At 38.3% G+C, this 50,605-nt stretch carries 44 protein-coding genes, 1 tRNA gene and 1 pseudogene; 22 read left to right on the top strand and 24 right to left on the bottom strand.

Annotation, left to right across the window (positions count from 1 at the left end):
• Positions 1–203: 203 nt before the first annotated feature.
• On the bottom strand, positions 204–875 hold the full coding sequence (gene tsaB / locus PN450_RS10230) for a tRNA (adenosine(37)-N6)-threonylcarbamoyltransferase complex dimerization subunit type 1 TsaB (RefSeq protein ID WP_168696571.1): 672 nt from the start codon (positions 873–875) through the stop codon (positions 204–206).
• Positions 876–1,006: 131 nt separating this feature from the next.
• Complete coding sequence (locus PN450_RS10235) at positions 1,007–1,255, bottom strand: Ycf34 family protein (protein WP_148765361.1); 249 nt, start codon at positions 1,253–1,255, stop codon at positions 1,007–1,009.
• A gap of 86 nt (positions 1,256–1,341) precedes the next feature.
• Here PN450_RS10235 and PN450_RS10240 point away from each other — a divergent pair, with 86 nt between their 5' ends.
• From PN450_RS10240 to PN450_RS10250, 3 genes are all read left to right on the top strand, one after another.
• Positions 1,342–2,613, top strand: coding sequence for a tRNA nucleotidyltransferase/poly(A) polymerase family protein (locus PN450_RS10240; protein ID WP_271836202.1), 1,272 nt, complete (start codon positions 1,342–1,344; stop codon positions 2,611–2,613).
• Between the two features lie 47 nt (positions 2,614–2,660).
• Positions 2,661–3,464 (top strand): Tab2/Atab2 family RNA-binding protein, encoded by an 804-nt coding sequence (locus PN450_RS10245; protein WP_148765357.1) that lies wholly within the window; start codon positions 2,661–2,663, stop codon positions 3,462–3,464.
• A 234-nt stretch (positions 3,465–3,698) separates the two neighbouring features.
• Positions 3,699–4,460 (top strand): metallophosphoesterase family protein, encoded by a 762-nt coding sequence (locus PN450_RS10250; RefSeq protein WP_271836204.1) that lies wholly within the window; start codon positions 3,699–3,701, stop codon positions 4,458–4,460.
• Here the strand turns inward: PN450_RS10250 and PN450_RS10255 are convergent, their stop codons facing one another.
• Positions 4,461–5,324 carry a M48 family metallopeptidase gene (locus PN450_RS10255; protein WP_271836205.1) on the bottom strand — a complete coding sequence of 288 codons (864 nt, stop codon included), beginning with the start codon at positions 5,322–5,324 and terminating at the stop codon, positions 4,461–4,463.
• A 285-nt stretch (positions 5,325–5,609) separates the two neighbouring features.
• Here PN450_RS10255 and PN450_RS10260 point away from each other — a divergent pair, with 285 nt between their 5' ends.
• Positions 5,610–6,143, top strand: coding sequence for a DUF4330 domain-containing protein (locus PN450_RS10260; RefSeq protein ID WP_015081543.1), 534 nt, complete (start codon positions 5,610–5,612; stop codon positions 6,141–6,143).
• Between the two features lie 92 nt (positions 6,144–6,235).
• Entirely contained in the window at positions 6,236–6,991 is a 756-nt protein-coding gene (locus tag PN450_RS10265; RefSeq protein WP_271836206.1) for an armadillo-type fold-containing protein, read from the top strand.
• Position 6,992: 1 nt separating this feature from the next.
• Here the strand turns inward: PN450_RS10265 and PN450_RS10270 are convergent, their stop codons facing one another.
• Positions 6,993–7,679: a glycoside hydrolase family 24 protein gene (locus PN450_RS10270; protein WP_334311488.1), complete on the bottom strand. Its 687-nt coding sequence runs from the start codon at positions 7,677–7,679 to the stop codon at positions 6,993–6,995.
• A gap of 466 nt (positions 7,680–8,145) precedes the next feature.
• Between PN450_RS10270 and PN450_RS10275 the strand changes: the two genes are divergently transcribed.
• Positions 8,146–8,763 (top strand): DUF1997 domain-containing protein, encoded by a 618-nt coding sequence (locus PN450_RS10275; RefSeq protein WP_015081540.1) that lies wholly within the window; start codon positions 8,146–8,148, stop codon positions 8,761–8,763.
• A 61-nt stretch (positions 8,764–8,824) separates the two neighbouring features.
• Here PN450_RS10275 and PN450_RS10280 read toward each other — a convergent pair whose 3' ends face one another.
• Positions 8,825–9,295, bottom strand: coding sequence for a DUF4079 domain-containing protein (locus PN450_RS10280; RefSeq protein ID WP_148765344.1), 471 nt, complete (start codon positions 9,293–9,295; stop codon positions 8,825–8,827).
• A gap of 135 nt (positions 9,296–9,430) precedes the next feature.
• Here PN450_RS10280 and PN450_RS10285 point away from each other — a divergent pair, with 135 nt between their 5' ends.
• Positions 9,431–10,714 carry an ankyrin repeat domain-containing protein gene (locus PN450_RS10285; RefSeq protein WP_148765342.1) on the top strand — a complete coding sequence of 428 codons (1,284 nt, stop codon included), beginning with the start codon at positions 9,431–9,433 and terminating at the stop codon, positions 10,712–10,714.
• A 110-nt stretch (positions 10,715–10,824) separates the two neighbouring features.
• Here PN450_RS10285 and tnpA read toward each other — a convergent pair whose 3' ends face one another.
• A complete protein-coding gene (gene tnpA, locus PN450_RS10290; protein ID WP_148767117.1) occupies positions 10,825–11,235 on the bottom strand; it encodes an IS200/IS605 family transposase in 411 nt (136 codons plus the stop codon).
• An 88-nt stretch (positions 11,236–11,323) separates the two neighbouring features.
• Between tnpA and PN450_RS10295 the strand changes: the two genes are divergently transcribed.
• The gene (locus tag PN450_RS10295; RefSeq protein ID WP_371415566.1) at positions 11,324–12,604 is read left to right on the top strand and encodes an RNA-guided endonuclease InsQ/TnpB family protein; all 1,281 of its coding nucleotides are present in this window, start codon (positions 11,324–11,326) and stop codon (positions 12,602–12,604) included.
• Here the strand turns inward: PN450_RS10295 and queD are convergent.
• Both queD and PN450_RS10305 read right to left on the bottom strand, forming a co-directional pair.
• The gene (queD, locus tag PN450_RS10300; RefSeq protein WP_148765338.1) at positions 12,543–13,052 is read right to left on the bottom strand and encodes a 6-carboxytetrahydropterin synthase QueD; all 510 of its coding nucleotides are present in this window, start codon (positions 13,050–13,052) and stop codon (positions 12,543–12,545) included. The two genes, PN450_RS10295 and queD, sit on opposite strands and share 62 nt — an antisense overlap.
• Positions 13,049–13,675: a 7-carboxy-7-deazaguanine synthase QueE gene (locus tag PN450_RS10305; RefSeq protein WP_168634166.1), complete on the bottom strand. Its 627-nt coding sequence runs from the start codon at positions 13,673–13,675 to the stop codon at positions 13,049–13,051. Before PN450_RS10305 ends, queD begins: the two co-directional genes overlap by 4 nt.
• A 711-nt stretch (positions 13,676–14,386) precedes the next feature.
• Between PN450_RS10305 and PN450_RS10310 the strand changes: the two are divergent.
• Positions 14,387–14,623: pseudogene (locus tag PN450_RS10310) on the top strand (type I restriction-modification enzyme R subunit C-terminal domain-containing protein); the annotation flags it as partial.
• Between the two features lie 52 nt (positions 14,624–14,675).
• Positions 14,676–15,326: a hypothetical protein gene (locus PN450_RS10315; RefSeq protein ID WP_015081535.1), complete on the top strand. Its 651-nt coding sequence runs from the start codon at positions 14,676–14,678 to the stop codon at positions 15,324–15,326.
• Between the two features lie 279 nt (positions 15,327–15,605).
• Here the strand turns inward: PN450_RS10315 and PN450_RS10320 are convergent.
• The 8 genes from PN450_RS10320 to PN450_RS10355 all read right to left on the bottom strand — a co-directional run bounded on the left by PN450_RS10320 (position 15,606) and on the right by PN450_RS10355 (position 22,787).
• Positions 15,606–15,679, bottom strand: a tRNA-Val gene (locus tag PN450_RS10320).
• Between the two features lie 68 nt (positions 15,680–15,747).
• Positions 15,748–16,527, bottom strand: a complete 780-nt coding sequence (locus tag PN450_RS10325) for a photosystem II S4 domain protein (RefSeq protein ID WP_213712145.1) — start codon at positions 16,525–16,527, stop codon at positions 15,748–15,750.
• Between the two features lie 123 nt (positions 16,528–16,650).
• Entirely contained in the window at positions 16,651–17,151 is a 501-nt protein-coding gene (locus tag PN450_RS10330) for a hypothetical protein (RefSeq protein ID WP_271836208.1), read from the bottom strand.
• An 18-nt stretch (positions 17,152–17,169) separates the two neighbouring features.
• Positions 17,170–17,553 (bottom strand): hypothetical protein, encoded by a 384-nt coding sequence (locus PN450_RS10335; protein ID WP_015081532.1) that lies wholly within the window; start codon positions 17,551–17,553, stop codon positions 17,170–17,172.
• Positions 17,554–17,833: 280 nt separating this feature from the next.
• Complete coding sequence (locus PN450_RS10340; protein WP_271836209.1) at positions 17,834–19,843, bottom strand: TolC family protein; 2,010 nt, start codon at positions 19,841–19,843, stop codon at positions 17,834–17,836.
• 109 nt (positions 19,844–19,952) lie between these two features.
• Positions 19,953–21,509, bottom strand: a complete 1,557-nt coding sequence (kaiC, locus tag PN450_RS10345) for a circadian clock protein KaiC (RefSeq protein WP_271836211.1) — start codon at positions 21,507–21,509, stop codon at positions 19,953–19,955.
• 291 nt (positions 21,510–21,800) lie between these two features.
• The gene (gene kaiB, locus PN450_RS10350) at positions 21,801–22,115 is read right to left on the bottom strand and encodes a circadian clock protein KaiB (protein WP_148765324.1); all 315 of its coding nucleotides are present in this window, start codon (positions 22,113–22,115) and stop codon (positions 21,801–21,803) included.
• A gap of 93 nt (positions 22,116–22,208) precedes the next feature.
• Positions 22,209–22,787 (bottom strand): KaiA family protein, encoded by a 579-nt coding sequence (locus PN450_RS10355; RefSeq protein WP_271836212.1) that lies wholly within the window; start codon positions 22,785–22,787, stop codon positions 22,209–22,211.
• 738 nt (positions 22,788–23,525) lie between these two features.
• On the opposite strand from PN450_RS10355, the gene PN450_RS10360 reads away from it, so the two are divergent.
• On the top strand, positions 23,526–26,762 hold the full coding sequence (locus tag PN450_RS10360; protein ID WP_271836213.1) for an ATP-binding protein: 3,237 nt from the start codon (positions 23,526–23,528) through the stop codon (positions 26,760–26,762).
• A 265-nt stretch (positions 26,763–27,027) separates the two neighbouring features.
• Here PN450_RS10360 and PN450_RS10365 read toward each other — a convergent pair whose 3' ends face one another.
• Entirely contained in the window at positions 27,028–28,857 is a 1,830-nt protein-coding gene (locus tag PN450_RS10365; protein WP_271836214.1) for an ArnT family glycosyltransferase, read from the bottom strand.
• A gap of 214 nt (positions 28,858–29,071) precedes the next feature.
• The gene (locus tag PN450_RS10370) at positions 29,072–29,671 is read right to left on the bottom strand and encodes a hypothetical protein (protein ID WP_168696559.1); all 600 of its coding nucleotides are present in this window, start codon (positions 29,669–29,671) and stop codon (positions 29,072–29,074) included.
• Positions 29,672–29,823: 152 nt separating this feature from the next.
• On the opposite strand from PN450_RS10370, the gene PN450_RS10375 reads away from it, so the two are divergent.
• Both PN450_RS10375 and PN450_RS10380 read left to right on the top strand, forming a co-directional pair.
• Positions 29,824–30,156 (top strand): DUF565 domain-containing protein, encoded by a 333-nt coding sequence (locus PN450_RS10375; RefSeq protein WP_015081524.1) that lies wholly within the window; start codon positions 29,824–29,826, stop codon positions 30,154–30,156.
• A gap of 4 nt (positions 30,157–30,160) precedes the next feature.
• Positions 30,161–31,201: a glycerate kinase gene (locus tag PN450_RS10380; protein WP_271836215.1), complete on the top strand. Its 1,041-nt coding sequence runs from the start codon at positions 30,161–30,163 to the stop codon at positions 31,199–31,201.
• Positions 31,202–31,232: 31 nt separating this feature from the next.
• On the opposite strand, the gene PN450_RS10385 is transcribed toward PN450_RS10380, so the two are convergent.
• Positions 31,233–32,690 carry a protein adenylyltransferase SelO gene (locus tag PN450_RS10385; protein ID WP_271836216.1) on the bottom strand — a complete coding sequence of 486 codons (1,458 nt, stop codon included), beginning with the start codon at positions 32,688–32,690 and terminating at the stop codon, positions 31,233–31,235.
• A gap of 190 nt (positions 32,691–32,880) precedes the next feature.
• Here PN450_RS10385 and tumA point away from each other — a divergent pair, with 190 nt between their 5' ends.
• On the top strand, positions 32,881–33,111 hold the full coding sequence (gene tumA / locus PN450_RS10390) for an antitoxin TumA (protein ID WP_168650309.1): 231 nt from the start codon (positions 32,881–32,883) through the stop codon (positions 33,109–33,111).
• A gap of 164 nt (positions 33,112–33,275) precedes the next feature.
• On the opposite strand, the gene PN450_RS10395 is transcribed toward tumA, so the two are convergent.
• Both PN450_RS10395 and PN450_RS10400 read right to left on the bottom strand, forming a co-directional pair.
• Positions 33,276–34,130, bottom strand: coding sequence for a DUF6671 family protein (locus PN450_RS10395; protein WP_271836217.1), 855 nt, complete (start codon positions 34,128–34,130; stop codon positions 33,276–33,278).
• 69 nt (positions 34,131–34,199) lie between these two features.
• Positions 34,200–34,772: a GNAT family N-acetyltransferase gene (locus PN450_RS10400; RefSeq protein ID WP_168634066.1), complete on the bottom strand. Its 573-nt coding sequence runs from the start codon at positions 34,770–34,772 to the stop codon at positions 34,200–34,202.
• Positions 34,773–34,850: 78 nt separating this feature from the next.
• Here PN450_RS10400 and bioB point away from each other — a divergent pair, with 78 nt between their 5' ends.
• From bioB to PN450_RS10420, 4 genes are all read left to right on the top strand, one after another.
• Positions 34,851–35,852, top strand: coding sequence for a biotin synthase BioB (bioB, locus tag PN450_RS10405; RefSeq protein ID WP_271836218.1), 1,002 nt, complete (start codon positions 34,851–34,853; stop codon positions 35,850–35,852).
• 247 nt (positions 35,853–36,099) lie between these two features.
• Positions 36,100–36,417 carry a hypothetical protein gene (locus PN450_RS10410; RefSeq protein WP_148767115.1) on the top strand — a complete coding sequence of 106 codons (318 nt, stop codon included), beginning with the start codon at positions 36,100–36,102 and terminating at the stop codon, positions 36,415–36,417.
• 92 nt (positions 36,418–36,509) lie between these two features.
• On the top strand, positions 36,510–39,701 hold the full coding sequence (locus tag PN450_RS10415; protein ID WP_271836220.1) for a type ISP restriction/modification enzyme: 3,192 nt from the start codon (positions 36,510–36,512) through the stop codon (positions 39,699–39,701).
• Between the two features lie 16 nt (positions 39,702–39,717).
• Complete coding sequence (locus tag PN450_RS10420) at positions 39,718–40,488, top strand: Rpn family recombination-promoting nuclease/putative transposase (protein ID WP_148765300.1); 771 nt, start codon at positions 39,718–39,720, stop codon at positions 40,486–40,488.
• A gap of 65 nt (positions 40,489–40,553) precedes the next feature.
• Here the strand turns inward: PN450_RS10420 and petL are convergent, their stop codons facing one another.
• The gene (gene petL, locus PN450_RS10425) at positions 40,554–40,646 is read right to left on the bottom strand and encodes a cytochrome b6-f complex subunit PetL (protein WP_035081422.1); all 93 of its coding nucleotides are present in this window, start codon (positions 40,644–40,646) and stop codon (positions 40,554–40,556) included.
• A gap of 130 nt (positions 40,647–40,776) precedes the next feature.
• Between petL and aroB the strand changes: the two genes are divergently transcribed.
• Positions 40,777–41,901: a 3-dehydroquinate synthase gene (gene aroB / locus PN450_RS10430; RefSeq protein ID WP_271836221.1), complete on the top strand. Its 1,125-nt coding sequence runs from the start codon at positions 40,777–40,779 to the stop codon at positions 41,899–41,901.
• A 403-nt stretch (positions 41,902–42,304) separates the two neighbouring features.
• Here the strand turns inward: aroB and PN450_RS10435 are convergent, their stop codons facing one another.
• On the bottom strand, positions 42,305–42,670 hold the full coding sequence (locus PN450_RS10435) for a hypothetical protein (RefSeq protein WP_271836222.1): 366 nt from the start codon (positions 42,668–42,670) through the stop codon (positions 42,305–42,307).
• Positions 42,671–42,939: 269 nt separating this feature from the next.
• Between PN450_RS10435 and PN450_RS10440 the strand changes: the two genes are divergently transcribed.
• Positions 42,940–43,854: a glutaminase gene (locus PN450_RS10440; protein WP_271836224.1), complete on the top strand. Its 915-nt coding sequence runs from the start codon at positions 42,940–42,942 to the stop codon at positions 43,852–43,854.
• Here PN450_RS10440 and PN450_RS10445 read toward each other — a convergent pair whose 3' ends face one another.
• Positions 43,855–45,087, bottom strand: a complete 1,233-nt coding sequence (locus tag PN450_RS10445; RefSeq protein WP_334311487.1) for a hypothetical protein — start codon at positions 45,085–45,087, stop codon at positions 43,855–43,857.
• 624 nt (positions 45,088–45,711) lie between these two features.
• Between PN450_RS10445 and psaA the strand changes: the two genes are divergently transcribed.
• Both psaA and psaB read left to right on the top strand, forming a co-directional pair.
• On the top strand, positions 45,712–47,970 hold the full coding sequence (psaA, locus tag PN450_RS10450; RefSeq protein WP_271836227.1) for a photosystem I core protein PsaA: 2,259 nt from the start codon (positions 45,712–45,714) through the stop codon (positions 47,968–47,970).
• 112 nt (positions 47,971–48,082) lie between these two features.
• The gene (gene psaB / locus PN450_RS10455) at positions 48,083–50,314 is read left to right on the top strand and encodes a photosystem I core protein PsaB (RefSeq protein WP_148765288.1); all 2,232 of its coding nucleotides are present in this window, start codon (positions 48,083–48,085) and stop codon (positions 50,312–50,314) included.
• Positions 50,315–50,605 lie beyond the last annotated feature (291 nt).

A 50,605-nucleotide genomic window follows, 5' to 3' on the forward strand; every position in this document is an offset into this window, starting at 1 on the left:
GGTTTAATCTATTCTTTCAAAGTATTATTTTTTCTCGGTTCAGTTACCGTGAGTTGTTTCTCTCTTCGGCACTTATCTAATATAGCAATCCTTTCTTTTCTTGTCAAGGGGGTTGGGAAAATATTTTTTGGGGAGGGGAAATTTAATGCTTATTTTGAGCTATAAGCTTTATTTGGTAAGGATTAGGAGGATTTCGATAATCATCAAATATCTACAGGATGTTGTCCATAATAAGGAAGAGCCTCAGACCAATGGGGATTTTTTCCGTGCTGCCAATCTAAATATGCTAATTCCAAAATACTGTTAACGGTGGCTGCTAACTGGGATGTGGCGGAAATTAATTGATAACTTGTATGCTCAGAAGATTGGACTGCTAGGGTTTCTTGCCATGCGGTTGGGGTGAATACTGTATCTGGTAATAGAGCAGTAATGCCAGAATTATCAGGGTTGGGTTGATAAACAGCACCAAAAACTTGTCCCCTCTGTGCTGGCATTTCTACGGCAATTATTGGCTGTTGGCAATTTTTTTGGGCTTTATGGGCTTGCCAAGCTAATGCGGCTAGGGTGGAAACTGTAAATACTGGAATGTTTAGCTGTTGTGCTAGTGTGCGCGCAGTGACAACTCCAATGCGAGTTCCTGTAAAACCACCAGGACCTTGGGCTACGGCGATAAATTCTAGGTCTGCCCAGGTTCGTGGTTTAATCACTTCAATTAGGTATTTATGGATATGACTGGATAAGTCACGTCCTAAGTTCCAAACTTGAGATTGGGGATAATCTGTAAAGTTGCTAATTGCTAAACCGAGTTCTGGTGTGGTGGTATGCAATGCTAAAGCATATTTATTCGATGAGAGGTGTTTAATTATGTTTGTCAAAGTAAATGCAAATATATTTTTCTGATAAATAATACAGCAAAATTAAGGATTGGAGGGGAAAAAATGAATAAGAATCGGTGTTGCTGATTTCGAGTGTGAATATTCAGCAACATTTCAGAAACTACTCTCAGTTATGTCGGGACTAATTCACCTGGACGTAATTTGGACCATTTACCTATTTCTGATTTGAAGCTGAGACAACCGACAACATCCCATTCCATTTCAATGATTTCGCCTTGTGTGCGAATATTGACGTTGATGGCAGGTTCGTTGGGGTCAAAATCTGGTGTTTCTGTCAGGTGAGGCTGTTGGTGCTGGGTTTCTACGGCGTTGTAGGTGACGCAGCGGTCTACATAGTGGCAATTCACGCAAATACACATAATAGAACCAACTTTGGGAAGCTTTATAGTTAATGTAGCTTAATGCAAAATAATCGGCATTGGTTACTAGGTTGATTTTTATGATCATGGATGAATTAGTTGTTTCTCGTCTCGCTGCTAAAAATTGGCCTTTTAGTCTGGAATATTTGCCACAACCTGTTTATATGGTGGGTGGTGCGGTGCGTGATGCGATTTTGGGTAGGATTCGGGAATATGTGGATTTAGATTTTATTATCCCAGCGGATGCGGTGAAGGTAGCGAGAAAGATTGCTCAACGTTATCAAGCTGGTTTTGTGTTACTTGATGCCGAAAGACAAATTGCTCGTGTGGTGTTTCCTGAAGCTACGGCTGATTTTGCTCAACAGGAGGGAGAAAGTTTAATTACGGATTTGCATAGAAGGGATTTTACTATTAATGCGATCGCTTATAATCCCCATACTCAAGAAATTATTGATCCGCTGGAAGGCTATAAAGATATAGAATCTGGTCTATTACGGATGATATCACCTGTAAATCTGCAAAATGATCCTTTGCGGTTAATGCGGGCTTATCGTCAAGCTGCCCAACTTGGTTTTACTATTGAACCAGCTACTCAAGAGACAATTCGCAGTTTAGCAAAAAGTATTAATCAAGTGGCAGCGGAACGAGTACGGGTAGAAATTGGTTATTTGTTGGCAAATTCTCAAGGGACATTTTGGCTAAATGCTGCTTGGAAAGATGGTGTTTTGACTAGTTTCTTTAAAAACGCGACTGAGGAAAGTTTTATTAAGTTAACTGCTGTTGATCAAGCTTATACTTTAATTAGTGAAAATTGGCAACAACTAGGAGAAGAATTAGCAAATTATGTACGGGAGACTGTGAAAACTTCTTGGTTAGCTACTGCTAAACTTGCTTGTCTGGTTGACTCAAAGCCAGAAATTGCCGAAATCGAATTACAGGAACTTACCTATAGTCGGGCAGAAATTCGGGCTGTGACAACGGGATTAAGACTATTTTCGGAAATAAAAGCGGTAAAGATGCCTTTGCGAAAACAGTATTTTTTGTTTCGGGAAATGGGAAGTTTATTTCCGGCTGTCTTGGTATTAGCTTTAGCAAATGATATTGTAGCTAAGGGAATGTTTGAAGAAAGTATGTTTGTTACTTATGAACCTTTAATCAAGCGTTATCTTGACAAAAACGATGCAGTTGCTCATCCTATTCCTTTACTCAATGGTAAAGACATGATGATGGCGTTAAACATTCCCGCTTCACCATTGATAGGTGAATTATTAATGGAGGTTGGTGTTGCTCAAGCTGAGGGGAAAATTTCTACAGTAGAAGCAGCGATAGAATTTGCCAGGAATTTAGTTAAAAAGTAAACTTGCTAAATTCGGTTTTGAGTTATTTAATTTTTATGGAGTAGGGAATGAGTCTGATTTGGCAGGCTGATTTTTATCGTAGTCCGCTACAAAATGCTGAAGGGCAGACGTTATGGGAACTATTAGTTTGTGATGCAACTCGCAGTTTTGAATTTACAGCCAGTTGTCCCCAATCCCAGGCTAATTCTACTTGGGTCGCCCAACAATTACAATTAGCTGGTCAGGAAAAGTTACCAGATGTAATTCAAGTATTTCGTCCTCAGTCTTTAAGTTTAATCACAACTGCGGGAAATAATCTAGGTATTTATGTTGAAGCTACTCGGAGAACTTTAGCGTTAAAACAGTGGTTAACAGCGAAACAATATCCTGTAATTGTAGATAAACTACCTCCATTACCATTACCGGAAAATCTCTGGGGGGAAGAATGGCGGTTTGCGACGATTCCATCTGGTGATATTGTGGATGAGTTTACAGAACGACCAATTCCTTTTTTGCAAATACCAGATTTTCTCAAACCAATTAATCTGGGTTTAGCTTCAACAGTACCTATCCCTGGTGTAGTGATTTACGGTGGACGAAAATCTATGCGGTTGGCGCAGTGGTTAAAGGAAAATAATCCTGTATCATTAAACTATATCGCTGGTGCGCCTGATGGGTTGGTATTAGAAGCTGGTTTGGTAGATAGGTGGGTTTTGGCGACTTTTACAGATGAGGAAGTTACTGCTGCTGGAAACTTATATCAAGAGCGAAAACAACTAAGTCGGGGACTGCATTTTTTGTTGGTGCAACCAGATGATTCGGGAATGACTTATAGTGGTTTATGGTTATTGCAAGATGAAAATAAATACTAATGCTTGTTATATTTTGCTACCGAGGACAAGCCTACTTAAACATGAAAATTCATGTATAATATGAGTCTTGAGTATTGGTAATTATTTATATGGGAACTTGGCAAGTTAACCAAATGTCTACATAATTATTAAAGAAATCATAACTTAGTCAAGTTTTCTTGACCTTTTAAACGAAAATTAGACCAATCAAAGTTTAGTCGAAATATTCAGCTAATTCATTTAAGCTAGAAGCAAATGAGCGAAATTAGTCAACGCAGGGTTGTTATTGGTGATGTGCATGGACACTATGAATGTTTGATGTTGCTGTTGGCAAAAATAGCGCCTACATCAGAGGATCAAGTATATTTTTTGGGAGACTTAATTGATCGTGGTCCAAAAAGCGCCCAAGTAGTTGAGTTTGTTAAAGAAAATGATTACCATTGTTTGCTAGGTAATCATGAGCAGATGTTATTAAATATCATGACTGGTAAGAATACTTCGTCCACAAATATGCAAACGTGGTTATACAGTGGAGGACAGGCTACTATTGCTAGTTACCAATCTGCAACAATTCCTAAACAACATCTGGATTGGTTTGAGAGTTTGCCCACATATTTAGATTTGGGAGATTTTTGGTTAACTCATGCAGGTGTTGATCCAGAAAAGAGTGTCCAAGAACAGACGGCGGAAGAATTATGCTGGATTAGGGATGAGTTTCATCGGATAGAGAAACCATATTTTGCAGATAAGTTGATTATAGTTGGTCATACTATAACTTTTACTTTACCTGGTGTGGCTCCCGGTAATTTGGCACAGGGCCAGGGCTGGTTAGATATTGATACTGGCGCTTATCATCCCCGTAGTGGTTGGTTGACGGGGCTGGATATTACGAATAAGTTGGTTTATCAGGCCAATGTGTTCAGTAGGGCTGTGCGGACTGTGGCTTGGGAAGAGGTGATGACAATTGTTCAGCCACAAGAGTTCGCAGGTAGCCGCCGTCATAGAAAACGAGCATAATTATGGCAAAAATGCTCTCATTTTGCTTTGATATACCGGATTATCTAAACCATGATTTTGACTACTTGGTTGATTTTTAATCTGATTTTGCAGGGAGATTACGCGATCGCTCGCCCCTGGATGTGTACTTAAAAATGCAGGTACGGAGCTACTTCTTTGTAGCTTTTTCATAAAAGAAACCATTGCTGACTGAGCATAACCAGTGCGGGTTATGTTTGCTAATCCTCTTTTATCAGCATCAAATTCGTCTTGGCGACTGCGGGGAAGATTAAGGGCGAGTTGCACGCCAATTCCTACTGCCTTGCTTTTATCTAAACCGGATACGGTAGCTACACCACTGGCTATAGCTTGTTGTCGCATTTGTTTAATTAAATGTTTGCCTTCGATATGTCCCATTTCATGAGCTAATACACTGGCAAATTCGGCTTCATTGTCTGCTGTTTTTAACAAACCTGTATTCACATAAATAAAACCACCGGCAGTTGCAAAGGCATTAACAGCAGGATCTTCGACTACTTGAAAAGTATAGGGAATATTTGGACGAGTGCTATTAGCTGCTAAACGTCTACCGATTTGTTCAACATAGCTGTTTAGTTGTGAATTACGAGAAATTCTGACTTCTTGCTGTATTCCTTGATTTATTTGCTGCCCAAGATCAACTTCCTGGCGATCGGATATATTAGATAGATTAAATATCTGGGTTACTTGTGGGACTATACGGATCAGATCGCTAAAACCTATAGCTTTACTTGATAATTGTGTACTCAGGCACACAGTTAAAGCAACGCTTACAGAAATAAACGGATACAAACAGCGCCGCTGCCACAAACGATAATTTGTCCAAATTCCTTGCGAGTTAATCATAATCGAGTTATATGAGATTGGTGTGAGAACTTAAAATTAGAGGACGAATTTTCAGTTTACTAAGTTGCATTTTCAACTCCAGATAGGGCAAATAGTCAATTCAAATAACTTACTGCTACTATGACACTGAATCTCCTGCAATCATGATAAACTGTCGCATAACCATAATGTCTAGTTTCTGTCAATTCTGATTCAGTGATCAAGATTGTGGATCATTTGAAAAAACTTGACGGTACAATCAATTACTTAGCTGAAAACTTAACTGCAACTTATCCAAACCTGATTATGGCTATTTTAGATTCTAAAGGTCGCTTGTTCGGTAAAATTAACCTATTAGATTTAGGGGCTGCATTAGTAATTTTGCTAGTGATAGTGGGTATCTTTATTTTCCCTGGTACTTCTGGTTCTGTGGCTCAAGTGGGTGCGAAAACAGTACCCATTGAGGTAGATTTGTTGGTACGTGGACTCAATGTTCGTAATCCTCAACAGTTAGTTAAAGAAGGATTCACAAAAGGTGGTAAAACTAATGTGATTATCCGTAATCAACCCTATGGTCAAATTGGGATTAAATCGGTTGAGCAGTTAGAGAGAACACTGACAATTGGTCAACCAGATGGTTCTGTGAAAGAATTACCAGATCCTAGAAAAATTAACTTTAGTACAGATTTTCTCTTGACTTTAGAAGGACAAGCTACAGTCACTAAAGATGGGCCTGTTCTTGGTAATAGCAAAGTGAAAATTGGAATGCCTTTTGAATTGGAAGGTTTTAACTATAACTTCAATGCGTCTGTAATTGATATTCGATTACAGGATAAATAGCATTATATTTAAGGGTGAAATTCTCCTGATTTCATCCTCAAAATTAGTAAAAACAATACATTTATAATTTTGTAATTAAGTGGGTAAATACTGTGGCACAGGCTTCGTCGTCTTGGAAACAATTCATCAATCAAATTTCAGAAATTAAGACAGCAAGCCAAAAACAGCAGATTTTTAAACATTTTTATGAACCTGGTGTTTTGCTGGGATTGTTAACAATTATTGTGGCTATGCTGCTGTGGAGTTGGCAATTACTATTAGCTGTTATTGTTGGCATTGGGAGCATGGTATTTACTTACTCAGTGCAAAAATGGAATTGGCAATTGCGCTGGCTAGAAATACGTAAGTTAATGAGTAGCACTAACAGTCGGTTAGCTTATTCTGTTGCTAGTGGTGGGATTGCGACTGTGATAACTTATATGGCTTCGGCAATTTGGGTTGATGCTCCTAGTCATTGGTTAGCTGCTGGTGCTATTGTTCAAGGGATAGGAACGCTATTAACTTTAATTTTGTTGGTGTGGCAAATATTCAGTGTTCAAGGAAATCAAGAGGAAGATTATCTTGATCAATTGTTAAACAATTTCACGGAAAAAGATCCTTTAAAACGGTTGCTTTCCATACGTCAACTCAATAAACTGATTATCCGTCAGCGAGTTGATACGGTAATACAACAAGATATTAGGGAATGTTTACAACTGCTACTGAGTCAGGAAAAAGAAGTAATGATTCGGGAAGCAGCTTTAGATTGTTTGCAAAATTTAAATGGGTTGCAAGTGCTAAAACCTATTCAATCAAAGGTATTTATGCCTGTATCAGCAACAGCGAAGAATAAAATTCTTGTAGATTGATCTAATTTTCCGATTTTGTCCTTTTGATTTCGGGATTTTGCTTTAATTCTTCTGTTAAGATTTGCTGATAAATTTTGGGTAAGGAACTACTAACAGAATTATTTTCTATCCCGTACCCCAAACTTGTCCATGTGGGAGAAAGTTTCCGCAAAACGTCATTTAATTTTTGTTGCTGTAATAGCTTAGGAATATTTACACCCCAAACTTTTGCATCATTCAACCAACGGTAAACTACTACATCTTGATACTCTGCTTCAAAGCTATAATTAGTCCAAAGCATCATCTTTGCGGGTTTTGGGTGATAACGAGGGGCAATTTGATCCCACGTAGTATTAATAATCTGATATCTACCTGCGGCTGTGGAACAATTACCTGTATTCGGTCCTGTGATGATGGTGACACATTTTTGAGGATGATGGCTGAGATCATTAATTTGTTCACCACCATACAAGAGAGAATAGGGACGATTACCACTAGCTTCGCTGGCAGATATGGTTCGCATTAATGCCCGAATATAAGGATCTCCACCTTTCATGACTAGGGGAGGCTGTTTTCTGGTAAATACGGGTTCGCGGGATAATTGTATATCTCCAAAAATATACCACTGAAATAGGTACACAAAGCCCAAAAGTGAGGCTATGGGAGCGATGAGTTTTTCTACACCTTTAAGTTCAAAGCTTTTCAGAATTCAACTCCTCTCAATTTCTTCTCTTGACTAATTACAAAAATTTACACTTTGCTTTCGGAAAAATTAAAAACTTCAGTAATATTGCTATGATCACCTATTGGCTTATTTAGTTACAATATCAACTATTGGATGACGATTATCAAGAAAGTCATAAAAAGCTAGATATTTTCTAGTTAGTCAATTAGGAGTGCTAAGTAAATACATATAAATCTGCCTTGTTGATTTATTTTATAACGAAAATGCCGAAAACCCTTAAAGATGTGGCTGACTCAGGAAGCCACGTCTGGGCTTTAGACAAGGGGTGAAGGCTATTAGCAGGATTTATATAATCAGTTCATGTTTTTTATGTGAAGTTAATGGCAAATTGTTGATATTTTCGTAAAAATTGGATTTTAATGGGAAAAAACTTCCCTCAATTGGGAATGATGAATATAGACAAACTTCAAAATATACAAAAAATAAATTTATGGTGACAAACAATAGTGAATATCAATCTTGGAAAGTAGCAGATGATACTGGTTTTAAAAAAGATCATCCAACTCCAACTAAATTTTATGGCAATTATCAAGATAGTATGGAAATGTATGCACCTGTGGAGCAGGTTGAGGAGTATTTTAATACTCATGCTTCCTGGTTTGGCCGTTGTGCAGAACCGATGAAGGTACTCCCGCTAGGGGAAAATAGTTATGCTCTAGCGGTGGGTAAATTTGGTGCTTTTGGTTACGAAGTAGAACCAAAGATTGGCTTGGAGTTGCTAAACCCCCAAAATCGTCAATTCCACATTCGGACTATTCCTGTACCTGATTATCAAGCACCTGGTTATGAGGTGGATTACAAATCATCAACACAATTGATAGGTGATTTAGATGGGGTTACACGGGTGGAATGGGAGTTGGATTTGGTTGTTGAGTTGCAGTTTCCCAGATTTATTCAGCGATTACCCTATTCTTTAATTCAGTCTACAGGCGATCGCATCCTTAATCAAATTGTCCGTCAGGTTTCCCATCGTCTCACACACAAGGTACAAAAAGACTTTTATCAATCCTTGGATATACCTTTTCCTCAAAAGAAACAGAAGAAATAGGGAACAGGGAACAGGGAACAGGGAACAGGGAACAAACAACTGACAACTAACAACTGACAATCTACGCTTTCGTGAGAATTCTTTGGATAATTTCGACACCAGAGAGGGCTTGCCAGATGAAAAGCCCCAAAATAGCAAAATTTAAGAATATATGAGTTATCCGCGCCCAATTTGCGCCTTTTTGCATGAAAGGAGATAGGGATGCAGAAAAAGCAATTAAACCCGTCATACTTAATCCTGCTAATAGATGCGGTCCGACAAACAACTTACCATTATTAATGTAGGTAACAGCCATGCCACCAATGGAACCGGCTACCATTAGTGCTAACATAATAGAACCAATTTGGTGGTGTTTGATGGTGTAACGCCCTTTAATTAGTTCTTTCTTTTCTTCTCCCTGAGCATTTCTGGTACGCTGTACTTGTAATCCTAAATAGGCAGCATACAAGGAAAGTGCTAATAATACCCACATAGTAACTGGGTGAGCAAAGTTCAACCAGAATCTGATTGTTGGAGTCAGTTCAAAAGCCATATTTTTTACTTCCGGTTATTAAATCTTCATAAAACTTAGCATACATTTATTTTTCTTACGTAGAAATTTTTCAATCTTACCAAAGTGTAATCTGGAGTTGGAATCAGTCACATCTACCCAAACAGGACATAACCAATGATAGAAAATAAAAATACCTCGTTGCTGAAGGCTGTGAAAACTGGTGATATTCAAGGAGTATTTGCACTGCTGTCTGCTGGTGCTAAAGTGGATGTTAGCGATGAAAATGGGACTACAGCATTGATGTTTGCGGCGAATTTGGGTTATACAGAAATTGTGCGATCGCTCTTGGATGCCGATGCTAACATTAACTTAACTAGAAAAACCTATAGTTTAACAGCATTAATGCTGGCTGCTAGTGCTAATCAAATAGATGTTGTTAAATTGTTAGTCTCTAAAGGGGCAAATGTCAATGCTACCAATGATGATGGTAGTACCGCATTAATGATAGCAGCACTGAAAGGTTATCTGGAGATTGTGCAAATTTTATTAGCGGCTGGTGCTGATATCAGCATTACCGACAAAGATAATGATACCGCCTTAAAACTGGCAATAAAACACAAACATCCAGCAGTTGTTAAAGCACTATCACAAAATAGTAATATTGTCAATAGCCAAGATTCAGAAGGTGATACAGGATTAATAATTGCGGCAGATTTAAGTTATTTAGAAATAGTACAAGCATTGCTGTCATCTGGGGCTGATGTCAATATCAAAAATGTTGATCATGGAACAGCACTATTAGCAGCCGCAGCAACAGGAAATACTGCTATTATCACCGCTTTATTAGACGCAGGTGCGGAAATTAATCATCAAGATAAAGAAGGTGAAACAGCCTTACATCTTGCGGTTGTGGAAGAATATGTAGATGTGGTCAAAATATTACTTCAACGAGGGGCAGATGTGCAAATTAGAAACCATCTGGGAGATACACCTTTATTGATAGCAGCATTCCAGGGATATAGTGAAATAGTAGCCGTTTTACTGGGCGCGGGGGCAGATATGGAAAAGAAAAACTTTGGAGAAGTTGCTCTTACCTTAGCAGTATCCAAAGGGCATTTCTCAACTGTGAAACTATTACTTGAGAATGGTGCAGATATTAATAAATTAGCAGATGATGGTAAAACAGCCTTAGTCAAAGCCATAGCAGGAAACTATCCCGAAATATGCCAATTATTATTAGCACAAGGAGCAAATGTGAATTTGCAAAACTCGGCTGGCGCAACTGCTTTAATGTGGGCTGTAGCGGAAGGTTATAGTCAAGCCGTGGTAATGTTAATACAAGCTGGAGCGGATGTTGATTTAAAAAATCAGGGTGGTTATACTGCTTTAATGATTGCAGAATTCAATAATTATCGCAGTATTTGGACAATATTAAAACAAGCTGGAGCGCGGGAGTAAAAATTTCAGTTTAGATGATTTTGACACGAAAAAGATCCGGGAGTTTGGTGGACCCGTCTCTTTAGAGCGGGGTGGAAAAACGACACGAGCAGATTTATCTGCTTTCAAGATTAATGTCTTTCATGGTGTGGATCGTTTATATATGCCATCACGTTACTAGTGCTTACTTTGCCCGAAGTATCATAAAAATAGCTTCTAGTCCAGAGTGACGGGAGTTTTTTTAATTCGGGGAACTCTTCTCTCAATAACTTAGAACTACGGCCTTTAAAAGCTTTGACAACATCACAGATAGGTGTTTTTTCGTCATACTCTATAAGCAAGTGAACGTGGTCTGAGGCTATTTCTTTGGCTTTAATAATCCAATCTTTATCATGAGCAACAGAATCTAAAATTTCAGATAATCTTAGTTTAACATCACCCTTTAATACAGGCTTTCTCCGTTTAGGTATCCAAACTAGATGAAGAGTAGCTAAACCAACAGAATGCTCATTGTGTCTATATCCTATTGAATCTTTTCTCATTTTTATTGGTTGAAGGATTGACATATATCAACCAATACTCTAACATAGTAAATATAGATGAATCAATAATTCACGGAAGGTAATTCAAGTGTTTGGTTGTCAACAGGTTTTACTTCATAGCGATAATGAAACAAAAGCTATTATTGAGTATCTATGTCATGAATCGAATAGCCTTTATAATTGTTCTGTTTATTATGCCCGACAAATTTGGTTTAAAACCGGGAAAATAGTCAGCGGTTTTGATTTAACCGCTCAAATGAAAAACAATAAACATTTTCATGCTGGCTATGCTTCGGCAATGCAACAAACTTGTTTAAGTGTTGGTGAGGCTTTCAAATCATTTAAACAATTACTAGCAAAATCTAAAAAAGGGGAATTAAACCAAAAACCGAGAGTACCTAATTATAGAAAACCCGGAGGTTTATTTACTGTCACGTACCCAAAAAAATGGTTAAAATTAGTAGATAATTTAATTAGGTTTCCACTAGGTAATCAAGTCAAAGCATGGTTTGGGATAACTGAATTTTTCTTACCAATGCCTTCAAATCTGGAATGGTCTGACATGAAAGAAATTCGCATACTCCCTAGAAACCGTCAATTTTATGCTGAGTTTGTTTATCAAACTGAAAAGTCGATTATTGAGATTGACAAGTCTAAAGTAATTGGCATCGACCACGGTATCGATAATTGGTTAACTTGTGTTTCCAACGTGGGAACATCCTTCATAATCGACGGATTACATCTAAAATCTTTGAACCAATGGTATAACAAAACAGTTGCCAACATCAAAGAAGGAAAACCCCAGGGTTTTTGGTCTAACCGACTTGCAGCGATTACCGAAAAGCGTAACCGTCAAATGCGAAACGCTGTTAATAAAGCTGCAAGAATTGTCATCAACCATTGCATAGACAATAAAATTGGCACGATTGTTTTTGGATGGAACCAGAGGCAAAAAGACAGTGCTGATCTGGGCAAAAAGAACAATCAAAAGTTTGTTCAAATACCAACAGCTAAACTCAAAGGACGCATAGCCCAATTATGCGAACAATCGGGTATTGTTTTTGTGGAAACTGAAGAGAGTTATACCTCAAAAACATCGTTTTTAGATAATGATGTTCTACCTACATTTGGTGCAAAACCCGAAGGGTGGAAATCTAGCGGAATTAGGATTACTAGAGGTCAATTTAGAACCTCAACTGGAATCAAAATAAATGCAGACTGCAACGGCGCAGTTAACATAATCAAAAAAGTAGCTGCGATATTTAAGTTTGACTTAAGTGGAGTAGGTAGAGGCGCTTTAAGTGCGCCTAAGAAAGTTCTTTTGTGGACTCTTCAGAAATCCCCGCGTCTTCAGACCGGGGAATCTTAACATCATCATTTTGACGAGATTGCAGTAAATTCAAACTTTCACCAGAATTCAACCAACCAGATATGCGGGTTTTGGAATACAAACAGATAGAAGTGCAAGTTTCATCAATTCTCACTGCTGTTAATCCCGCTAATCCTGCTTGTTCTAATTTTTCATAAATCCAAGCAGCAATTGCTTCGCTGGTTGGTGATTCCAAACCCATAGATTCATTTAAATAATAGTGATCTAAATAATTCTCAAGCAAGGGTTTGAGATATTTTTTAATATCTGAATAGTCCATTACCATACCCTGTTTAGCACCTTTTGTTATTAACGTATCACCAGCTACATAAACAACTCCACGCCAACTATGTCCATGCAGCCTGGAGCATTTACCATCATGGTAAGGTAATTTATGTGCTGCTTCAAAGCGGAATTCTTTAGCCAGTAGCCACTGATGATTGGTCATTGTACCCCGATATACTTGTGTGTTTGTAAGGATAGTTTATAATCAGGTTTTTGTTGTAATATCTGCAAAATCAGTGGGATTGATTTCGACGAACTGTTCCACTCAGGTTGTAAGTAGACAAGCAAATTAGGGTGAGTAGATAGATGTTCTTGGTAAAAATCAATTTCTCCACCAGTCTCTATGACTATCTTAACTTCGTTAGCTCGACTCCAAAACTGACTTTTTACTGGGTATTTAGGGTTAATATGTTCTTTGGGAGATAGAGTAATCCAAGCTGCTGGGGAAACTGCTTGCCAAAAAGAGCCTGATGTTTCAATGTTAACTCGTTTGTCCGCGGCTAATAAAGCTTGAACTAAGTCAGGTAAATGCTTGTGAATGAATGGTTCTCCGCCAGATATTACCACTCTGGGAGATTTGATTTCCGCTAGAAGTTCAGCTATGGGACGTTCTACTCGTGGTAAATTCGCTCCTGGGTCAGCATAACCAGTATCGCACCAAGGACAACCGACTGGACAACCTGATAAGCGAATAAAGTCTACTAAGCAACCAGTCCAGAATCCTTCTCCCTGAACTGTACTTTGAAAAGTTTCATGAATCGGTAACTTGATTTCTAACAGCGACATTTTTAAAATCCATAACCAATCTAGTTATAAGCTTGCCATATAAAGCTTTATATTTAAAAATACTTAATAAGAGGTTAAAAAAACAACAATTTACAAACTATTAAAAAAAAGAGAAACATCAAGATGAAGTTCTGACACGACAAGGGTAGAAAGAAGTAAATTTACCTTTTACCGTTACCTTGTTTCTGCCTTGATGTTTCCTACTGTGCTAGATGTGAATAATATACATTGTTTTATTTTAGAGAGAAGTATTGGAATTATCACTTTTTATGTAAAAAAACTACTTTAGTTACGAATAAATCTCTCGTAAGTATGATTTTTTGAATATTTTTGGTAGTTTTGAGTAATCATGAAGAAAATATAAAAATTATAATTACTCCTCCTAATTAAAGAGAAAACACCAATTATTAGTTATGATTTGTTACATTACCCTAGCTGGCTAAAGCTAAAAAGCCAGAAGTGTTGAATGTTAAGATTTTGAGGATTGTGTCCAAGTTGTGCATTGGTATTAGTGATACCAAATTTGATCAATTAATGACTCTATTCTCAATAGACAATGGATTTTACCTGGGTAAAACGCAAAGATTGTAAAGTTTTATTGCAGGATTCGACACTTGTGCTAAAAAGCATACTAGACTATTACTGTATAGCCAAATACAAACACAGTAATACTCTGCAAAGAAGAATGTACTAAAGGATGCTGTACCTGATTATGAGGATGTGGTAAAGCGTCAGTTTGAGAATTTTATTGCCAAACACCAGTATAATGCGAATCAGGTTAATTTTTTAAAGGCTATGCAAAGTGTGTTTTTACAAAAGCGGAGGTTAGAAGTGGCTGATTTGTATGAGGGGGCTTTGGCTAAGTTTGGGAAAAATGCCGTTGATAGGTTTTTTTCTAATGATGAGGTGGATGATTTGTTGGCGTTTACGGAATTGTTGGCAGCGTAGGTTTAATAGTTATCGGTTTGGATTAGTGCATTAAATAAATTGGATAAAGAATATGGAAAGTAGCACGAAAATTATTACATGGAACGAAGTTGAGTCAGCAGCAGATCAAGTTTTTGATTTATGGATTGATAATTTATCAGAATTAAAATGGGCTAAAGATGCTTGGGAAATTTTAACTACATCTGGATTGACAACCTACTGTAATGAAATAGAACGTCCTGAAAAATTGATATACTTTTTATCACTTGCTGGTATTTACAGAGACTTCTGGTGTTTAGCAGCAGATGAGTGTTGGGAGATTGAATACAAAGAGATAGCTGATAGTTTAGGAATAGGAATTGAGGCATTTAATAAACAACAATTAATTAAGTATATAGACTTAATTCAAGAAGATACAGATATAGAAAATAATTTTTATACTTTCTATAATAGTTGTTTTCAAGAATTAGCTGATGAAAATCGCGAAATTGTCTATTCTTCGCTATTACAAGGTTTTGGTAATGTTTCAGGATTTTTTGTATCTCTTTGGCGTAGTGGACAAAATAATTCAGTTAGCACCCAAACATATTATGATGATGAAGATGATTCTTTTGAAGAAAATAAAGAAATTTACGAATCTGATCAAGATATTCTAAATACAGTAACGCCAGAAAAGTTAAGAGCATTTGAATGGATAGAAGAAGAATGTTATCCATGCCAATAAATATTTTTCTGATGATGAGATGAGTTATTTAGCCAGGGAATAAATTCCCTGTCTAATAGCTAAAGTCGGTTAAAACCGACTAAATAGGGTTTTTATGTTATTGTTTTTTTGATTTGTGGGTAATAATGTAAATTTTATTTTTCACTTAAACCCGATTTTTTGGTAATCTAATTCTAAATTTGAACTAATTGCACCTATTTTTCAACCATCACCTTGCCGTTGTGGCAATCTCAAACTTGAAATCACAAAACTTTAGCGAACAACTTACAGATAAAAATATGGACGGTATTGGACTCGAACCAACGACCCCATCGATGTCAACGATGTACTCTAACCACCTGAGCTAACCGTCCTTAATCACATAGACTAACAACATATCATATAAAACATAATCTGTCAATCCCTAAAACCAAAATTTTATCTACATATATCTAGTCAATTGCACCCGATAGCGATCCTTTTTCGTCACCGCAATTTCCCCAACTTCCAATCGCCCTTTCCCCCGAATAGCGATTAAATCCCCTGATTTAACTTGGGAACTGGCTTGGGTGACTTCCTTCCAATTGACACGCACATCATTAGAATCAATCAAATCTACCATCTTACTGCGGGACATCCCAAACCCAGCCGAAGCCACCGCATCTAACCGCAAAGAAGCTTCCACAGTCGTCATTTCCTTCTTCTTAGGTTCACGGATTTTTAACTCATTAATCTCAATGCGTCGAGTTTTCACTGGCACAGAACGCACCTGTTGCAAACTCATCTCTAAAAATTCTACTAATTCAGGGACAACAATCACCTGCGCCCCTCTTTCTCCCAATACAATTACATCTCCCGTTTTTTCCCGCACAATTCCTGTTCCCAGCATTGCGCCTAAAAAATCTCGGTGATTTGCGGTATCAAACAAGAAATTACCAGCAATATCTAAAGCCACAATTGCCACTTCAGACTGATCTAATGGTAAGTCAACACGAGCGATCGCTAACCTTTGTCTTTCCGCCTGTGGATATCCACCCCAAGCTACCGAATGCACCTCCGTCAAGCGGCTAAATACCCGTTGAATTTCCGCCAACTCCGGCGGAGACAAAAAATCTGTAAATACCACTTCCCACGTCTTTATAGCCTGATCTGCTTGATCAATTACACGGGCGACAGTATCGCGGTTTTCAACACCTTTTAAAAGTTCTTCTCTAGGTAGCATGAATTTTTAGGAGTCAGGAGTCAGGAGTCAGGAGTCAGGAGTCAGGAGGAAGAAAGAAGAAAGAAGAAAAAAATTACCCAATTACCAATTACCAATTACCAATTACCCATTACCAATTACCAATTAATTATTTTCCGCATAACCTTGAATATTTTCTGGTTCAAACTGGCGTAAAATACGAGTAGCTTGACGAGTCAGAGTTTCCGAACCTTGCACCACAATTAAATACTTACCTGCATCTAAACGATTGCGATAGGGTAAAGCATCACCACCACCCTCAAATAAACCCACGCCACCACCTACAAACACACTACCCATGGCACCGCTACCAGCACCCAAGATGCCGCCTACCACATGATTTCCAATTTCCCCAGCCCAAGCGAAGGTATCTAAACCAGTGATGAGACTGAAGGTAAAACCAGCAAAAAAGCCAAATGGTACTAACCAAATCGCCATTAATTTTACTTGTTTTTTCGCCTGTTCTTTGGGGTCAATTAAACCAAACTCATCAGCACTTTTGTATCCTCTACCGAGAATAGTGCCATTTATCCCTTCTCTTTCTAAAGCTAAATCAGCGGCTTCGGCTTGGATGCGATCTGATAATACAGCAACAAGATAATTCATCAATTTTAAAATTCAGGATTAATGTGACTTTAGCAAATCCAAAGGCTCACAAAAATTATTCACACCTTGTTTAAGAATATAAATTAAAACGGGTGTAGCCAGACTTTTGGGAAAACTCGGTATTGTCCTCAGATGTACTATCATCTCTTGAATTGACCCATTTAACAAGTCTTCTCGATATTCTTGTTCACAAATTGCCGCTCGCCATTTTTTGGCTAAGGCATCTAACCAGTCGGAATTAGTTTGTTCTGGTTCTTGTCCAGCCCGAATAGCCAGAGTCATTACCGCATCTTCTAAATCTCCATCGCAATCCTCTATCAAGTCTAATGCTTCCATTGCTTGCGGATCATCTACCAAATGAGAACGAAATTTTGCAATCTCCTGTGATGTCACTTTAGTCATGAGTTTTTGACCAAAAATATGGGATACAAGCGCCCTCCTAGAAGGACGGCTTTATGGTAAACTATATATAGTCGCCATAGGGCATTAGGAGACTATAAACGAACGTCGAGGGATGGTAAGACTAAATCGAAATAGCACAACCCAATGAAGCGTTAAGAAATCCTCGTCCTAAAGTCCGAGGAGGTATGTCAATAGCCCGGTGTTTGAAAACTATTTTACAACATTGGGGATTGGGGACTAGGAACTGGGAAGAAAAATATTCTCCCCCGCTCCCTTCCTGTTACTTGACTCCTGACTCCTGACTCTTGACTCCTGAGTTATCTAATTGATTTAAACCCCTGGATGTAACATATCTTTGTAGTTCTGTTAAAGCTCGGTTGTAATCCAAAATAGCTTTGACGCGATTACCTTCAGAACGGGTGAGGTCATTTAATGCGTTAATTACATCAGTTTGAGTCCCGACACCGGCTTGGAATCTCAACCGCGCTAACCGCAAAGACTCTTTAGCTTGTTCTAAAGCCACATTAGAAGTTTGTACATTTTCCAAATTTGATGCTTGGGTAGAATATGCTTGTTCTACTTGAAAGCGGATTTGGTTGCGCTGTTCAGAAAACCGATTTTCGTTGATTGCAATATCGGTTTTAGATTGGGCTGCTCTGGCTTTTGCTGCTCCCCCATCATATAAATTGAGACTAGCCTGCAATCTCACAGAATAACCATCAACCACGCTTGTTCCATCATCAAATTGATCGAATAAGTTATACTGACCGAGTAAACTTACCTGGGGACCTAGAGATGCTAAGGCCTGTTTTCTTTGAGCCTCACTAATATTCCGATCTGCTAAAGTTTGTTGTAGTTCAGGACGATTTTGATAAGCCAAAACGATACTTTGTTCTAGTGGCTGTTGCCATAAACCTGCCAATTTGACAGGATCGGACGCAGTAATACTCACTGACTGGGGCAAATTCAACAGTGGTGCTAACTTACGGCGGGCAATTTGTTGTTGAGAAAAGGCACTAGTTAAGTCCTGTTGGGAGTTAGCTAAATTTACCTGCGATCGCAACACATCGAAACGAGTCCCCACACCAGCCCGTTCTAAAGCCACTGCATCTTTCAAACTAGCCTGGGCATTATTTACAGCTGACTGGGAAATTCTCACATTTTCATCAGCTTGTTGCAAGTCATAATATGCCTTAGATACATCTAGCCGAATTTGCTCAGATTGCCTTTCCACATCCAACTCCTGCTTACGTATCCGTTCCTGAGCTTCTTTAATAGCCCCATTACGTCTACCAGAAGTATAAAGATCATATCTTATCTGTCCTGTACCAGTAAACGCCGTAGTAGAAGAAGCATCATCTACCGATAATCCAGCATCCTGTTGTCTTTTAACACGCAATGTATCGCTAACAGTGCGACTATTCTCAACATTCGCATTCAAATCTACACTGGGTAGGAAAGCGGCTTGCGCCTCGCGGAGAACTGATTTACTCCGTTGCAGTTGTAGTACAGACACTTGTAAATCATTATTATTCCGTTTAGCCAGTTCCAGCGCCTGTGACAAACTAATTGGCTGAGTTCCTTGAACCTTCACTTCCTCTGCTTGCGTTGGATATAGCAGCGGATTAGGACTAGGATTCAAATCATTAGGAACATTAGGAAAATCTACGGGCTGACTAGGTGTAGGCTTTACATTCTCCGCCGGAGGTGTACTGGTTTCTGAAGTAGTAGGAACAGTTGTTTGTGCTATCCAAGTATCAGTATTTTGAGGTAAGCAGGTGTTAGAAGTAAGAAGTAAAGCCGCTTGACTCTTGGGCTGAGACTGTGGACAATTACCAGATTTTAGTAACTTTGCTACCTCTACATCACCTTGCTGATCAGAGTTACTTAAATTACTTGATTGTGGATTACTAACAGCCAGCAAATTATTATTTGATAAATCAGAAAAACCGACAAATCTACTGTGATCTTGTTTAGAAATTTTTTCTCCGTCAATGCTGAGATAATTGTCAGCAACAACTACAGGTAGACTGTGGTTGCCGATAGGCTGGATACTACCTTGACTGAAATAATTAGCAGGTAATAATCCTGGGTTACTTTTAACGTTACTTTTGGGCTGTAGGCTATTGTCTGTGAATGGATTCCCACTATTAGTAGAAATTAACACACTAGGAGAAGACGTTAGCTGTAACTGACTTACTTGAATAACATTAGCCCAAGCGGGCTGAGTTGTTAATACTGCTGCTGTCACACCAGGTAAGAAACAATGGAATAATTGCTGTCCTTTCACCGCATCCCCTCACACAAAAAATATTAATTTAGCGGCAGAATACTTGTCTTCACCACAAAATATAGCACGATCTAGAGATTTAGGCAGAAATATCGGACTATACCCTGTGTTAAACATCTGAACTCGGTTTGTCTTCAAAACGTTTGACAATCCGAGAAAGTTCTGCTTTTTCGTTTATAGTAACGCGGTTAGGCGCACCACTAATAATTCGCTCATAGTTACGGAATGAATCTTTAATATCAGGACCATCTGCCGTAATATTATATTCACGAATTCCCTTATCGTGCCACGAGCCGCGCATTTTAAATACGTTAATTGCCCGTGACATTTCTCCCCGAATTTCTACATATTGTAACATCAAAATTGTGTCTGTAATCGTAGAAATGTGGGAATCAGTAATGGAATTAGAACCCAGAAATTGATCTGTAGTATTGGTAAAGAAACCAGTAATTTCTTCTTGTTTAGCATAACCTGTCACCCCAATTACAAACTGACGAAAAGCATTATTACTAACGCCTCTAGCCATTGCAGAAAGTGAATCAATGGCAATGCGAGCAGGTTTGAAATGGGAAATTTCTGATTTAATAATTTGTAAGTGATCTTCTAAACCAGTGGATTCAGGATAGGTACAAATAATTTTCAGTAATCCTTGATGTTCTAATTCTTCAAAATCAATTCCCCAGGAAGAAGCATTCCGGGAAAGTTGGGCGCGAGATTCTTCATAAGCAAATAATATGGCTCGTTCACCATTAACACAGCCATCTTGAATAAACTTACTCACTAATAAAGTTTTCCCAGTTCCTGTAGCTCCTGTGGCTAAAATAATCGAATCTTTAAAGAAACCACCACCACACATTTCATCAAGAATTTTCACTCCAGAAGATACGCGCACATTAGAAGATCGTTGTGTTAAACGCATTGCTCCCAAGGGGAATATATTGACTCCTTCATTGGTAATTGTGAAGGGATATTCGCCTTTCATGTGAGTTGTTCCCCGTAACTTGAGGATTTCAATAGTTCGGCGGCGACGTTCTCCTTCTAAGACGTTACGAGCAATTATTACATTATCAGAAACAAATTCTTCAACTCCAAAAGATGCTACTGGTCCATATTCTTCACCCCGTTCAGTGGTAATGATGGTGGTGACATTCAATAATTTCAGCCGTGCTACTAACCGAAAAATTTCTCGCCGGACTACTCCTATCGCTTCATATTGTTGAAATATGGCGGTCATGGAATCAATGGAAACCCGTTTAGCTTTATATTTACGAATGGCATATTGTAAACGTTCAATTAGGGCTGATAAATCAAAATTACCTACGATATCTTGACCTTCAGGATCAGGAGATGCGTCGAGAATAAATAATTTACCTTCATCAATTAAACCTTGTAAATCCCAATCAAAAATATGGGCATTTTTAATAATGTCACTGGGTGATTCTTCAAATGTGACAAATACTCCTGGTTCGTCGAAGTAAGTGATGCCATTATAAAGAAATTGCAGTGATAATAAAGTTTTGCCAGTTCCTGAAGTTCCACTAACTAAAGTAGTTCTACCAACAGGTAAACCGCCATGACTAATATCGTCAAAGCCCTCGATCATCGTGCGAATTTTTTCGACACCAATAGGTATTTTTTTGGGTTCAGGTTGCTCTTTTTTATTCATGGTTTGTCTAAGTAAGTTGGCGTTAAACAATCAACATATGTAACGAAATGTAAATTCGACAAATACCTTATAGATAGGTTATTTAAGGGTTTTTACGAAAAAAATGTATATTGATTTTATCGTGCCGACTTACTTAATATGGATATTCAACCCAGGTTCTTAAAATCAAGAAAGTTTTTAATTATTTTTAATAACTAAATAAATATACCAAATTGCAGGTAAAAAAATTCCCGAATTTTCATCAAAGAATGGCTAACACCACGGCTTTACTCTTGCCTCCTGCATTTTGTGTTATTCTTTCCCATATTCTTCACTCAATTCTTCATACAGCAGATCCAACCCAATTAATACTCTTTCTCTATCTGTTAAATCACCAATAATTTTTCGCACAGGTGGGGGCAGAATTTTTGATAGTGTTGGTGTGGCGAGTATTTTATCCTCTTCGGCCAACTGGGGGTTTTTCAGGACATCAATTACTTTTAAAGCATAAACTCCTTGAAATTCTTCTTCTAAGATATTTTTGAGGGTTTTTAAAGCCCGCATTGAATTAGGGGTATTTCCTGCTACATATAGCTTGAGAACATAGGTCTTTTTAGCTTCATTCATACAATATAAACTCCTAAAAACATAGAGGTGAAAGACCAAAAGCCGTATTCTTTACATACACAATCAAGCATTAATTCATCATGAATGCAAATTCTACTTTGGAATATTCAACGGAATTTTAGCAACAGAACAGCGATAAATTTCACAAAGATGTGCCAAAATATCTATTAAGGTTAAACGGTAATCGAGCAATGTTTCATCACTTCTGCCTTCCATCCTTAATTGCTTAGAAAATTCATCAATGACTTCCATGTGCATTTCTATAATTTGTGGTATGGGAATACCTGTATAAAATAGGGTATTAACAAATTTATCAAGTTTTTCTGGTAGTGTTTTGTCACTGATAAAATAATTGATAATTATTTGACGGTAATCTGATTTAAGTGAATTTAAAATTTCCTGTTTTTCGATAGCAGCCATGTCCTGAAAATTTTGTGTCTTTTTTTCCTGGCTAACTGCAAGAAAATAATTATCTTTTTGATCTGGGTTTTGTGGCTGACAATGGGGCAAATAGTATATTTGACAAAGGATAGGTTGCCAGTAACATTGAGTGATTAATTTCTCAAGGAAGTTCCATATTTGAGCAATTAAACTTTTGTGCCTCTCTTCTACAAATGGTCTATCGAGAATTTGTTTTATATTTGTTTGTAAAAGCAATATAGGTAATAACATCTACTATTTATAGATCATGAATTTTTGAAAGTGCAATACACAGTCACGCAATCAATTATACATAACAAGGCTAAGTAATATAACTGATAAATTCTTTGATGGCTCATTGCATTGAGAGAGAGTCATGGCTAATGGATAATGTGTATGAGGATATCCGACGGCAGATAGATGACATTATTTCACTCATTGATAAGATACTTAAACGAACTTAAAGAATTGTCGCATTTTAAATCATTATAATTCCTCAAGGTTCTAAAGCGAATCTTTGGAGCCATAATTATTGTTGTAGTTGTCACCATAGAAAATGATGATTTCCAATATCAGTAGCTTTTCTGGTAAATATGGTTACTTGCTCCGGGTAGAAACTCACATATTGGATCACAAGGGTAAAAATTATTGGTGATTGACTTCGAGACAATGTATGTCCATGACGGAGTGTGACCACAAGCTATAGCTAAATAGCTAGTACCGCAGGGCGGAAGTCAAAAGTCAAAAGTCAAAAGTCAAAACTAATATACAGTAGGCTTTTTGGCGATTGAATATGGTTGCTTCATTTACGCCGTGATGTACTAGTTTGAAGAGGTCTGTCAATTGTCACCAGAATCGCTGATAGCGTCGCGTAGCCATTCTCAATATTCCTGGAGGATATTGCTTCAGGCTTGAAAACTATCTAAACCAAGTGCTGATGGTAATGCTGAAGTTGATTACAAGCAGAAAGACCACCGAGGACTTATTTTAATGCTACAGTACCCACTTGATGAATTTATAGTAACTGTACCAATGTGCTGGGAAACGAATACTCTGGCAGCAGTGCTGGATATTTTTGTCGAAGAACAGTGCGATCGCTTGGTAATAGTTAATTCCCAACAATGCCCAATTGGTGTATTGTATTCTGCTCGATTACTGCCACAATTCTTAGCCGCGGATGCTGATAACCACCTCTTAAATTTGCATTTGCAACAACCACTCTCACAGGTGGATAAATCCCTCATAGCGCCAATACAGACCATACCAGCCGCAGCAAATCTGGAAAAATTTAGTTTATTTCTCAAGCATCAAGAAGCACAACAAAAAAGTAACTTAGATTGGGCGCTAGTTGATTCAGATGGTAAATATTTAGGAATCCTAAATACTTTAAGCCTATTAATATTGTTAGCTCAGAAGAAAATTTCCATTAGTTTAACCAAAGCAGAAGGAAGTCACAAATATGTGACAAACACCAAAACTTCTCCACACCAAAAAAACATCAAAGATACAGCCAATAAATGCCAGCCAAAAATACACAAGTCTATAGTCCACTTATTAGCTAGATTGCCCTGGCCAATGATGTTACAAACTGGTCAAGGCGAAGTAGTTATGCAAAACCTCCCTTGGTGGCAACAACTAGGAACATCAAAAGATCCTGAAGGCATTAGAAAACAGGTAGAGACTATACTTACTCCAAAATATATTTATACCAATCCTCAAGAAAATCAGAGAACCGATACTTTCACGACGCACAAACAAAGTATCTCACCGACAGTTTTTTCTCCTGACTCACCATCAGCTTTCCCTTTTTTGCAAGAACCATCTCTGCCGATAAATGACGGTTCTAACCACTGTGTTTTCGATAAGAAATTGGGTATTTGTACTTGTGTGGTAGAAATTAAAACTGGTCAGGAACGAGTTTGGGAATTTGCAAAAATTCCTTTAGATAGTAACGAGTTAAAAATTTGGGTTTCGGAGTCAGAATTACCAGAAAATTCAGAAGAACTATGGTTAATATTAGCCACAGATGTAACTGAACAACAACAACTTTGCAAAGAGTTGGCAGCAAAAAATGCCGATTTGATTCAACTCAATCGCTTAAAAGATGAATTTTTAGCTTGCATTAGCCATGAATTAAAAACACCGTTAACAGCAGTTTTAGGACTATCTCGCCTTCTGGTAGATCAACAGTTGGGACAATTAAATGAGCGTCAAGCTCGTTATGCTGGATTAATTCATCAAAGTGGTAGACATTTGATGAGTGTGGTGAATGATATTTTAGATTTAACGCGAATGGAAACGGGACAGATGGAACTTACCCTCACCTCGGTACAAATTCAAGTAGTATGTGAACGGGCTTTCTCAGACGTTAAAAACATTCATTATCAAACTCACAAAACTAAACAATCATCCCCAGCAGAAAATCAAAATTTATCTAATTCTAATCACCAATTTAGCCTAGTAATTGAACCAGGTTTAGAAGAAATGGTAGCAGATGAATTACGCTTGCGACAGATGTTAGTACATTTACTTTCTAATGCCTTTAAATTCACGGAAATATCTGGGGAAATTGGTTTACGGGTTAGCCGTTGGGAAGGCTGGATTGCCTTTACTATTTGGGATACAGGGATTGGAATTCCTGAACAACAACAACATTTAATCTTTCAAAAATTCCAGCAATTAGAAAACCCACTCACTCGTCAGTTTGAAGGAACGGGTTTAGGATTAGTATTAACTAGAGCTTTGGCTCGTTTACATGGTGGAGATGTCAGTTTCTTATCTCGTGAGGGGAAAGGGAGTCAGTTTACTTTGCTTTTACCTCCAAGTCCACCAAAAGCCAGTTTTAATGAGTCTGAAGACATAGCGACCAAGAGGGAAATAGGCAATATCATCAATTCTTCTCCTCAAAACCTCAATAGTTCTTCCCAAAGACTGGTGTTAGTAGTGGAAGCAGTAGCTCAATATATTGAAGAATTAACTGAACAACTTAAAGGTTTAGGTTATCGTGTTGTTATTGCTAGATCAGGAACAGAGGCACTAGAAAAAGCTCGACGTTTGCAACCAAAGGCAATATTTTTAAATCCTTTACTACCTTTACTTTCTGGTTGGGATGTGATGACTTTACTAAAATCTGATGTTTTAACTCGTCATATTCATGTTATTGTCACAGCCACAGCGGCCGAAAAGGAACAAGCATTTAATAAACAGGCTGATAGTTTTTTGAGTTTACCAATTAAGCATCAAGCATTGGCATCATTGTTAGAAAAAATATCAACAACAACTGAATTTAAGAATTCAGTGATGGAAAATCATCAGATCAATTCTCAAAATATTCCTTTGCGAATTCTCAGGTTAGTAAATCCGGAAATAGAGGCTATTAATCTCTACCCTTCTCTGCGAGAACATCGAGTTATTGAAGTAGATGATTTAGATCAAGCAGATTTATTAGCGCGAGTTTGGCAGTTTGATGTAATTTTACTAGATATGGAAATTTCTACTGCTCGCACTTATTTAGAACAATTAACAAAACATCAAAGATTGGCAACTTTACCATTGGTAACTTGTGATGTTGCGACTACTTTAGCTGCTTCCCAAATACCAGGATTGTCTGTATTTCCTTGTTTAAGTCCCTTAACACAGAAAAATAATCATCAAAATTATCAACAAGATGCTTTAGCATCTGTATTACAAATTGCTGCTGGTATTTGTTGTCCAATAAATATTTTAGTTGTAGATATAAGTATGCTGAGTGATTTATCCACGGTAAAACGCAAACCACTTAAAGATTATCAGTCAGTCAAAAGTTCTTTTATTAATTTTGAAGATGAGCAAATTAATCGAGGATATGAGTGGTTTCAAGCTTTAATTCAATACTTACAAACTGCTGGTTTTAGAGCTTCTATTGCCGGTTGTTGGTCGGAAGTTGTCCAACAAGTCAGTCATCAAAGTGTTGATTTACTTTTGATTTGCTTGAACGAGACGGCAATGAATAAGGAAGTACAAAAAGCTCTTGAATCATTAGGGAATTTACCATTTAATTTGCCGCCAATTTTGGTACTTGACCAGAAATTCAATGAACCCAATTATGGAAATGTAACAAAATCTCGGAAACAACGATATACATCTTCTGTAGAAACTGCGGTTCGGGGAATTGCTACCCAGATATTACCCCGTTCGATTTCAATGGAGGAACTATTAATTCAGATTAATCAATCTTTAGCAAATTAGACTATGATTTATTTGATTTATTTGATTCATTTGATTGTGATGATGGAAATAATCCTCACAACAATCAATCATCACATAAATCACATCAATCAAAAGAATCATAGTTTAAGATGATTGTCATGATGGAAATAATCCTCACAACAATCAATCATCACATAAATCACATCAATCAAAAAAATCATAGTTTAAGATGATTGTGATGATGGAAATAATCCTCACAACAATCAATCATCACATAAATCACATCAATCAAAAAAATCATAGTTTAAGACAAGTTATCTCGTTTAGCTGTTTTCAAAGGAATGCGAATGAGATGATAAGCGCCTTTGGTGGCTAAGTTTTTGTAAGTATCAGGTGGTAAGTCCATTTCCTGAAATTTTCCCTGTTCAACTAAGATTAACAATGATGGTGGTCTGTTTTCTTGTGATGATTGCTTTTGAATATATTCAAGAGCTTGTTGAGAAAATTTAATGTAATTAACGTTTTTGCGCGTGTAGAAAGTCACGGTAGGTTTTTTGAACCCAACCATAATTAATTCTTCATTGGGTTGTTTTGATTCAACAATTAGGGCTGATAATTCTCTCAGAGGTAGTTGACGCTGTTGGTCCATAATCAAAACAGCAGGCATTAAAGCAATAGCAATAAAGGCTATAAATCCTAATAAATTAATTGTAATTATCTGTTGATAACGGTGACTTAATATTAAGATAGCCGAAGTAACTGTAGATAGTAACCAAATTATTCCCGCAAATTTGAGGATTCCTGATTTCTCCATTTGTACATATAATTCAGGAGCAGCAGGATCAGGCCCAGCAATTTGGGTAAGATTAAATAGGGCAATGGAAATAACTGTTAGAAAAGCTACGTTTACCCAAGCACTGATGCGTAAAAATTTGGGAGGAGTCGGAGTTTGTGAATTGGGGAAAAGATCACTCCAAAATAATGCCACAAGAATAGCTGCTCCTGGCATTAAGGGTAATACATAACTGGGTAATTTGGTAACAGAAATTGTGAAAAATCCAAATACACCCAAAAACCATAAACAGACAAATAAACCTAATTGTTGAGAGCGTTCTTGCTTTAACCACTGCGATCGCTGCAAAAGATTTACTCTAACTAGAGCCGCGGGGATGTACACTGAATATGGTGCAAAGCCCAACAAAACGACTAAAAAGTAAAAATACCAAGGGGCTGAATGGCCATTAACAACTTCGGTAAAACGGTCTATATTGTGATAGATAAAAAAGGCATTAATAAAATTCCAGCCGTTGCGCCAAGTTACCAAAACATACCAAGGAAGTGAGATAACTAAAACTATCCCCATTCCCAAAATCGGCCGCATTTCTCGCCATAGTTCCCAAAATTTCCCCACATACAAGGCAAAAGCAATCATAATTATTCCTGGTAAGACAATGCCTACAGGACCTTTAGTTAATATTGCCCCAGCAATTAAGACATAACTTGCTAAATACCATTTATTGGGAAGTCGCCAATTAGCAGTGACGATTGGGGAATTATTCTGAGCATATCCCAGGAAAAAACATAATAAAGTTGAACCTATACAGCCATTGAGTAACATATCAGAAACCCCGGCTCTGCCCCAAACAATCATTTCTGCATTGAGTGCCATTAAAGCAGCGGCAATGGCGGCTGTAAAGTAACGTCTAGGCAAATTAGTAACTTGTTCTAATTCATCTTTTTTGGCAAAGTACCACTGCACAGTGTAAAATGCCAAAGCAATTACGCCCATTGCTGCCAATGCTGAAGGGATACGCACAGCCCATTCATTTACTCCCATAATAGAGTAAGCGATCGCTTGACACCAATAAATTAAAGCAGGTTTATCAAAGCGAGTTTCACCATTAAAAAACGGCGTAATCCAATCACCAGTTACCAGCATTTGTCGGGAAGCTTCCGCAAACAGCGGCTCAGTCTCATCAATTAAGCCCACATTACCCAAATTCCAGCCAAAAGCTATCCAACCAATTACCAATAACCACAGGGACGAAACAGCCACAGCTAGGACTGGACGCTGTTCTAAATTATTCAACCACTTATCCACCACTTGCCAAGAAACACTCAATTTTATACTCATGAATTCATACTTAAAGACACTGAAATCGCGTCCTGCCAATATACAATAGTTTACAATTCAAAATTCAAAAAAACTCCTTCCTCCTTCCTTCTGACTCCTGACTCCTGAACTCCTTCCTTCTTCCTCCTGAACTCCTGACTCCTGACTCCTGACTACTGACACCTGACTCGGTGACTCCTGACTCGGTGACTCCTGACTCCTGACTTCTCCAATATCACCTATTTTGTAACACTAACTGCCATTCTTGAGTTTGCGGATTCCATTGGGGAGAGGAAGTTTCTCCCACAACATAGGGACCCCAATAACGTCGAGAACCATCTTGAGCAAAAGCCACCAAAATATCACCTTTCTCAAGTCTTAAATTAGCTTGAGGTAAAGATAAAACTAACCCGCTCTCACTTCCTTCTTCAGGAGCAAAATCCCAATGAGCCGGAATATCAGATTTAGATTTATTCGCAGTCGCACTTTTGAGGGATGATTGTCTAGCTAACAATGCTAGACGGACAGGTTGAGTAGTTTTGTTGCTAATGCGAAGCAATCCAGCAGCCTTGTTTTTACTATCAGAGTTAACCTGATAGGCTACAACTGTGGACTGATTTTTTTGCGGACTTGATTCTACTGAGTCACTTGGTGTACTATCTAAGTTAATTTCATCCCCATTTTTACCACTATTTGTCATCATAGATGGGGTTGTTTCTGGATTTGTAGACTGAAAAGATATCCGCATATCTAAGCATCCTGTCATGATCCCCACCAATCCTAAGGCAGAAAGACTGATAATGAAGTTACCATACCGATCAAGGAAGTTTTTCATAATGATATAGCTTTAGAAATAAGATTTTTTGTAAGCTAAACCCGATGGTTACAAATGATCCCCAACCGTAATTAGAGTGGTTTACTTAGGTTCTCCAAAATAAATTATCCAGTTTCATCAAGTCAAAACGACTTTTTCTGTTCCCTATTCCCATGCAAAATACTCGCTTGAACAACCTATTAGAAACAATTTTCAGTAGCTTGAGTGAATGGTTTCTGAATCCTTGGCGGCGGTTATCGCTAATACTAATTAGTTTTTTGTTTGGCTTTTTTTTGGGATCAGCAGTATCAACAACCGCTGGACAAAAGGCAGAATTAGACATTGTGGTTGCTGGATTTTTAGTGCTACTGACTGAAATTACCAGTAGAATATTTTACAGTCGGAGTTTTTTTGTTCGCCAAGCATTTTGGGTAGAAATACTCAACTATCTCAAGGTTGGTTTTATCTACAGTCTATTTCTAGAAGCGTTAAAACTGGGTTCGTGATTTTATGAGTAGTGAATGGTTGAGTCAAGTTTTAACAACAGACACATCTTGGCAAGTCTCAGCACAAGCCGCAGCATTGGCAGATCCTTTGCGAGCTAAGGTGTTTAATATTACTTCTGATAATGTGGCTGAAGTTATCCAAAGGAGAGGGGATTTACTGAAGTTAGTTTTCCCTAATTTTAGTCAATTTTGTCAAACTACCCTAAAAATTCAACCCCCAGAAGTGTTACAGGTATTGTGGGATTTATGGCTACCCTTGGGAATCCAAATTGCAGCACAACGTCAACAGTTAGGGAAACCTTTTGTCCAGGGAATTTTAGGCGCACAAGGAACTGGTAAAACTACAATGTCCCAGATACTGGGTTTGATTCTCCAGCAGTTAGGATATCGAACGTTAAGTTTGTCTTTGGATGACTTGTACAAAACTTATAGCGAGCGTTTGGCTTTATTACAGCAAGATTCCCGTTTGCTTTGGCGTGGTCCGCCCGGAACCCACGATATTCACCTAGCTTTAATTGTACTCGATCAGATTCACCAAGGCAAGAGTCCTGTGATAGTTCCTAGATTTGATAAATCTGCTCATGGGGGTGCAGGCGATCGCACTACTCCTGAAGTTATCACAAATCCTATAGATATTGTTCTGTTTGAAGGCTGGTTTGTGGGCGTAAAACCAATTCCTCCTAAAGTGTTATTAACTCCACCACCACCTATTCTTACAGACGTAGATAAACAATTTGCCTCTGATATGAATAATCAGCTAAAAGATTATTTACCACTGTGGGAAAGATTAGATAGTTTAATAGTTCTTTATCCCACAGATTACCGTTATTCTTTAGCATGGCGCAAGCAAGCAGAAAGACAAATGATTGCTGCTGGTAAATCAGGAATGACTGACTCAGAAATAGAAGAATTTGTAAATTATTTTTGGCGTTCTTTACATCCCGAATTATTCATTAATCCCTTAATTCAATCATCATCTGTTGATTTAGTAATTGAAATTAATGCTGATCATAGTTTTGGTAACTTTAGATCCCCGACTTCTTAAAGAAGTCGGGGATCTGATTGATTCTGATTGATTACTTCCCTGTTTGGAGTGTTTCCACTAAATCATAAAAAGGTTGCCAATTATCATCTTCAGTGATTCGTTCCCAAACAGACTCAATCACAGGTCTTAATAAAGCTGTTTTGGGATTAGCTTCAATCAAAGTTTGGTGAATTTTATCCATTTGTTCAGGATCAAAATGATTGAGAATTTTATGATAGAGGAAACACCAATTATCAAAAGTGGGTGATTTTCCTAATGGGGGGCTAATTTCAGAACCATTCATCACAAAAGCTGGATCATCTCGCCATTTACTAGAAAAGGTAGCAGCTAAATCAGCAAAGAATTGATGATAACCAACTTGACTATCATGTAAAAAGGTAATGGTTAACCGCAAAAATTCATCAGCTTCCGCTAATTGTAAATCTTCAAAACCCAATTTTTTCAACATCAAAGCTCGATATTCAGCTTGGTAATATTCAGCAAACTTAGATAAAGCAATATCCAAATCACCTTGGTGAATTATCGCCTTTAAAGGTTCTTGCAAAAGTTCTAAATTTAATTTGCAAATCCCTGGTTGTTGACTGTAACAATAACGTTTATAATAATCGAAATATGCCGCCGTAAATTGGAGATCGTAAGTAGGAATAAAGGCATAGGGTCCATAGTCAAAACTTTCCCCGGTAATTGACATATTATCAGTATTCAGAACTGCATGACAAAAACCCGCTGCCATCCATTGTGCTACTAATTCGGCGACACGCTGCACTAATTCGGCATAAAATAAAGCATATTTATCATATTCAGCTTGCAAATGCGGGTAATATTGTTCAATTACATGATCTAACAGTTTTTGAGTTAAATCATGTCGTTTGAAATAGTTTAATCGTTCAAAAGTACCAAAACGGATATGAGATTTACTCATGCGAATCATGACAGAAGAACGAGTTGGAGAAGGTTCATCACCGCGCCACAAACCCAAACCCGTTTCAATCATACTTAAACAGCGAGAAGTGCGAACGCCTAAACGATGAAGTGCTTCAGCGGCGAGAACTTCCCGCACTCCTCCTTTAAGTGTTAGCATTCCGTCACCACCGCGAGAGTAGGGGGTTCTTCCCGAACCTTTTGTGCCAAAATCGTATAATTCCCCATCAATACCCCGCACTTGTCCATAGAGAAAGCCTCTACCGTCACCTAATTGGGAGTTATATTGTCCAAATTGATAACCGTGATAACGTAGTGCTAACAGCGGTTCTCTTCCCTCAAATTTACCAAAAGCGTTAATAAAATCTTCGTCTTTAACTACTTGGGGCGCAACTCCTAAGCGTGGCAGTAGTGCGTCATTGCGCCAGCGTAACATAAGTTGGGGAAATTCCTCGGCTACAACTTGATCATAGTAATCATTACCTAAAGACTCTAGGGCTGATTCATAGTTGAGGGTAAGCAAAGGATTAGTAGCATGAGTATGATTGAGAGTTTCATCCAGAGTCATTATAATTACGCTTAATTGATATTTATTTAATGATAGACAAAAAAGCTTACGATCTTTCTATTTAATAACGTATCTTTCTGAAGAACAGCAACGAGAAGCTTATGAAAATTATTTATCTTCTTGAGGATAAAATCAATATCTGATTAAAATTACAATATGATTAAGTTAATCAACTTAAACAGATAAATGAATGCGTAAACAAGTTATCGAATATACATCTCCACTAGATGCGTTGATTGCCCTTACCAAACAGTTAAATGTTTATGAAATCAAGTACCAAATGAGTTCAGAAGATTTTTTTGCCAAATATAACCAAGGAAAAACTTCTGATGATGAAGTGTTTGTCGAATGGGCAGGAAATTATCAGCATTATCTAGCTTTACATCAAGAAATAACCAGCAAACTCCAAGATGTCGCGTAAACTTATCCAAGCGTATTTAGATGAAATTGTTTGCGAAAAACCACATATAGCTGATGTTCTACAAGAAGTGATGGAGTTTTTAAAGTAGCTTATAAAAATAATATATCTTCTTGAGAATGATAAATAAAAAAATAGATCCCCGACTTCTTCAAGAAGTCGGGGATCTAAGGATTACAATATTCACATAAACTAGGATCAGCAAATTCTTGATTGTTAGGAAATAATTGTTGTTGGGTAAAATTGCATTTTTGACATTGAAAAATTACTGCTTTAATTAATGAAGTTGGCTGATGACAAAGTTCACAAGGTAGTCCAGGGATTTTTTGATTAATCATAAAACCAGGAGTATGACATTGGGGACATAAACTATTAATTTTATTAATTAAGTCTTGAGTAGCAAAGGCAATATTTTTCATTCTGGTAGGATTATACATTGCTCTCATATCTGTTTCTATATTAAATTTATTATCAGATGTGTTTTTTATGGCAGTTTCTACGGAATTGATTAGGTTTTCTTTGCTGGTAATACCTTTTATAGATTCTGTTTTTCCTGTATTTTGATTATCAAAGGAAATTACTAAGCCATGTTCAGTGAAACCTACTTTATTTCCAAATTCTTCAGCTTCTTCTAAACTAGATATAGTTTGATGATTAAAATTAGTTTCTATGGAAAATACTTCACCAATAATTTCTAAATCATTTTCTTGATCTAGAAAAATAATTATTTCTCGGTTAGCATAAATATAGGGAACTAGAGGATGCGGTGTAAAACTTCCTTCACTAGCAATGGCTATTTTTTCATCATACATTTTCAAGGCTTTTTCAGCTTTTAACCTAGCAGTAATAATTTGTGTATCTGGACGTTTAATTTCTCTGGTAAAAGTTCCAAAAATATCAGTATTTAAGCCTTTAGTAACTATGACATTAATTCCTAAATGTTCTTTAAATAGAGGAGAAATTACTTTTTCTTTATTGTGCATTGTCGCCAAAATAGCCACGCGATTATTATATATTGACATAATTTTCTCCTTTGTTATCTTTATATCTCCGACTTCTCCAAGAAGTCGGGGATCTGAGTTATTGAGTTATTATAAATTTGGTCGCCAGTGGGGATTTGTCAAACTTGTGAAAATATGATCTTCCCATTTACCATTAATCATTAAATAATCTCTAGCATATCCTTCAACTACAAAACCAGCCCTTTTAAGAACATTACCACTGCGGCGATTATGGGGCATATAATTAGCCATAATGCGGTGCAGATTTAATTCTTGAAAAACATACTTAGTGGAAATAGACAAGGCTTCTGTCATGTAACCATAACCTTGTGCTGATTCTGCTAAACTGTATCCTAATTGACAAAATTGAGCAGCACTATAGATAAAGTTGCTAAAATTAGCTGTTCCCATAACTTTTCTAGGCTGGTGTTTCCGATAAATAAATAGTTTTAATGAATAGTTGTTCACAAATTCCCAGAAACTCGTTTCTACTTGATACTCCCAATAATCGTGAGTAAAAAAATTTTCATCCCATTTAGGATAAAATGGCGTAAGATATTCTTTATTCTCCGTAAAATATTTGAGTATGTAAGGAATATCCTCCATCACTGCCATTCTTAATATTAGGCGATCGCTTGTCAGAATTGGTGGCTCTGATGTCATATCCTCAAATTTAAATATTTTGTATCAGCTATACTAATTTGAACATTAAACCAAAAGACTGCAAAAAGGATAATTACGGTGGGAATACGCTACAATTGGCAACCAACAGAGATATTGACAATATATAATACACCATTTCTAGAGCTAATTTATCAAGCTGCTACAGTGCATCGTCAATATCATCAACCGCAACAAATACAAGTTTGTAAGCTTATCTCCATTAAAACCGGTGCTTGTCCAGAAGATTGCGGTTACTGCGCTCAATCTTCCCGCTACAAAACCGAGGTAAAACCCGAAGCACTGTTAGAAAAAGAAACAGTGATAAATATTGCCAAAACAGCCAAAGAAAGCGGTGTGAGTCGCGTTTGTATGGGTGCTGCTTGGCGCGAAGTTCGGGATAATTCCCAATTTGAGGAAGTTCTGGATATGGTTAAGGACGTAACCGACATGGGTTTAGAGGTATGCTGTACCTTGGGAATGTTGACAGAGAACCAGGCAAAGCGGTTAGAGGATGCGGGATTGTATGCTTATAACCATAATCTCGACACCTCAGAGGAATATTACAGCACAGTGATTACGACTCGAACTTATAGCGATCGCCTGAATACAATTGCCAATGTTCGCCAAACCAATGTTACCGTATGTTCGGGCGGTATTCTCGGTTTAGGGGAAAATGTCGCAGATCGGGTAGGAATGTTACATACTCTCTCAAATTTACAACCTCATCCCGAATCTGTACCCATCAATATTCTTTCTCAAGTTCCCGGTACACCTTTAGAAAATCAACCAGATGTGCCTATTTGGGATGTAGTGCGGATGATTGCGACTGCTAGAATTATTATGCCTAAATCTGACGTGCGTTTGAGTGCAGGTAGGGCGAGACTTTCCCAAGTAGAACAGGCTTTATGCTTCATGGCTGGTGCAAATTCCATCTTCTCCAGCGATGATAATAAAATGTTGACGGTGACAACTCCCTGTCCTGATTATGATGCAGATAAAGAAATGTTGAACTTGCTTGGTTTGGAAATGCGTCCCCCATTTCAAAAGCAGGAAAAAACACCTAATCCAGTGATGATATAACAATTGAAAATTACCTCTCCCTGACTCGGCTATCGTGTACACACAAGTTAAATTACCCCCCTTAATCCCCCCTTATAAAGGGGGGAAACCGGAAAAATTAGTTCCCTCCCCTTTGCAAGGGGAGGGTTAGGGTGGGGTAATTTGAGGAATAATGGTGATTCGATAACTTGTGTGTACACCGTAGCCCTGACTGGGAGAGGACTCGAATATGCTAGAATTTAGGATGAACTTTAAGCAGGTGATGAAGATGACACAATCCACACCCCAAAGAGTTGTCCGTCGTGGTCGAGTATTTCCCGAAATTCAGTGGACTGATGAACAAAAAGCTGAAGATAGAGCGAGAAGACAGGCTTTTTCTGCTCGTTGTTGGGTAATTTTTGAGCGGTTAAAACCAGAAATATTAGATAAATACTATGGTTGGTATATTGCTATTGAACCTGATAGCGGGGATTATTTTATTGATCAAGATCAAGAAGTAGCCAGTAAAATAGCCAGAGAAAAGTATCCTCATGTTATTGATCATATTTATGGCATTAATGAAACGGGAGTTAGTGGCAGAATATGATCGAGGGAAGATTTGGAGATAAAGGTCATTTTTAAAGTTGAGTTACTTATTACTTAATTCAATCTAAATTGTTTTCAAATCCTATATATTATATGAATAATCTACAAACCTACATTCAAGAAGTTACACAAATTTATCAACAACAAAATGCCACAGAACATACATATCGCCCAGCATTAAAAAAATTAATGGAATCTTTAGATTCTCAAATTCAAGCTATTAATGAACCAAAAAGAATAGCTTGCGGTGCGCCAGATTTTGTAGTGAAAAATGGTATTTTAGAAATTGGACATATTGAAGCTAAAGATATTGGTATTTCTCTCAAGAAAGTAGAAAAAACAGCCCAAATGGGGCGTTATTTTCAGGCTTTAGGTAATTTGATTTTAACTGATTATTTAGAGTTTCGCTGGTATATTCAAGGAGAATTAAAATTAACTGCTTCTTTAGGAACTTTTGATAAAAACAAAAAAATCAAAGTTGATAAACAAGGAATACAGGAAGTTGACCAACTTTTACAGCAATTTTTATTAGCTAAAGTTCCCCAAATCACGACACCAAAAGATTTAGCTAAACGTATGGCTAGTTTAGCCCAATTAATGAGAGATGCTATCAAAACTGCTTTACATGATGTAGATAATGGGGGAATGTTACGTCAGCAATTGGAGTCATTTCAACGAGTATTAATTAAGGATTTAACCGTTGAACAATTTGCAGATATGTACGCCCAAACTATTTGTTATGGGTTATTTGCAGCACGGTGTAATACTGATAATCCTCATACTTTTTCACGGGAAACAGCAGCTTTTAAATTACCGAAAACTAACCCTTTTTTAAGGAGTATTTTTGGACAAATAGCCGGACCAGATTTAGATGATAGAATTAGTTGGGCTGTGGATAATTTAGCGAATATTCTGCAACAAACGGAAATGGCAGAAATTCTCCAGGATTTTGGTAAACGTACCCGCAGAGAAGACCCTGTTGTGCATTTTTATGAGACGTTTTTGGCAGAATATGATCCCAAAATGCGAGAATCAAGAGGGGTTTATTATACTCCTGAACCTGTGGTTGATTATATTGTTAAAAGTGTAGATTATATTCTCAAACATAAGTTTAATATTAGTAAAGGTTTAGCAGATTCTAAAAAAATTAAAATTCCTAATCCCAAGGGTGAGGGAACTATCGAAACTCATCAAGTTTTGATTTTAGATCCTGCGGTGGGAACAGGGACTTTTATGCACAGTGTGATTGATTTTATTTATGATAAGTTTAAATCTCAAAAAGGGATGTGGTCAAGTTATGTAAGTCAACATTTATTACCGCGATTATTTGGTTTTGAATTGTTGATGGCACCCTATACTGTAGCACACATGAAGTTAGGTTTACAGTTGCAAGAATTGGGTTATGATTTTAGTTCTGAGGAACGGTTAAGGATTTATTTAACTAATACATTACAAGAAGCTTTTCAAATTCCTGCTGCTGATGGTTTTATGAACAGAATTAGAGATGAAGCGGAAGCAGCAAAAGATATAAAACAAGATGTTCCTGTGATGGTAATTTTAGGAAATCCTCCCTATTCTTACGAATCTATAAATACTGACCCTTGGATTGTGGGATTAGTTCGAGATTATTATCAAGTAGACGGGAAACCTTTAGGAGAAAGAAACCCCAAAGGATTATTAGATGATTATGTAAAGTTTATCCGTTTTGCTCAACATCGAGTTTCAGAAACGGGTTATGGTATTGTGGCTTTAATTACGAATCATGGTTATTTAGATAATCCAACTTTTAGGGGAATGCGTCAAAATTTGATGCAAACTTTTGATGAGATTTATGTTTTAGATTTACATGGTAATAGCAAGAAGAAAGAAGTTTGTCCTGACGGTTCACAGGATAAAAATGTTTTTGATATTCAGCAAGGGGTAGCAATCAGTATTTTTATTAAATATGAACATAGTCAGCAAAAATTAGCAACGGTTTATCATGCTGATTTATGGGGTATGAGGGAGGTTTATGAAAATAAAGAGTTGGTTGGTGGTAAATATCATTGGTTAGCGGAAAATGATATTAGTTCAACTAATTGGACTGAGATTTTACCACAACCGTCTTTTTATTTATTTAAAGTACAAGAGAAAAATCTGGAATTAGAATATAACTCATTTGTCAAAATTAATGAAGTTATGGCTGTCAATAGTGATGGAATAGTTACAGCTAGAGATAGTTTCACATTATCAAATAACTCGGAAGATATATGGAAAAAGATTAATGATTTTTTATCTTTAGAGATTGAAGAAGCAAGAATAAAATATGAAATTGGCAAGGATACGCAAGATTGGCAAATTAATTTAGCTAAAAAAGACTTGAGAAATTCTGGTATTAATCAGAAAAATATTATCAAAATAAATTATCGTCCATTTGATTATAAATATACATATTACTCTGGAAAATCAGGAGGATTTCATTCTAGACCTAGAGGTGAAGTTATGAATCATCTAATTTTGAATGAAAATTTAGCCCTGATTACTACTCGTCAAATTACTAATTTAGAATTTTGTCATGTATTCTCTACAACATTTGGGGCTGAAAAAAAATGTTGTTCTCATGATAGAGCATCATATATTTTCCCTCTCTATCTTTACCCAACAGATACCCCAAGTTTATTTGATTCTCCACCAACTAACGCACCTGGAGGACGTAAACCGAATTTATCCCCAGAATTTATTATTGAATTTTCCCAAAAACTAGATTTAGAATTTATTGTAGATGGAAAAGAGGATAAAACCAAAACCTTTAAACCAGAGGATATTTTTAATTACATTTACGCTATCTTTCATTCTCCTAACTACCGTCAACGTTACGCCGAATTTTTAAAGATTGATTTTCCGCGTGTTCCTTTAACTTCCAATTCCGCGCTTTTTTGGGAGTTAGTGATTAAAGGTGATAAATTAGTTAAATATCATTTAATGAAAGAAACAGGAACAGAAATTTCTACTTATCCTATTCCTGGTTCTGATATTGTGGAACAAGTTAAATATAATGAAAATCATCAACAAATTTGGATAAACGCTGAACAGTATTTTGATCAAGTTCCGCAACAAATCTGGAATTTCTATATTGGTGGTTATCAAGTTTGTCAAAAATGGCTAAAAGATAGAAAAGGAAGAGAATTAAACTTTGATGATATTAATCATTATCAAAATATTATTTCTATCATATCGGAGACGATTAAGATTATGGAAGATATTGATATAATTATTGAAAAATATGGCAGTTTTCCGTTAGAATAATAGTTAACAACAAGATATGAAGACAGACACGATATTTTACACATTACTCCAAAATCTCCCCAGTGTGTTATTTGAACTGCTAGAACAGTCACCAACACTAGCTTTACACTACGAATTTTCCTCCGTGGAAATCAAAGAATTAGCCCGACGGATAGATGGCTTATTTTTACCCAAACCAGAGTACCCACAAGACCCGATTTATTTTGTAGAAGTACAATTCCAACGCGATGATAATTTATACTGGCGATTAATTACAGAAGCATTTCTTTATTTGAACCAATATAAACCCCAAAGAACATGGCAAGCTGTAGTATTGTGGGCAAATCGGGATCTTGATCCTGGTATACCCTTAGCATATCAAACTTTACTAACTGCTGGACTAATTCATGTCGTTTACTTAGATGAAATAACCGATACATCATCTTCAATTGGTTTAGGTATTATTAAATTAGTAGTTTCCCCTGAAGATGAAGCTATCCAAGAAGCAAAAACTTTGATTAATCTGGTGGAAAAAGCAGATGCGGCCAAGAGTCGTAATCTTTTAGAATTAGTAGAAAGAATGTTGGTTTACAAATTCTCAACCTATAGCCGTCAGGAGTTAGAAGCAATGTTAGGATTAACAGAATGGCAAAAAACCCGATTTTATCAAGAAGTTGCAGAAGAAACGAAGTTAAAAACCATTCCTAGACTGTTAAATGAGGGGCTAACTGTAGAACAAATTGCTCGGATACTTGAGTTAGAGATCGAAGTGGTGAAACAAGCAATAAAAACGCAAAGTAGTAAATAGACATCTGATTGATATTGATACCTAAACCCACTTTATGTGGGTTTAGTTAGCGTCTAATTGTAGGGTTACAGTATCTTAGCTCCGCGTAGACCAAATAACAACCCTACTGCTACACCCATAAACACGCCTAAAAAGACAATATATTCAACTACAGCCATTTGTTTTGCTCCAGATTAGTTACTTATTTCTATTCAATCATCAATAATTATGAAAGGGAACAGGGAATAGAAAAGAGGTTGTCAACTTGGGGTAAAATACCCAGACGAGTGATTATATTAGGTTTAGGGAATGAGTTCTGTAATTAAAGTAGATATACCAGAAAAATCTTATGATATTAACATTGCACCTGGGAGTTTAGATCAACTAGGTGAACAAATGGCGAGTTTGAAACTAGGTAAGAAAGTATTGCTAGTTTCCAACCCGATGATATTTAAATATTATGGCGAAAGAGCGATCGCATCTTTAGAAAAAGCCGGTTTTCAAGTCGTTAGCTACAACCTACCCCCAGGAGAACGCTACAAAACCCTCAACTCCATTCAAAAACTTTACGACATCGCCCTGGAAAATCGCCTAGAACGCTCCTCAACAATGGTCGCCTTGGGAGGAGGGGTAATTGGTGATATGACAGGCTTTGCTGCCGCTACATGGCTCAGAGGCATCAATGTCGTGCAAGTCCCCACCAGTCTCCTAGCAATGGTAGATTCAGCTATTGGTGGCAAAACCGGCGTAAATCATCCCCACGGTAAAAACTTGATTGGTGCATTTCATCAACCCAGTCTAGTTTTAATTGACCCAGAAGTCTTAAAAACCCTGCCTGCTAGGGAATTTCGAGCAGGAATGGCAGAGGTGATCAAATACGGGATCATTTGGGACACCGAACTGTTTACTCAACTGACAGCAAGTAAACACCTTGACCAACTCCGCTATGTGAAATCCGACCTGATAAACAGCATATTAACTCATTCCTGTCAAGCAAAGGCAGATGTTGTCAGCAAAGATGAAAAAGAATCTGGACTCAGGGCAATTTTAAATTATGGTCATACCATTGGTCATGCGGTGGAAAGTCTCACAGAGTATCGTCTGTTTAAACATGGTGAAGCTGTAGGCATTGGTATGGTAGCAGCGGGAGACATTGCTGTAAAATTGGGACTTTGGCAACAAGCAGACACAGAACGTCAAAACGCCTTAATCAAAAAAGCAGGTTTACCCACCCAAATACCCGCAGATTTAGATATTGATGCTCTTATTGATGCTTTGCAACTAGACAAAAAAGTTAAATCTGGTAAAGTCCGCTTTGTACTACCAACCCAAATTGGTGCAGTCAAAGTTACGGACGAAGTACCAACGGAAATAATTCGAGAAGTATTATTAGGAAATAGGAGTCAGGAGTCAGGAGTCAGGAGTTTAGCTTAACCGACAGAAGCCCCACGTCTGACCCGATAGGGTAGCGGGGGGGGATGAATGGCGCGTGAATTGACGACGGTTTTCCGACCAACGCGACAGCAAGCAAGGAAGGAAAACATGAAGACAATTCACAAAATTTGTGTTATGAATTGAATATCTCGGCAAGGCGAGAGAATAGCGATAACCAAGCTAGATACATGATCATTTTTTTTGATTAACCTTGATTTTGCCTTTGGAACGAGGGGTCAGCCTATCGCCTTAACATCAGTCTTGTTGTTCTCGAAGAGCAAAAAGCTGTTAACTGGGTAGGAAGCCTATACTTACCCGCAAGGGAAGTGTAGGTAGTTCACAAAAAAGAAGAAAGAAGAAGAAGAAAATTCTTCCCCCGCTTCCTGCTGTTTGCCCTTTCCTTCTATACTGGTAAAGGCGCTGAACCATTCAATTGACGGGCAGCATTGATACAAACAGGGCAATCACAGCCAAATAGCTTGATAGCTAAATCACTTTCAGCATCAGAAAATTCTAGTTCTTTGGGATTATTTGTATCTACTTGTGCTATTTGCATGGGTTCTTTTGCAACAGCAGGAGAAGTATTACTTACCTGTATACATACCTTTTTCGGAGTTGCAGAATGGGGAGACATGACGCAAGATAGATGAGTCCCAGCAGCGTCAATTGTTTGACTAGCATGAGCAGGTCTAGCCATCATCACCATAGATAACATGGATGTGAACAATACGGGGCTAGAAATTAAAGTTAAAATAAATCTTTTGTTCATGTACTGTTAAAAACCTTGTTATTAGGGAAATAAACCAATTTATCTTTTCCGACAACTTGGTTGTTAATCAGTCTATCTTACCTAAGAACAGGGAACAGGGAACAGGGAACAGGGAATATTTATCTTTTTATTGCCTTTTACCAATTACCCGTAATTACTAATATCACGTAAATTTTCGGCTTTTTATTTAAAATTAGTTACATGAAAGGTTAGAGTAAATACTCATTAAGATATAATCCAGATTATGTTTTAATTTGAGGTTTCGGCTTGTGCTAGGAATAAAAAGCATCAATATACATAATTTATCTATCTGGGTAGAACAAGCAAAAACCCAAGCAGCACAATGGAAAGTTATTGAACGCATTCCTCAATTAGCTATTGTTAATCCTAACCGTTTTGCTGTTCATATAAGTTGCGAACCAGGAGAAAATTATAGTTTAGGAGATACAGCTTGTGTATTTCCATTTATGAGTGTGATAAAGCCATTTTCTCTACTATACCTGCTCGAATATTACGGAGTAAAACAGGTTTTACAATGGGTTGGGGTTAAATCCTCGGACGCGCCTTTTAATTCTTTAGTGCAATTAATAGCAGATAATGGATATCCTCGCAACCCCATGATTAATAGTGGTGCTATTACTCTCGCTGATAAGTTGCCAGGAAAAGATGGAAATGAATGCACACAATTGTTTTGTGAATGGTTAAATAAATTGGCAGATACTCAATTATATATAGATGCAAATATTTTAGCTTCAGTCCGTGCTAGTCGTTCTCAGATAAATATAGATATTACTAACTATCTCTACGAAGCTGGACATTTAAATAATATTGAATTATCTCTTGATGTTTATGAGAAAATATGTTGTATATCTGGGACAGTAGAAGATTTAGCGAAGTTAGGAAAAGTATTAGCTTGCAAAAGCGAGGTGATCAAAAATCAACACCGTCAAATTGTGAATGCGGTGATGTTAACTTGCGGTTTATATGAAGCTTCCGCTGAGTATGCTGTGAAAATTGGTTTACCAATAAAATCAGGTATTGGTGGTGGACTTGTCGCCATCATACCAAATCAGGGAGCAATAGCCAGCTACAGTCCTGCTTTAGACATTGTAGGTAATCCTGTAGCTGGTTTGGCACTAATGGAAACTTTATCTCAAAGTTTGCAACTGAGTATTTTTATTTAATTACTCTTGAAATTGAGATTTAGGATTTTCCATTGTCTCGCTAGGTAAATTTGATTCCTCTGTTTCCGTGACTTTTGCTTCTGCTGCTACTGGGGGAGACGCAACGGGAGTTGATTTAACTTCAGGAATTTTAACTTCGGGAACTGGTTGTTTCTCTACTTTCGTTGCTGGAATTGTTGTAACTTCAGGAACTTTAACTTCAGGAACTTTAACTTCAGGAATTGGCTGTTTCTCTACTTTCGTTGCTGGAGTTGGTGTAACTTCAGGAACTTTAACTTCAGGAACTTTAACTTCAGGAATTGGCTGTTTCTCTACTTTCGTTGCTGGAGTTGGTGTAGCCTCAGTAGCTGGAATTTTAGCAGTATAAGTTGGGTCTACAATGCCACGGACTTCATCTGCTGTCAATTCCCCTCTGACAATTTTGGATAAAGTATCTTGACCATTGGGTTGATAATTAATTAATCTGATACTGGTATTAAAGGCATTTTTCACAGGTTGTCCTTGATTATCGAGGAATTCCAGTTTTACCCAAGTTTTACCAGATTTAAACCCTTTGAGATAAATAGGTTGCCAACGATCAAGAATAAAGCTTTCACCATTAACTGTACTCCGAATGCGCCAATTACTCATTGTATCTTCAGGATTAGTTTCAGCGAGACTATGCAATGGTGCATTAGTTAGGTAAAAATCCAGCATAATGGGTTCTGCACCATAACCACCATTGGGACGACTATAAGTAAGTAACGGTAATTTAGAATCTGGGTTGTTTTCCTCGGTTTTCGTCAAGACGTGAAATGTGGTTTGAGTATAAGCACCTTCATTTTTAAAACTTTCATGCCACGGACGAGAAGCAAAAACGCGAAGAGTATGTGTACCAGGGGATAAGTCTGACAATACCACCGGCTGATTTACATCGTAAACAGCTATATAGGGCTGATTGTCTAAAATTAGGTGCAAATGAGGTCCAAGTTGCCACTGAGGGTCTTTAAATATCGGTAAGTCCTTAACTTGTAACTTTACTTTAACTATATTGTCTTGAAGAATTTCATCTACCTGGGGACTGAGGATGCTGACTTGGGGTTGATAACCCTCCAAACTGGGACGCAATGCTTGGATAACATTTGGTGGTGCGGTTTCGGAAAATGTCCCAGAAATTTCTGAAGCTGGGGACGCTTTCATGAAGGGATTGATAGATATTTCCTGGCTATTTGCTGCTTCAGCGCAACTACTCAAATTTACAACTAGCACTAATGTAACAACCCATTTAATAATTGGGAATCTATTTGAGAAAAGTAACTCAAAAAATTTTCTGCACCCAGTGTTCATGTTTTTATTCCTTAATAGTTTTTAACAATTGACGCAATCATTGTGGCGCAAATTATGACTCATGGACTATGGATTAAGAGCATAAATCTATGACCAAAGTTATAAATCTACTTACTTTTCTTTGATTAGAATGCCAAATAAGTGATTTTTTTGACTTAATTCCGGGAAAATAATTTGCTTATAGACCGCTAATTTTGGGTAAAAGTAGCTAAACAGCAAGGGTTTAAGCCGATTTCCGTATAAATCATCAGTTTTGCAAATTGTTGTTCTTTGTAAATTAAATGAAGAGTCTATTGACATTTGAACAATGTATAGGAACTGGTAACGTAAATTAGACCATAAACTTGGCTATGTTTAATTATTGTTAACAGGCCTATAACAATGTGCAAGTTCTAACTCTATAATTCAACAGAAGCAACTTTTCTTTTCCACACGGCAACCACATCGTTAGTCCAGAGAAATCTGAAAACTGCGAATGTGTTATTCTAGGTGGTATTCATGATTCCCCATTCCTTATAGAGAGGAGGTCGAATGACGATTAGTCCTCCGGAGCGAGAGGAAAAAAAAGCAAGAGTGATCGTTGACAATGATCCGGTTCCTACCTCATTTGAAAAATGGGCAAAGCCAGGACATTTCGACAGATCCTTATCGAGAGGCCCAAAAACCACAACCTGGATTTGGGATCTCCATGCCCTCGCCCATGATTTTGATACACATACAAGCGATTTAGAAGACATCTCCCGCAAGATATTCGCCGCTCACTTCGGCCATCTGGCTGTAGTAGCAATCTGGTTGAGCGGGATGTTATTCCACGGTGCTAAGTTCTCTAACTACGAAGCTTGGCTGGCTGACCCGTTAGGCATTAAGCCTAGCGCTCAAACTGTTTGGTCTATTGTTGGTCAAGACATTTTAAACGGTGATATGGGCGGCGGTTTCCGCGGCATTCAAATCACATCTGGCTTGTTCCAAGTATGGCGTGGCTGGGGTATCACTAGCTCCTTCCAGCTATATGTAACTGCAATTGGCGGCTTGGTATTAGCAGGCTTGTTCTTATTTGCTGGCTGGTTCCACTACCACAAACGCGCTCCTAAACTGGAATGGTTCCAGAACGTGGAGTCAATGCTGAATCATCACTTATCAGTGTTGCTAGGCTGTGGTTCTTTAGGATGGGCTGGTCACTTAATCCACGTTTCTGCACCAATCAACAAATTGTTAGATGCAGGTGTAGCAGCTAAGGACATCCCTCTGCCTCATGAGTTGCTGTTTAATACAGCAAAAATGGCAGAACTTTACCCTGGTTTCGCTAGTGGTTTAACACCTTTCTTCACCTTAAATTGGGGCGCTTACGCGGATATCCTCACATTTAAGGGCGGTTTAAACCCAGTTACAGGCGGCTTGTGGATGACTGATATTTCTCATCACCACCTAGCGATCGCTGTACTGTTCATCGTTGCTGGTCATATGTACCGTACCAACTGGGGTATCGGTCACAACATCAAAGATATTCTCGAAGCTCACAAAGGTCCTTTCACTGGCGAAGGTCACAAAGGTCTTTACGAAAACCTCACCACTTCTTGGCACGCTCAATTAGCTACTAACCTAGCTTTCTTGGGTTCCTTGACAATCATCATCGCCCATCATATGTACGCGATGCCTCCCTATCCTTACTTGGCAACTGATTACGCAACACAATTGTGTATCTTCACTCACCATATTTGGATCGGTGGTTTCTTGATTGTTGGTGGTGCTGCTCACGCAGCCATCTTCATGGTGCGGGACTACGATCCTGTTGTTAACCAAAACAACGTATTGGATCGCGTGATTCGTCACCGTGACGCTATCATTTCTCACCTCAACTGGGTATCTATATTCTTAGGCTTCCATAGCTTTGGTTTATACATTCACAATGACACCATGCGTGCCTTGGGTCGTCCCCAGGATATGTTCTCCGACAGTGCAATTCAATTGCAACCAGTATTTGCTCAATGGGTGCAAAACCTGCACACATTAGCTCCCGGTAACACAGCACCTAACGCTCTTCAAGTAGTTAGTCATGCTTTTGGTGGCGGATTGGTAGCTGTAGGCGGTAAGGTCGCAATGATGCCCATTGCTTTGGGTACAGCGGACTTCATGGTTCACCACATCCACGCATTCACCATTCACGTTACTGTTCTCATCTTGCTCAAAGGTGTATTGTATGCCCGCAGTTCTCGTCTGATTCCAGACAAGGCTAACTTAGGCTTCCGATTCCCTTGCGATGGTCCAGGACGTGGCGGTACTTGCCAAGTTTCCGGTTGGGATCACATCTTCCTCGGACTCTTCTGGATGTATAACTCCTTATCAATTGTAATTTTCCACTTTAGCTGGAAGATGCAATCTGATGTCTGGGGAACAGTAGATGCAGATGGCACAGTAAATCACATTACTGGTGGCAACTTTGCAGAAAGTGCTATCACCATCAACGGTTGGTTACGTGACTTTTTGTGGGCGCAAGCTACACAAGTAATTAACTCCTACGGAACTGAGTTATCCGCTTACGGACTCATGTTCTTAGGCGCTCACTTCATTTGGGCGTTCAGCTTAATGTTCCTGTTCAGTGGTCGTGGCTACTGGCAAGAATTAATTGAGTCCATTGTTTGGGCGCACAATAAACTGAAAGTAGCCCCAACAATTCAGCCTCGCGCACTGAGCATCACTCAAGGTCGGGCTGTAGGTGTGGCTCACTACCTATTAGGAGGAATTGCTACCACTTGGGCATTCTTCCACGCACACATCCTTTCAGTAGGATAAGAATCAGTGGAATTTTGGATTTTGGATTTGAGATTTAATCCAAAATCCAGAATCTAAAATCTAAAATTTTGCTGACAAATAATGGCTAAAGGTCAGAGGACAGATCACACCTATGGCAACAAAATTTCCAAAATTTAGCCAGGATCTCGCACAGGACCCGACTACTCGTCGGATTTGGTATGCGATCGCTACAGGCAACGATTTTGAAAGCCACGATGGCATGACGGAAGAAAATCTTTACCAAAAGATTTTCGCTACGCACTTCGGTCACTTGGCAATCATCTTCCTGTGGGCATCCAGCCTCCTGTTCCACGTGGCCTGGCAAGGTAACTTTGAACAGTGGATTAAAGATCCCTTGCACGTCCGTCCCATTGCCCATGCAATTTGGGACCCTCACTTCGGTCAGCCTGCAATTGACGCTTTCACCCAAGCTGGTGCAAGCAACCCCGTAAACATTGCTTACTCCGGTGTTTATCACTGGTGGTACACCATCGGGATGCGGACAAACACAGAACTATATACTGGTTCTGTTGGTTTGCTCTTGTTGGCAGCACTGTTCCTGTTTGCTGGTTGGTTACATTTACAACCCAAGTTCCGTCCTAGCCTCTCTTGGTTCAAGAGTGCTGAACCCCGTCTAAACCACCACTTATCGGCTTTATTCGGTGTTAGTTCTCTCGCTTGGGCAGGTCACTTGGTTCACGTTGCTATTCCTGAATCTCGTGGTATCCACGTGGGCTGGGATAACTTCTTGACTGTAGCTCCCCATCCAGAAGGTTTAACTCCTTTCTTCACAGGTAACTGGGGCGTTTACGCTCAGAACCCTGACACCGCTGGCCAGTTATTTGGTACTTCCACTGGTGCTGGGACTGCGATTCTGACCTTCTTGGGCGGTTTCCACCCCCAAACAGAATCCTTGTGGTTGACTGACATGGCTCACCACCACTTGGCGATCGCAGTTTTGTTCATCATCGCTGGTCATATGTACCGGACTAACTTCGGAATTGGTCACAGCATCAAAGAAATGCTGAACTCCAAATCTGGTTTAGTTCCCGGTAGCAAGAGCGAAGGTCAGTTCAACCTGCCCCACCAAGGTCTTTACGACACCATCAACAACTCCCTGCACTTCCAGTTGTCATTAGCTTTGGCATCTTTGGGAACTATCTGTTCCTTGGTAGCGCAGCATATGTACGCTCTGCCTCCTTATGCGTTCATCGCTAAAGATTACACCACACAGGCAGCACTGTACACCCACCACCAGTACATCGCTGGTTTCTTGATGGTTGGTGCTTTTGCTCACGCAGCAATTTTCTGGGTTCGTGACTACGATCCTGAGCAAAACAAAGGTAACGTCCTTGACCGGATGTTACAACACAAAGAAGCGATCATCTCCCACCTTAGCTGGGTATCTCTCTTCTTGGGTTTCCACACCCTGGGTTTATATGTTCACAACGACGTAGTTGTTGCGTTCGGTACTCCTGAAAAACAAATCTTGATTGAGCCAGTATTTGCTCAATTCATCCAAGCTGCCCAAGGTAAAGCTCTGTATGGCTTGAATGTACTGTTGTCTAACCCCGACAGTATTGCTTACACCGCTTATCCCAATGCTGGTAACGTTTGGTTGTCTGGCTGGTTAGATGCCATCAACTCTGGCACAAATTCCTTGTTCTTGACCATTGGACCTGGCGATTTCTTGGTTCACCACGCTTTCGCTTTGGCTATCCACACCACCACCTTGGTACTCGTTAAGGGTGCTTTGGATGCGCGTGGTTCTAAACTGATGCCCGATAAAAAGGACTTCGGTTATGCGTTCCCCTGCGACGGTCCCGGCCGTGGCGGTACTTGCGATATCTCCGCATGGGACTCTTTCTACCTGTCTATGTTCTGGATGTTGAATACCATTGGTTGGGTAACCTTCTACTGGCACTGGAAACATCTAGGTATTTGGCAAGGTAACGTTGCTCAGTTCAACGAAAACTCTACCTACCTGATGGGCTGGTTCCGTGATTACCTCTGGGCTAACTCTGCTCAGTTGATTAACGGTTACAACCCCTACGGCATGAATAACCTGTCTGTTTGGGCTTGGATGTTCCTCTTTGGACACCTCGTCTGGGCTACTGGTTTCATGTTCCTCATCTCTTGGAGAGGTTACTGGCAAGAGTTAATTGAAACCTTGGTTTGGGCGCACGAACGTACTCCTTTAGCTAACTTGGTTCGCTGGAAGGACAAGCCCGTTGCTCTCTCCATTGTTCAAGCTCGTGTGGTTGGTTTAGCTCACTTCACTGTTGGCTACATCCTCACCTACGCAGCGTTCCTCATTGCTTCTACTGCTGGTAAGTTCGGTTGATCCTGACTACTAGTTTTAGGTAATTAAAAATCCCCTGCCGTAAGGTGGGGGATTTTTTTAATGGGTTTGAGTTTAGCATTGCTAAACCCCTAAAAACTAAGGACTGGTGATTTCTATCCCTAACCAATCACTTAATTCATTTGCTAACCATTCTAACCCACATTCCGCACCCCAAAATGTTACAGAGGGAAATTACGGAGATGAAAATCAAAGGGAGCATCAAAACAAACAGATAAAGTGAAAAAAGGCATTTGAGAAACAGTAAATCACCAAAAATGTCATCAAAATCTA

Source organism: Dolichospermum lemmermannii CS-548, assembly GCF_028330815.1.
GTDB lineage: Bacteria > Cyanobacteriota > Cyanobacteriia > Cyanobacteriales > Nostocaceae > Dolichospermum > Dolichospermum lemmermannii.

Bases quoted from the DNA above. Each gene is read 5' to 3' on its own strand.
- PN450_RS10235 (WP_148765361.1), bottom strand. From the start codon at position 1,255: ATGTGTATTTGCGTGAATTGCCACTATGTAGACCGCTGCGTCACCTAC.
- PN450_RS10240 (WP_271836202.1), top strand. From the start codon at position 1,342: ATGGATGAATTAGTTGTTTCTCGTCTCGCTGCTAAAAATTGGCCTTTT.
- PN450_RS10245 (WP_148765357.1), top strand. From the start codon at position 2,661: ATGAGTCTGATTTGGCAGGCTGATTTTTATCGTAGTCCGCTACAAAAT.
- PN450_RS10250 (WP_271836204.1), top strand. From the start codon at position 3,699: ATGAGCGAAATTAGTCAACGCAGGGTTGTTATTGGTGATGTGCATGGA.
- PN450_RS10255 (WP_271836205.1), bottom strand. From the start codon at position 5,324: ATGATTAACTCGCAAGGAATTTGGACAAATTATCGTTTGTGGCAGCGG.
- PN450_RS10260 (WP_015081543.1), top strand. From the start codon at position 5,610: ATGGCTATTTTAGATTCTAAAGGTCGCTTGTTCGGTAAAATTAACCTA.
- PN450_RS10275 (WP_015081540.1), top strand. From the start codon at position 8,146: ATGGTGACAAACAATAGTGAATATCAATCTTGGAAAGTAGCAGATGAT.
- PN450_RS10280 (WP_148765344.1), bottom strand. From the start codon at position 9,295: ATGGCTTTTGAACTGACTCCAACAATCAGATTCTGGTTGAACTTTGCT.
- PN450_RS10285 (WP_148765342.1), top strand. From the start codon at position 9,431: ATGATAGAAAATAAAAATACCTCGTTGCTGAAGGCTGTGAAAACTGGT.
- tnpA (WP_148767117.1), bottom strand. From the start codon at position 11,235: ATGAGAAAAGATTCAATAGGATATAGACACAATGAGCATTCTGTTGGT.
- queD (WP_148765338.1), bottom strand. From the start codon at position 13,052: ATGACCAATCATCAGTGGCTACTGGCTAAAGAATTCCGCTTTGAAGCA.
- PN450_RS10305 (WP_168634166.1), bottom strand. From the start codon at position 13,675: ATGTCGCTGTTAGAAATCAAGTTACCGATTCATGAAACTTTTCAAAGT.
- PN450_RS10315 (WP_015081535.1), top strand. From the start codon at position 14,676: ATGGAAAGTAGCACGAAAATTATTACATGGAACGAAGTTGAGTCAGCA.
- PN450_RS10325 (WP_213712145.1), bottom strand. From the start codon at position 16,527: ATGCTACCTAGAGAAGAACTTTTAAAAGGTGTTGAAAACCGCGATACT.
- PN450_RS10330 (WP_271836208.1), bottom strand. From the start codon at position 17,151: ATGAATTATCTTGTTGCTGTATTATCAGATCGCATCCAAGCCGAAGCC.
- PN450_RS10335 (WP_015081532.1), bottom strand. From the start codon at position 17,553: ATGACTAAAGTGACATCACAGGAGATTGCAAAATTTCGTTCTCATTTG.
- kaiC (WP_271836211.1), bottom strand. From the start codon at position 21,509: ATGAATAAAAAAGAGCAACCTGAACCCAAAAAAATACCTATTGGTGTC.
- kaiB (WP_148765324.1), bottom strand. From the start codon at position 22,115: ATGAATGAAGCTAAAAAGACCTATGTTCTCAAGCTATATGTAGCAGGA.
- PN450_RS10355 (WP_271836212.1), bottom strand. From the start codon at position 22,787: ATGTTATTACCTATATTGCTTTTACAAACAAATATAAAACAAATTCTC.
- PN450_RS10360 (WP_271836213.1), top strand. From the start codon at position 23,526: ATGCTACAGTACCCACTTGATGAATTTATAGTAACTGTACCAATGTGC.
- PN450_RS10365 (WP_271836214.1), bottom strand. From the start codon at position 28,857: ATGAGTATAAAATTGAGTGTTTCTTGGCAAGTGGTGGATAAGTGGTTG.
- PN450_RS10370 (WP_168696559.1), bottom strand. From the start codon at position 29,671: ATGAAAAACTTCCTTGATCGGTATGGTAACTTCATTATCAGTCTTTCT.
- PN450_RS10375 (WP_015081524.1), top strand. From the start codon at position 29,824: ATGCAAAATACTCGCTTGAACAACCTATTAGAAACAATTTTCAGTAGC.
- PN450_RS10380 (WP_271836215.1), top strand. From the start codon at position 30,161: ATGAGTAGTGAATGGTTGAGTCAAGTTTTAACAACAGACACATCTTGG.
- PN450_RS10385 (WP_271836216.1), bottom strand. From the start codon at position 32,690: ATGACTCTGGATGAAACTCTCAATCATACTCATGCTACTAATCCTTTG.
- tumA (WP_168650309.1), top strand. From the start codon at position 32,881: ATGCGTAAACAAGTTATCGAATATACATCTCCACTAGATGCGTTGATT.
- PN450_RS10395 (WP_271836217.1), bottom strand. From the start codon at position 34,130: ATGTCAATATATAATAATCGCGTGGCTATTTTGGCGACAATGCACAAT.
- PN450_RS10400 (WP_168634066.1), bottom strand. From the start codon at position 34,772: ATGACATCAGAGCCACCAATTCTGACAAGCGATCGCCTAATATTAAGA.
- PN450_RS10410 (WP_148767115.1), top strand. From the start codon at position 36,100: ATGACACAATCCACACCCCAAAGAGTTGTCCGTCGTGGTCGAGTATTT.
- PN450_RS10415 (WP_271836220.1), top strand. From the start codon at position 36,510: ATGAATAATCTACAAACCTACATTCAAGAAGTTACACAAATTTATCAA.
- PN450_RS10420 (WP_148765300.1), top strand. From the start codon at position 39,718: ATGAAGACAGACACGATATTTTACACATTACTCCAAAATCTCCCCAGT.
- petL (WP_035081422.1), bottom strand. From the start codon at position 40,646: ATGGCTGTAGTTGAATATATTGTCTTTTTAGGCGTGTTTATGGGTGTA.
- aroB (WP_271836221.1), top strand. From the start codon at position 40,777: ATGAGTTCTGTAATTAAAGTAGATATACCAGAAAAATCTTATGATATT.
- PN450_RS10435 (WP_271836222.1), bottom strand. From the start codon at position 42,670: ATGAACAAAAGATTTATTTTAACTTTAATTTCTAGCCCCGTATTGTTC.
- psaA (WP_271836227.1), top strand. From the start codon at position 45,712: ATGACGATTAGTCCTCCGGAGCGAGAGGAAAAAAAAGCAAGAGTGATC.
- psaB (WP_148765288.1), top strand. From the start codon at position 48,083: ATGGCAACAAAATTTCCAAAATTTAGCCAGGATCTCGCACAGGACCCG.